Consider the following 56,203-nt stretch of genomic DNA (forward strand, 5'->3'; position numbering starts at 1 on the left):
GAACTGGGCCGCGCCCAACAGCTTCCCCGACTGGGCCTCGCGCATCAGCTTCGACGGCGACCTGCGCCTGCGCGGCGAGTCACGCTACTACGCCGACGGCAACAGCAACGAGATCGTCGATTTCGCCAAGCTCAACGAGAAGGGGCCGTACGACGTCAACCCCAACAGCAGCTCCAGCCTGCCGCCGCTGCTCAACACGCGGGAAGATCGCGACAGCATCCTGCGTCTGCGTGCTCGCTTCGGCCTGAAAGCGCAGCTGGCGGAAAACTGGGTGGCGGGCATCCGCATCGCCACCGGCTCGAACAACAACCCGGTGTCGACCACCCAGAACCTGGGCGGTGGCTTCGGCAAGAAAGACCTCTGGCTCGACCAGGGCTATGTGAGCTGGCGCCCGAGCGAGCGCTTGACCCTGACCGGCGGGCGAATCGCCAACCCGTTCATGTCCACCGACATCCTCTACTCCCACGACCTCAACTTCGACGGCCTGGCGGCAATCTTCGACCAGCCGCTGAACCGCAATCTGAGCCTGTTCGGCACCGTCGGCGCGTTCCCGGTGCAGTACAGCGACGACAGCGCCAGCAGCAACGGTTTCGACAAGGAAGACAGCGAGAACAAGTGGCTGTACGGCGCCCAGCTCGGCGCCAAGTGGGCGATCAACGACCACCACCGGCTCAAGGGCGCCATGGCCTACTACCGTTTCGACGATATCGCGGGCGAACGCTCCAGCCCCTGCGCGCCGTGGAACGGCCAGCCGGGCTGCGACAGTGACGAGACCCGGCCGACCTTCATGCAGAAGGGCAACACCCTGTTCCTGCTGCGCGACATCACGCCGAACCCGGCCAACCCGGCCGCCACGCCGCAGCCGCAGTTCGTGGGGATCGCCTCGGAGTTCGACCTGCTCGACCTGAACCTGGTGTGGGACGCTGACCTGCCCCACGACTTCAAGCTGCGCAGCCAGGCCAACTACATCCACAACCTGGCCTACGACGAGGGCGACATGCGCAAGCGCGCGGCCGGCCAGCTGGCCAACAACGTCGACGAGAACGGCAACATCAAGAGCGGCAGCGATGCCTGGATGTTCCAGTTCACCCTGGGCAACGCCCTGGACATGCGCAAGGCCGGCGACTGGAACCTGTTCGCCGGCTACAAGCGCATCGAGCCCGACGCGCTGCCGGACGGCTTCAACGATTCCAGCTTCCACCTGGGCGGCACCAACGCCAAGGGCTACTTCCTCGGCGGCAACTACGGCCTGGCCGACAACGTCTACGCCACAGCCCGTTGGTTGAGCAGCGAAGCAGTCTACGGCGCGCCGTTTGATATCGATGTGCTACAACTTGAAGTCAACACGCGGTTCTAGGGAAGGAGCACGGGCATGAACAAGGGAGCCTATCGCCGTCGTTGCACCTGGCTGATGCTGGCCCTGGGCGCAAGCCTGGCGGCCTCGGTGTCGGCCGACACCCTCGAGGAGCGCCTGCGCGCCCAACTGCGCAGCACCACCCAGCAATTGCAGGCCCTGCAGAGCGAGCAAGCCCAGGCCAGCGCCGCCCGCCAGGCCGCCGAGCAGCAGCGCGACGCCGCCCAGGCGCAGGTGCGCGAGCTGACCGCGCAGCTGGCCAAGGCGCGCGGCCAGAGCGAACAACTGGCCGGCCAGCAGCAAGCCATGCACAGCCAGGCCCAGGCGCTGGTGGCCAGCAGCAACGAGCAACTGCACAAGTACAAGCAAGCCTACGAAGAGCTGCTGGGCATGGCCCGGGGCAAGGAAGGCGAGCGCGCCGCGCTGCAGGCCCGGCTGAGCGAGCGTGACGGCCAGGTGAGCCAGTGCCAGGCGCGCAACCAGCAGATGTACGGGGTGGCCAAGGAGATGCTGGCCGCCTACGAGAAGGTCGATATCGCCGATGTCGTGAAGATGCGCCAGCCCTTTGCCGGCGGGGCCCGGGTACGTTTCGAGGAGCTGGCCCAGGCCTACGGCGATCGACTCTATGAAAGCCAGTTCGATGCCCCCAAGGGCGTCAACCCGTGACGATTCAACCACCACAAGGAAGGCAAGACATGACCGAAGTCACCCTGATCGAAACCGTGAGCGCCGACTCCCTCACCAAGCTGTTGCAGGACGCCGGCTGCCGGGTCAACCGCAGCGAGCAGAATGCCGTGGTGCAGTTGCTCAGTGCCAGCCAGGGCGTGGGTTATGCCGTACGTTTCGGCAATCGTGCGCAGGGGCAGGAGGGCGAGTTCCTCGATTTCACTTTCAGCTGCGCCCTGCGTATCCAGGGCGAGCTGCCGTCAGGCCTGGCTGAACGCTGGAACGCCTCGCGACGCTTCGCCCGCCTGTCGGTGCAGGGCGAATTCCTGGTGATGGAAAAAGACGTGGTGGTCGCCGACGGCGTCAGCGAGAAGCACCTGCTGGGCAGCCTGCTGCTGTGGGACCGGCTGCTGCAGGAGTTCATCGTCTACCTGCGTGACTACAGCCGCAATGTCGCCGAGCAGACCGGCAGCGAAGCGGTGAGCGCCTCGTGACGGCGCGTGCGCTCTGGGCCGGCGCTGGCGCGCTGGCCCTGGTCGCGGTGGCGATCGCCCTGGCCTTGCGCCCGGGCGATGAGCCGGTGGCGGCGGCGCGCCCGGCGTCGTCGGCCATCCAGGCACCGGTCGACAATGGCCCGACCCTGGCCCGGCTGGGAGAACAGCAGGTTGGCAGCGGCGAGCTCAAGGCGCTGTTCGCCCAGTTGCCCGAGGACGCCCGCGCCAGCCTGCGCGGTGACCGGCCGGCACTGGAAGCCTGGATCCGCGCGCGCCTGGCGGAAAAGGCCCTGTACCAGCAGGCCGAGGCCCAGGGTTGGCTGCAACGCCCGGACATCCAGGCCCAGACCCGTGCCGCCACTGAGCAGATCGTGCTGCGCGACTACCTCGAATCGGTCAGCAAGGTGCCCGACGACTACCCCAGCGAGACAGAACTCAAGCAAGCCTACGAGGCCGGCAAGGCCGGCTTGCAGTTGCCGGCGCGCTACCGCCTAAGCCAGATCTTCCTGCGGGTGGAGAACCCCAGGGACGACGAGGCCGTGCGCAAGCAGGCCCAGGCACTGGCCAAGCAGGCCCAGGCCAGCGACGCCGACTTCGCCGCCCTGGCCCGCGAGCACTCGCAAGATGCCGGCACGGCCGCCAACGGCGGTGACACCGGCTTGCAAGCCTTGGCCCAACTGTTGGCGGAGGTGCGCGGCGTGGTGTCGAGGCTCAAGGTGGGCACCATCAGCGAACCGGTGCAGAGCGCGGCGGGCTACCACATCGTCAAACTGGTCGAGCAGCAACCGGCCCGTGCGGCGACGTTCGACGAGGTTGCGCCGCGCCTGCGCCAATTGCTGCGTGCCCAGCGCCAGGAGCAGGTGGCCAAGGCGTATGTCGAGGGCATGTTCGACAGTGCCACCCTGAGTATCGATGGCGCGGCGTTGAACAAGGTGCTGGAGAGCAGCCACTAGACCCATCATGGAAGAACCGGGCCCGGGCGTCGGGCCCGTGGGAGGCAAGGGATGCCGAACGACCTGTCCCGGGGGCAAGCCCCGGAAACCGCCGTGCCCGTCGTTCGCCCACAGGTGCCGTTGGCCTTGGACGAACAGACCCTGGATTGCTTTGTCATCACCGCCCGTTGCGGCTGCTTCATGCAGGCGGCCCGGCGGCTGAACCTCAAGCCGGTGGCGCTGCGCAAGCGTTTGGCCGTGCTGGAGGCGCGGCTGGGCTATGGCCTGTTCGTCAATCGCAACAACACGCCAGTACTCAGCCAGCAAGGCGAGCGGTTGCTGCTGGCCTTGCAGGCGCGTGAGCCCGATGAGCCTGCGCCGGCGCGCGTGCAGACCATGCCAGTTCGTCTTGCGGTGACCGAGCCGCTGCTTCAGGACTTGCTGGGGCGCAGCCTCATCAACCTGGTGCGCCAACACGCGGGCATGCGTCTTGAAGTGGTCACCCTCGATGGGCGCCAGAGTCCGGGCCAGGAGGTCGACGTGGCGCTTTGGCTGGGTGATCTGCGCGCCCCCGATTTGTTTGAAATGCCTGCCGAGGCGCTGGCCACCCTCGAGTACCTGCCGCACATTGCCAAGCGCTATGTGCGTGAAGCGAATCGTCCGGGCAGCCTGGCGGACCTGCAGGACTACATGCTGGTGCAATGGCAGGGAGAGGAGGGCGTGGCCGCGCTTGCCCAGTGGCAGGCCCTGCTTGCAGGGCGATCCGCGGGGGTGACGTGCATCCAGGGCTACGAGATGTACTGCCAGTTGATCAAGTGCAGCGCCAGCGTTGGCCTGCTGCCGCATTACGCGGGGCATCTGGACCGTGGCTTGCTGGCCTTGCCGGGTTTGTTCCAGGTGCCGATGCGGCGGCGGGTGTGGTTGGCGGTCAACGCCGCCACCGAGGGCGATCCGCTGGTGCAAGTGATGGTCGGGGCGATCCGGGCGGCGTTCGATGAACGCCGGGAGTGGTTCAAGGACGCCGCCATACCCCTGTAGGAGCCAGCCTTGCTGGCGAAGGGGACACCGACAAGGCTGCGCCTTGTTTCGCCAGCAAGGCTGGCTCCTACAGGGGCTGTTCCGCTATCCCGCCTTGCGCAGGGTCAGGTTGATACGCCGTTCACCCAGACGGGGATGCACACCGGGCTTGATCGGCAATACTCCGTGAAAGCGCAAGCGGTCTTCGCCACCCCACACCAGTACATCCCCGTGGTTCAAGGGTATGCGCTGGGTGCGATCACTGCGTTGAAGGCCACCCAGAAGAAACACTGCAGGCAACCCCAGTGAGATCGACACGATCGGCTGCCCATAGTCTTGCTCGTCACGGTCCTGGTGCAGGCTCAGGCGTGTGCCAGGCACGTAGTGGTTGACCAGGCAGGCGTCGGGCACGAAACCTTCGAACCCAGCGACCGCCGCTGCCTGGTTGGCCAGGTTCAGCAAGACCGCTGGCAGGGCAGGCCATGGTTGGCCGGTTTTAGGGTCGGTGGGTGTGTAGCGATAACCGCGTTCGTCGCTGACCCAGCCCAACGCGCCGCAGTTGGTCAGGGCGACCGCCATGCGCTGGCCGCCCGGAGTATGCATGTGGCGAAACGGTGCGGCGCGCAGAATCGGGCGCAGGGCGTCCAGCAGGGGCTCGATGTCCTTCAGGGCGAAACCGGGCAGCAGCACGGTGTGGCTGGCCAGGTGTTGAGGCTGAGGGCCGAACAGGTCGAGGTCGGACTGGATCATGATCAGGAGGATTGGCTGGGTTGGGCGATTGTATAGTGGGTGGTTGTTCTGGGAACAGGCTGTTGACCGCGGCAGGGCCACCAAGTGCCAGTCGCAACCTTTGCAGGGCCTGTGAGATCGAGCGCCGCCCACGCGGCGCCTCGCGGATGAATCCGCGCCTACCTATAGCCTTGTCATGACAAGCCACAGCATGACCAGGTAGGAACCGAGTGCCAGCCCGGTAATAAGGCCGCGGGTCTCGGGGTCGATTACGTTCCTGTGGATCAGCAGTTCAATACCTTCCCAAGCCAGGTACATGAATAACCCGATAGCACCCCATACCAAGGGTGGCATCCGGCCGAAGAGTGAAATGATGGGGTTTTGCTGGTGAGTTGCGTTAGGGAGAAGTTTTACATCGATTTCTCCAGTCAGCACAAAGGCTGCAATGGCGTCCCATTCATCTTCGGTGATCGCGGCTGCGTGCCCACCTTTGACGTATCGAATCTGAAACAAGCTGCTTGGCTGACCCGCCGTGTGGAAGCCATCATGGCCGGCACTCCCAAGGTCTTGCAGTTTGAAGAATTGAAAGAATTTCGGGAAGAAGGCGACTACCCAATCGGAGGTCGCGATGAAGTTCAGTACTTTGGCTACCCGGGGCGGGGTTGAACCTAGTAGGTTTGCCCAGTCATAACCCACTCTCACGACACTGCCGGCAAACACCACGTTGGTAAATTTGCAGCAGGGGTAGAGCTCCAGCGCCTTGGCCACCAGGTAGGTTCCGTTGCTGTGTCCCACAAACGAGAATTTCGCCTTGGGGTAGCGCGCCAGCGCTTCGGTGTACTGGTCCATCAACCACTCGACTTTACTGCGCCGGTACCAAGGAAGGAGGAAGGGAAGCATGGGGAAATACCCATAGCTGGAAGTTTCTGTCGCCCATTCGCATGCACTGTCCCCCGCCAGGTGCTTTACCCTTCTGGCGATTTTTTGAGTCCAGAAACCTTCGTCCCGGATGCCGTGAACGACAAACACGACATTCTTGATAGCCTCATTCGAAGTAAAGAACTGATCATCGGCGGGGGACGCCGCCAGCGCGCGCAGGGCTTCAAGTGGAAGTTTCAAGGCTTGGACCATGACCCTTGTGCGGCCTTGACCGTAATGTGGGTCTTGCAAGCGTATGACGTCTGCGTGGCCGGAGTGGGGGACGTCCAAGTAGATGAAATCCTGGCCTGCGACGAGATCGACGTTGTCCTCCGGGGAAACGAGATCATCTCGAGACCCCAGCAGTTGTATAGTCAGCGCATTGCCTAGACCATCAGACTGTTTGGTAAGCCGCCTTAGCTGGAGCCATTGAATGCGTAGATGGGTGACGAATTCGGCGCCTCGGCGGAACCTGAAAATAAGCGGCCAGCGCCCAGTGATCAGTTTGGTGGCATATCCGGCAACGGTACCCAGTCTCCAGCCCACGGCATGTACGAGACTGAGATGGTGCGAGATCTGCCAACCTCGGTTGGTACCGGCGAGTAGCACGATGCGTTTTACCAGTGGTGCCCAAGCGCGTGCAGGGAGCAGCCCAGGTTCATTCAATGAGCTTGACCCGTGATAGACCGGTTCGAAGGGCCCATCAGGGGTTTCACCACACGCCACCACATAGAGCTTGCGACCAATCAATGCCCCCATGCTGTGCCCAACGATGATGATGGAGGTAATCGGCTTGCCCTCTTGGTTCGCTTGAGCAATGCGCGCGTCAACCAGCAAGAGCAAGTCGCAGACAATCTTGTCTGGATCTGCCAAGGACAAGAGGCTTGCATCAATCTCAGGGCAACAGATCGCGGCGTTCGGCCAAAGCTTCCTAATTTCATCGGAAACCGGTTTGAGACTGGCGGCGTGGTTCAGGTATGCATGGAGCAGAAGAACCATGCACTGCTCTGTCTGGTATTCATCCGTGTGACCATCTGCACCCACGTCCGATTGGTGTACTGGGCCTACGCTGTTGGTCAGTGTGCTTTCGCTTTTGTCAGTCATTCCGGCACCTCCTTTTTTCCAACTGCTCGCGGTTCAGAAGCCCTCTCGGAATCATGATCAAGCCCTTTTGGGACGTTCGAGGACCCCAACCGCCACCACGCTTGCTGAGCGCCTGAACGGAGCAAATTGCCGCCGTTCAGGCCTGCGCGGCGGGTTCGGATCGTGATCGAATGATCCCAGAGGCATACTTCGTCCACTCTGAGGTAGAGAGCGTTTGCGGCAAACCTGGAGCAACCGATCTAAATAATAGCGGTCGATTTCCGACAGGCATGAGATCGAGCGCCGCCCGCGCGGCGCATCGCGGATAAATCCGCTCCTACCTCGGTTGCAACGTGCCGCACCTGTGACCTGCCGTGACGCGTCCAAACCAGGGGAACAACCATGGCCTATCGGTCATGGCCACGTTGCAACAAGCGTAGGAGCGGATTTATCCGCGATGCGCCGCGCGGGCGGCGCTCGATTTGATAGGCGCTGCACCTCTCCCGTCGTACACCTCGAAGCCTCGCAAAATTCGGCAAGGCCAGGGACCAAGGCCAGCCATTCTTCATTTTCGAAAAATGGCTGCGGTCAGTTGCACCTTGGGGTTGCCCAAGGAAAAAACCACAGCACCAGGAAGCCCCGGCACTGTGGTTCAAGGGAAGCGGATCACTGCTGCGTAACAGTCGCCATGTTGGTATTGCCGAACTGGGTAATGGTCGCCGTCTGACTGGCCCCGCTCTGGTCGACAAACGCCTGGTTGCCATTGCCGCCCTGGGTCACATAGGCGACATTGACCCCGTCGGCCTGCTTGACGGTAGCCTGGTTGCCACTGCCATAAAGCTGGTAGGTGAAGCTCTGGTTGCCACTGCCCGACTGATCCAGGGTCACGCTGCCGCCATTGCCGGCCGCCACGCCCTCGGCATGGTTGCCGCTGCCCCGCTGGTCGGCGATCAGCAGGTTGTCACTGCCGTTCTGTTCGAAGTACAGCTCGTTGTTGCTGTCGGCCTGCTTGGTCTCCATCTGGTTGCGGTTGCCGTTCTGGTTCAACCGGGCCAGCTGGCTGCTGCCTTTCTGCTCGAAGTTGACACTGTTGCCGTTGCCAGCCTGGTTGACCACCGCCCGTTGGCTGTCACCGAACTGCCCGCCGGACTTGTCGCCCTTCCAGTTGCTGGCCAGGATCTTGTTGCCGTTGCCGGTCGTATTGATGCTCAGGCTGTGGTTGTCGCCGGTCTGGTAGGTGAAGTGCAGGTTGTTGTTGCCGGTCTGGCTGATGCTGGTCACCGACTGGTTGCTCTCGAACTGGTCCGACCAGCTGGCGTTGGCGCGCCCGTTCTGATTCAGGCTGGCACTATTGCCCTGGCCGAAGCTCTGGTCGATGTAGCCCTCGTTGAGCTGCCCGGTCTGGTAGACGTTGGCCTGGCTGGCGGCCTGGTTGTCCTGCCACACCTCCACCGAGTGACCGGTGCCGTGCTGGCTGATACCAATGGTGCCGCCCAGGCCGTCGCGCTGGTCGCCGTAGGCCCAGTTCTGCTTGCCGTCCTGGTAGATGGCGATATCGCCGTTGTTGTGGGTCAGGTGCTCGGCGGCAGCCTGGTTGTCGCTGCCGGCCTGCATGACCAGGCTCTTGTTGTTGCTGCCGCCGAACAACTGCTCGACAGTGGCATCGTTGCGCTGGCCCGACTGCAGGGTGGTGGCCTGGCTGCCCAGCTGGGTGTCCTGCCAGATGATCGAGTGATTGCCCGTGCCGTCCTGCACCTGCAGGGCCTGGTTGTTCTCGCCCACCGACTGGCTGGCGAAAGCGTCGTTGAGGGTGCCGCCGGCCTGCTGGGTGATCTGGCTGCCATTCTCGAACAACTGCTCGGCGTAGCCGGCGTTGAACGCGCCGCTGGCACCCTGCTGGATATGGCTGGTGCTGCTGTCCTGCACCGCCATGTGGTTGTGGTCGTGGCCGGTCTGGTCCTGGGTGGCCGAAGCGAACGGCGCCAGGGTCTGTTTCACTTCGGCGATGTGCTTGTTGCCCTGCTGGTTCTGGGTCGAGCTGCTGTCGGCGGCCATGGCCTGGCCGGCCAGGGCCAGGACAATGGCGGCGCTCAGGGGGGCGAGCTTGTTCATGGTGGTGCCTCCAGGTCTGCTAACGGTACTGGGTGATGTGGATTTGCTGGCCATTGCCGGCCTGGGTCACGCTGCTGTTCAGCCCCGTGCCGCGCTGGTCGATGGTGGCGCTGTTCTGGTTGCCGATCTGTTCGATGGCGGCGCTGTTGCCGCTGCCGTTCTGGCGGATCGTTGCGTTGTTGCCATAGCCCTGCTGGCTGATCGTGGCCATCAGGTCGCTGCCTTCCTGCAGGATGTAGGCTTCCTGCGCGCCCCCGGCCTGGACGATGCGGCCCAGCAGGGCCTGGCCGTTCTGGTCGAGGGCGGCGCGGTTGCCGTTGCCCTGTTGCTCAATCACCGCCGCCTGGCCGCTGCCCACTGGCAGCAAACGCACCAGCAGCGGCTCGCCGAGGTCGTTGCCGGCCGCGAGGTCGGCGTTGTCCATCAGGTCGTCTGCGTGTGCCTGGCCGACGAGGGCCAGGCACAGCAGCAACAGGGGCAGGCGTGGCATGGCGTTCTCCCTGGCCTATTGCACGGTCACGTTGACGGTGCGCGTGGTGCCCTGGCTGGAGGTCACCGTCGCCGTCGGGTTGGCGGTCGGGATCGCCGTGGTGCTGTTGCTCACCGCCAGGCGCCAGCGGCCGGTCACCGGCACGGTGGTGGTGCCCAGGGTCTGCACGCCGGTGGTGGTGGTCACCCGTACCGTGATGGTGTTGCCGGTGGTCACCGACGAAGTGCCGCTGATGTCCCAGTTGTAGCGGTTGTTCGAGCGCGCCGTGACCGTGGCCGCGGTGACCGCGAAGGTCTCCTGGGCAGGCCGTGGCGACACCTGCACGGTGACCGTGCCGGGGCTGGACAACGCGCCGAGGGCATCCCGGGCGACGTAGCTGAAGCTGGTGGTGAATGCCGCGGTGACCGTGGCTGGTGGCGTGTAGGTGATCACGCTGCCGTCGGTACTGACCGTGCCGCGGCCGGCCGGGGTCGGTTGGGTGACGCTGGCGATGGCCAGCGGCAGGTTGCCTTCCGGGTCGGTGTCGTTGGCCAGGGCATTGATGGTCAGTGGCACGCCGAGGGTGGCGGCGCTGTCGGCCACGGCGCTCGGCGGCTGGTTGGGCGCCACGTTGACGGTCACCGTGGCCGGGGTCGACTTCAGGCCCTTGGCGTCCATGGCACGGTAGCTGAAGGTGGCTACCAGCGGCGCGGTGGCGCCGGGCGGTGGGGTATAGGTCACCGCGGTGGTGCCGTTGAGCACCACGCCACCCAGGCCGGTACCGGGTTGGGTGAGGTCGCTGATGCTCAGCGGCACGTTGCCGTCCGGGTCGCTGTCGTTGGCCAGCAGGTTGAGGGTGATGGGCACCCCAACGCTGGTGGCGCCGCTGTCGGCCTGGGCCACGGGTGGCTGGTTGGCGGCCTGCACCGGGGCGTTGCCGACCACCACCACCGGTTCGACGTCCATGCCGCCATGGGCGGACTTGACGGTGATGCTGGCCGGCGGTTGGGCCAGGTCGTTGACTGTCAGGCTCTGCTGCACGCCGGACTTGGACATGCGGCCGAAGCCCTGAACCAGCAGGTCGGGCACCAGCACTTCGTCGCTGGAGCGGGCCTCGATCAGCAACCGTTTGTTGGCCCAGTCGTAGCGTGCGTTGGTCACCCGCACGACATCACTGAGTTTGCTCGACAGTGCCGTCGGCTGTGTGGTGCCGGTGGGATCGCTGGCCGTGACCACCACTACCGACGGCGGTAGCGCCTGGCTCAGCTGTTGGCTGAAGAACAACCCGTTGTTGTCGGCGAGCAAGCTGAACTGGCACGGCGAAGGTGGCGAGCCGACCAGCGCAAGGCCGTTGCGCAGGCACAGGCTGGCATTGTTCGGCGCCTTGGCGAACACCTCGACGCGGGTACCGGCGCCATTGCGTTGGTAGGTGGCGCGCTCGAGTTGCACCGGGGTCTGCTGGCGGGCATCGAGGACCTTGCCGGAGACCGTGAAGACGTTGGTCTGGATGGATCCGGCCGGCCCCTGGATGCGCACGAAATTGGTGTTGTTCGGGCTGCCGGTCACCGCTTCGGTGATGTTCGGGTCGCCGATGAAGGTCTCGGTGGCGCCGGTGTCGGGGTTGACCGCCGTGTAAGGGCCGCCGACCCCGCGCAGGAATGGGCCGAGGTTGCCGCTCAGCGCGCCGCTGAAGTTGCCGGGGGCGCCGATGCCGATGTCGCGGGTGATGTTGATGGCGCGGCGGCCCACCTGGTTGGCGGCGACGGTGACGGTCTCCACGCCGTAGGGGTGGGTGACGGTGTAGGTACCGGCTTGCGGCACCGAGGCGCGGATGCGGATCCGGGCGAAGCTCTGCTGGTCGCCATCGACCGGGTTTTCGGCGGCGAAGGCCGCTTCCAGGCCGGCGACATAGACTTCCAGTTCATAGCCGCTGTTGCCTACCGCCGGGATCTCGGTCTCGGCGAGGAACCAGAACATCTCCGGCGGCCAGTTGTCGGGGAACACCAGCGGCAGGGCATCGTCGTAGACGCCGGGCTCGGGCAACAGGGTGCACAGGTAGGCCGGCGCCCCGGGCGCGCCCGGCGCGCGGGTGCTGGTGGCGCGTGACTGGCACAACTCCAGCGACAGGTTGGTGGCGTCCTTGTACCACATGGGGTAGCCCCCGGTGGCAAAGGTGTAGGGGCCCGGGTCGACCTCGGTCAGCGCGGCCCAGGCCGCGCCACTGACGGTGAGGGTGAAACCGGCGGCGCACAGCGCCCGGCGTGACCAGATGTTCATGCTGCCTCCCAGGAATCTGTTCATGGCACCAGCACCACGTCTTCGCTGTCGCTGCCGCCGTTGGCGCTGGTGACCTGCACCTTGGCCGGCGGGATGGGCGACAGCCCGGTGGTCAGGGTCTTAACCGCGCCATTGCCGCTCAAGCTGCCGATCAGCGTGCCGTTGCCGGTACGGGCGGTGAGCGCGGGCGGGCTGGTCTCGTCGCTGCTGCTGGCGACCAGGGTCAGCTGGCCGCTGGCCAGGCTGTATTCGGCGCGGCTGATCACCACCAGGTCGGTCAGCGGCATCGGCGCCGTGGTTGGCGTGCTGTTGGCGATGGCCAGGCTGTTGTCGGCAGTCACCTGCAAGGTCAGCGGCAAGGTCGGGTTGAGCACCGACTGGCCGTACCAGGCGCCGGTGCCGTTGGCTTCACCCAAGGGCAGTGCCGGGTTCTGGCTCGAGAGTGTCACCGTGGCCGGCGCCGGGGGCGCCAACACGAACACGTCCTGCTGGGCACGCAGGTCGCCATTCACGGTGTGCCGCGAATAGGTGCTGCGCTGCGGGATCAGCGGGGTGGGGCGGGTGACCGTGGACAGCTTGCCGGACACCGCGAACAGCTCGGTGCGCAGGTCGAGGCCGTTGGGGCCCTCGATACGCACGAAGTTGGTGTTGAACGGGCTGCCGGTGACCGGCTCCGACAGGTTCGGGTCGCCGACGAAGCGCTCGCTGGCCCCGTTGCTGGGGTTGGTCTCGGTGTAGGGGCCGTTGACGCTGCGCAGGAACGGCCCGATATCGCCTTTGAGCGCGCCGGTATGGTCACCCGGCGAGCCGATGCCGATATCGCGGGTCATGTTGATCGCCCGGCGCCCCGGGGTCTGCACATCGAACACCTCCACGCCATAGGGGTGGGTGACCACGTAGGTGCCGGCCACCGGCACATCGACGCGGATGCGCACCCGGGCGAAGCTGACCTGGTCGCCATCCACCGGCTCCTCGGCGCTGAACGCCGCCTCGATGGCCGAGACATAGCCCAGGTCGATGCCGCGGGCGGCGTCGACGAGCGCGGCGTCGGCGGTGAACCAGAACGCTTCGTCGGGGAAGTTGCTGGGGAAGACGATGGGCTGGGTGTCGTCGAACACCCCGGGGGTGGGCAGCAGCGTGCACATGTACGACGGCGCGCCGGGGGCACCGGCCACCCGCGAGCTCACGGCCTTGGACAGGCACAGGTCGAGGGTGCGGCCATGGCTGTCCTGGAACCAGGCCGGGAACTTGCCGTTGGGCAGGGTGTAGGGCCCGCTGTCGACCGCGTACAGCGCAGCCTGGGCCGGGAGCTGGAGCAGGCCGGCGAAGATCGCCACGGCCAGCGGATGGGGTTTGGGTCGGTGCATGACTCGCTTCCTCCTGCGAACGGGCCCAGGGGATGGGGCGTCTGGGGAGTGATCGGCAACAGTTGTGCCAGGTTTTGAACGGGTCTTTCTGGAGGCTCTGGGGCAGGGGTTTCAGCGACCTGTTGAATGGCCGTGGCAGGTATTGCAGGTGGGCGGGTAGACCCAGCATTGGGGAATGGGGCAAGGCGTACGCGGGGGAGTGTGTGAGGGCGGCAAGTGTCCGGCAATGGATTTCCTGCGTCCATGAGATCGAGCGCCGCTCGCGCGGCGCATCGCGGATGAATCCGCTCCTACAGTCTCATGCAGCGGATCAATTCAGCGCTTGTTGCTCCTGGGTCGGGATGGCGTAGGACACGTAATAGGCCAGGCCCACGAAGATCGCGCCGCCCACCGCATTGCCCAGGAACACCGCCACCAGGTTCTGCACCAGTTGGCCCCAGCTCAGGTACCCCGCGAAGATCGCCGCCGGAATCAGGAACATGTTCGCCACCACGTGCTGGAAGCCGATGGCGACGAAGGCCATGATCGGGAACCAGATCCCGAGGATCTTGCCGCTGACTTCGCGGCTGGCGTACGACAGCCACACCGCCAGGCACACCAGCCAGTTGCAGCCGATACCGGAAATGAAAGCATGCAGGAAGTCGGCGCTGACCTTGCTGGTCGCCGCCGCGAGGGTCTTGCTCAGGTAGGGCCCTTCGGCGAGCCCCAGCAGGTGCCCGAAGCAATAGGCCACGAACAACGCGCCCAGCAGGTTGGCCAGGGTCACCAGCAGCCAGTTGCGGGCGACCGCGCCGAGGCGAATACGCCCGGCGAACATCGCCAGCGGCAGGCTCATCATGTTGCCGGTCAACAGTTCACCGCCTGCCAGGATCACCAGGATCAGGCCGATGGGGAACACGGCGGCGCCCAGCAGGTTGCCGAACGACGCCCAGGGTGCCGGAATCATCGTGCTGACGTGGATCGCCAGCAGGAACCCGAGGGAAATGAACGCACCCGCCAGGAACCCCAGGATCAGGGTCGCGCGGGTGGGGAGGTGGGCCTTCTTGGCACCGGCTTCGATGACCAGTTCGGTGATCTGGGAGGGGGCATTGACAGACATTTCAACAACTCGGACGCAGGGACACAGGCACGGTCGATGGGGAGGCCGTGGGTCGTATTTATAGGGGGCAGGAACAGCTCAGGTACGGGCAGGCGGACTTGGCGGTAACTTCAGCAAGCGTCGCTCATTATCTGGGGCAATTTGACGCAGTCAAATCGATAGGCTGGATCGACCGATAGATGTCATCTATGAGGGCATTGTTCGAGAATAAACTGTGCTATACCACACAGGCCGTGATGTTATTCCGCTCATTGTCTTGCCGGCAATAACATGACTTCACATGAGCCTGTATTAAAAGGTGCGCATTATATGGACGACAACGCAACAGAGCCCCAGGCGGTCGACAGCCCGATCACCCGTAGCGCGATCTTCCTGGTGGCAACGCTCAACCCCGGTGATGACAGCCGTGACCGCGTGCGGGGGCTGTGTGGCGCTATCGCCGCCCTGGTGCGTTCCGTTGGCAAGCGCGTGCCGTCAGGCAATCTTTCCTGCGTCATCGGTTTTGCCGACAGGGTATGGGAAGGGCTGTTCGGGCTCCCGAAACCCGCTGGCTTGCACGGTTTCCGGGAGTTTGGCGAGGGCGAGCGCGTTGCCGTCGCCACACCAGGCGATCTGCTGTTGCACATTCGCGCCGAACATATGGACCTGTGTTTCGAACTGGCGTCGCAGCTGGTCAAGCGCCTGGGATCGGCGGTAACCGTGGTCGATGAGGTCCAGGGTTTTCGCTATTTCGACATGCGCAGCATCATCGGCTTCGTCGATGGCACCGAGAACCCGGGGCCGCGGGAAGTGGAAACGTTCACCCTGGTCGGCAATGAAGACCCTGAATTTACGGGCGGCAGTTATGTACTGGTGCAGAAGTACCTGCATGACATGGCGGGCTGGGAGAAGTTGTCCACCACCGAGCAGGAACTCATTATCGGCCGTACCAAGTTGTCCGATATCGAATTGGACGATGATGTGAAGCCCAGTTGTTCACACAGTTCGCTGACCACCCTCGAAGAGGGCGGCAAAGAGATCAAGATACTGCGCGACAACATGCCATTCGGCCGCCCGGGCGCCGGTGAGTTCGGCACTTATTTCATCGGTTACGCCCGTTCGCCCGCGCCGATCGAGCAGATGCTGGAGAACATGTTCGTCGGCAAGCCACCGGGCAACTATGACCGCTTGCTCGACTACAGCCGTGCGGTCACGGGTGGCTTGTTCTTCGTGCCATCGGTGGATTTTCTCGAGCGGTTCGGCGAGTAGGGGCGAGCAACGTCCGCCCCAAGTCTTTCAGCCGCGGATGAACGCCAGCAGGTCGGCGTTGATCACGTCGGCATTGGTGGTGGGCATCCCATGGGGGAAGCCGGCGTAGGTTTTCAGCGTGCCGTTGGGCAGCAGCTTGGCGGACAGTGGTCCCGAGTTCTCGTAAGGCACGATCTGGTCGTCGTCACCGTGCATCACCAGCACCGGGATCGTCACTTTCTTCAGGCTTTCGGTGAAGTCGGTCTGGGAGAAGGCGACGATGCCGTCGTAGTGGGCGATGGCGCAGCCCATCATGCCCTGGCGCCACCAGTTGAGCACCACACCCTGGTCCGCCTTGGCGCCCGGGCGGTTGTAGCCGTAGAACGGGCCGGCCGGGATGTCGTGGTAGAACTGCGCCCGGTTGGCCTTGAGCTGGGCTTGCAGGCCATCGAACACCGACTTGTCGAGCCCGCCCGGGTTGCTGGCGGTTTTCACCATGATCGGCGGGACGGCGCTGATGATGGCAGCTTTCTTGACCGGGTCCTCGGTGTGCCGGGCAATGTAGTGGATGACCTCGCCGCCACCGGTCGAGTGCCCCACATGGATGGCGCCTTGCACGCCCAGGTGCTGTACCACCGCTGCCACGTCATCGGCATAGTGGTCCATGTCGTGGCCGTTCCACACCTGGCTGGAGCGCCCGTGCCCACGGCGGTCATGGGCGACGACCCGATACCCGTGGGCCAGGAAGAACAGCATCTGCGCATCCCAGTCGTCGGCGCTCAACGGCCAGCCGTGGTGGAAGAAGATGACCTGGGCATCGCGGGGGCCCCAGTCTTTGTAGAAGATCTCGACACCTTCTTTTGTCGTGACGTATCCCATTTCGCTTCTCCTGTTCGAGGTCTGCGGACTACACATGTGGTGCGGGGCCACTTGGCCACGACGCCACTGTAGGATTAAAGTGCGCTTTAAGGTCAACGCGTTTTCAAGGTGCCTGATGAGAATAGGAGAGCTTGCAAAAATTACCGGTCTTGCCCCTTCGCGGATTCGTTTCTACGAAGCCAGCGGGCTGATTCGGACCGTCGGGCGCAAGGCCAATGGCTACCGTGATTACACCGACGATGCCGTCTGGGTGCTGGAGATGATCACCAGCGCCCAGGCGGCGGGCTTTTCCCTGGAAGAGATCCGCCAACTGCTGCCGGTGAACGCCAGCGGCTGGCAGCATGGCGAGCTGCTCGACGGGCTCAAGCGCAAGGTCGAGGAGATCGACCTGTTGCAGCAGCGCCTGGCACGCAACAAGGAGCAATTGCTGCTGGTGATCGACGGCATCGAGAGCAAGCCCGAAGGCATGCAATGCGTGGACAACACCCAGCGGGTGCTGGACCGCTTGCGCGAGGACATCGCCGCGAGCAAGGCCGGTGGCGGCAACTGACCCGGCGCCTCAGTCGTCCTTGCCCAGCAATGCCAGCGGCTTGGGCGCGTAGAGCGCGCTCTGGAACGCTGGCACGTATTCGTACTTGACCATCTTGCCCAGGTCCAGCGAGCGGATGTAGGTCGACAGACTGCCATCGCCCAGTTGCATCTGCACTGAATCCGCGCGCGTGCTGGTGGCATGGCGGGTCTGCCGGGACGTGGCGTAGCCGTAGGTCAGCTGACCGTCATGGTCGAGGTTGGTGAAGCTGTTGGTCACCATGCCGACGTCGTTGGACACATCGTCGAGCTTGTTCGCCTTGAATACCACATCCACCTGGCCGGTCTGGCTGTCGACGATGTCGTAGGTCACCGTGCCGGCGTCTTCATGGCGGTCGATGCCCGTCAGCCATTTCGGCAGGTTGTAGCCGACCACGCCACGCACGCGGGCCAGCTCGGTGTTCACCGGCAGCTTCAGCACATAGCCCCAGAAGTCCTTCGACATCGATTGCCCGATCAAGGTGATGGGGCCGAGGTTCGCCTTGCCCGGTTGGTTGGTGATGATCGACAGGGCGACCTCGTTGTAGCTGTCGTTGTCGCAGTAGTCATAGGTGTAGGCGGTGAACGCCACCAGGCCGCGCCCTGGCCAGACCTGCAGCGGCTGCACCTGCTCCAGCACCTTGGCCGGTATAAGGGCGCGCAGGCGCTCGAGGTCGGCGGTGTACACCGCGGTGACCCGGCTGTTGCGGTAGTAGAAGTTCGGCGAGTAGGACGCGAAGCCGATATCGACCTTGGTCTTGGGCAAGGTCTTGAACCAGCTCAGGTCCAGCTCCGGTGCCTGCGCCTGGATCACCGACAGGGGCGGGTTGGAGCGGTAACGGTCGTACAGCCCGCCCTTGAGCACGGGCACCGGGTGGCCGGCGATATCGATCACCGTGGTGGCGGCTGTGTCCGCCAGTGCGCTGCCCGCGCAGGGCGCCAAGAGTACGCCAGCCATTGCCGCAAGTGTTGCAAGTTTCACAGTTCGAGCTCTCCAGGGTTGAATGCAGGGCCACCCTAACGTTCAACTCAACTTTAATGTCAAGCGTCGATTCAACGTGCCGCTTTGCACTTGACCTTGAAGTTGACTTGAAGGCTAACGTCAGAGGTACCGATCACCCGCAGGAACTGCTCCATGACCAAGCGCATCGTGCATGTCGTCACCAACGTCGCCCATTACACCGACCCGAACGAACCGACCGGGCTGTGGCTGGGGGAACTCACCCATGCCTGGCAGGTGTTCGCGGCCAAGGGCTACGAACAACGCCTGGTCAGCCCGAAGGGCGGCAAGTCGCCCCTGGAACCGCGCTCGCTGAAATGGCCATTGCTCGACGGCACGGGCAAGGCCTGGTTGAACGACCCGGCCAGCATGGCGCTGCTGGACCACACCGCCAGCCCTGAAGACCTGGTAGCGGCCGATTTCGATGCCATCTACTTCACGGGTGGCCATGCCGTGATGTGGGACTTTCCGGATGATCCAGGCTTGCAGCGCCTGACTCGGGAGATCTACGAACAAGGTGGCATCGTTTCTTCGGTGTGCCATGGCTACTGTGGATTGCTCAATACGCGGCTATCCGACGGCAACCTGTTGGTCAAGGGGCGGCGCCTGACCGGCTATGCCTGGCTCGAGGAGGTGCTGGCAGGCGTCGCAGGCAAGGTGCCCTACAACGCCGAGGCGTTGATGCGCGAACGCGGCGCACGCTACGAGAAGGCGCTATTGCCGTTCACGTCCAAGGTGGTGGTGGACGGGCGTCTGGTCACCGGGCAGAACCCGCAGTCGGCCAAGGCCACGGCGCAGCAGGTGGCGGCGATGCTTTAGCGGGATGAGCGCCGCTTGCGCGCCGCATCGCGGATGAATCCGCTCCTACAGGCGACACAACTTCTCTGTAGGAGCGGATTCATCCGCGATGCGGCCTCTCCATATAGCTGAAACGAATATCCATAGCCATAAAAGTTACCAATCGAACTGATACGGAGTATCAATTTAGCGATCACAGCCTACTTCCTTACCCTCTGTCAGGCGCACCAAAGACGCCTGATAGAGCCATAAGGAGTAGATTCATGATCCCTTCCCTCAACCTGTTCCAGCCCGGCCGCCTGCTGGTAGCGGCCAGCCTCGCCGCCAGCCTGCTGTCGATGTCCGTGCAGGCCGCCACCCTGACCCGCGACAATGGCGCCCCGGTGGGTGACAACCAGAACTCGCAGACCGCCGGCCCCAACGGTTCGGTGCTGTTGCAGGACGTGCAACTGCTGCAGAAGCTGCAGCGTTTTGACCGCGAACGCATTCCGGAACGCGTGGTGCATGCCCGCGGCACCGGTGCCCACGGCCAGTTCACCGCCAGCGCCGACATCAGCGACCTGAGCATGGCCAAGGTATTCCGCCCCGGCGAGAAGACCCCGGTGTTCGTGCGCTTCTCCGCGGTGGTGCATGGCAACCACTCCCCCGAGACCCTGCGCGACCCACGCGGCTTCGCCACCAAGTTCTATACCGCCGACGGCAATTGGGACCTGGTCGGCAACAACTTCCCGACCTTCTTCATCCGTGACGCAATCAAGTTCCCGGACATGGTCCATGCCTTCAAGCCCGACCCGCGCAGCAACCTCGACGATGACTCGCGTCGCTTCGACTTCTTCTCCCATGTGCCCGAGGCCACCCGCACCCTGACCTTGCTGTACTCCAATGAGGGTACCCCGGCCAGCTACCGCGAGATGGACGGCAACAGCGTGCACGCCTACAAGCTGGTGAACGCCAAGGGCGAGACGCACTACGTGAAGTTCCACTGGAAGAGCCTGCAAGGGCAAAAGAACCTCGACCCGAAACAGGTCGAGCAAGTCCAGGGCCGCGACTACAGCCACATGACCCACGACCTGGTCAGCGCGATCGGCAAGGGCAACTTCCCGAAATGGGACCTGTACATCCAGGTGCTCAAGCCTGAAGAGCTGGCCAACTTCGACTTCGACCCGCTGGACGCCACCAAGATCTGGCCCGACGTCCCCGAGCGCAAGATCGGCCAGATGGTGCTCGACCGCAACGTCGACAACTTCTTCCAGGAGACCGAGCAGGTGGCCATGGCGCCGTCGAACCTAGTGCCGGGTATCGAGCCGTCCGAGGACCGCTTGCTGCAAGGCCGCCTGTTCGCCTACGCCGACACCCAGATGTACCGGGTCGGCGCCAATGGCCTGAGCCTGCCGGTCAACCGCCCGCGCGCCGAGGTCAACAGCATCAACCAGGACGGCGCGATGAACGCCGGCCACACCGACAGTGGCGTGAACTATCAGCCGAGCCGCCGCCAGCCGCGGGATGAGCAGGCCAGCGCGCGCTACGTGTCGACCCCGCTCAGTGGCAGCACCCAGCAGGCGAAGATCCAGCGCGAGCAGAACTTCAAGCAGACCGGCGAGCTGTTCCGCTCCTACGGCAAGAAGGACCAGACCGACTTGATCAACAGCCTGGGCGCTGCGCTGGCGACTGCGGACGAGGAGAGCCGCTACATCATGCTGTCGTTCTTCTACAAGGCCGACAGCGATTACGGCACCGGCCTGGCCAAGGTGGCCAAGGCGGACTTGAAACGGGTCCAGCAGTTGGCGGCGAAGCTGCAGGACTGATGACTCACGAGCAGGGGCCTCTGTAGGAGCGGCTTCAGCCGCGATGCAGGCGACGCGGTGTCTGATACCCGCTTCGCGGGTGATCGCGGCAGCAGCCGCTCCGACAGAGGCCGCGCCAAATCAATCAGTTGTGTTCTATTGCATTGGAGGACGCCACCATGCGGGCATGGTTTCTTGCGGCTCTGGTCGGGCTGACGACGATGACTGCTCTGGCGGATGCGCAGGACATGGCCGTCGAGCAACGCGTGCGCGACTACTTTTTCGACGCGTCGCGACGCGGCGACCAGGCCATGCTGCAGGCATTCATCGAGGCCGGGTTCGACCTGAATGTGCGTGATGCGAAGGGCTACACCGGCCTGATCCTGGCGGCCTATCACGGCCAGGGTGAAACCGTTGAGCAACTGCTGGCGGCGGGTGCCGACCCTTGCGTGCAGGATCTGCGCGGCAACACGGCGCTGATGGGGGCTATCTTCAAGGGCGAGGTGGGTATCGCCCGGCGCCTGATCGACGCCCCCTGCAACCCCGACCAGCACAATGCCTCCGGGCAGACGGCGGCGATGTACGCCGCGCTGTTCCGGCGCACCGAGGTGCTGCAGGCCCTGGAGGCGCGGGGCGCAGACCTCGACGCACGGGATGCCATGGGCAACACCGTGGGTAGCCTGCAACGAGGCGAGGTGAAGGGCATGCCTGCGTCACCTTGAAATCCCGCCGTTACAGGTGCAGAATTCGCGTAATTACATGGTACGTACCATGGTACGAAACTTCAGGAGCGAACATGGCCAGGACCGGGATCGACAAGGCAGCAGTGCAGCGTGCGCGGCAGTTGCTGATTGCCCGGGGCGAGCATCCGAGTATCGATGCTGTACGTATCGAATTGGGCAATACAGGGTCGAAAACCACGATTCATCGTTATCTCAAAGAGCTGGAGCCAGTGAGCCTCAACGGCATGACCAGCCTCAGCGAACCGTTGGGCAAGTTGGTGGAGCAACTGGCGGCACAGTTGCAGGAGGAGGGTCAGGCACGCATCGATGCCGTCCAGGCAGAGGTGGACAACCAGCGCCGGGTGCTGGAGTCGCAACTGCAGCTGGCCCGGCAGGCCTTGGGTGAACTGCAGGTGCGCCTGACGGACAAGGAAGAACAGGTCCGCTCATTGGAAGCAAAGCACCGCCAGGCCCATGAAGACATCGAGCATTTGCGTGCCAGCAACCGAGAGCAACGGGAACAGGACCAGCGCCGCCATGAGACCCAGGTTCGCCAGTTGCAGGGGCAGTTGCAGACCGTTCAGTTGGGCATGACCGCTCGCCAGGAAGAACTGACCCGACTGCACCGTGACAACGAGCGACTGCAAGCCGAGCAACGCCAGGCGCAGTCGGAGCGCAAGGTGATGGGTGAGCAGCTGGAACAGCGCGATGCCCAGGTGCAGGGCTTGCGCGCCATCCTTGGCCAGGCCCAGGGCGCCAGCGAAGAGATACGCCGGCAACTGGAGGCGGAGCGTCAACGCTGTGCCGAGCAGGACAGGCAGCTGGCGCGGCTAGGGGCGGGCACTCATCCGTAGGCTGCTGCTTCGCAGGTATCGAACCGACGCCGTACCTGTAGGAGCCGGCTTTGCCGGCGAACATCGGGAAAACCGGGAAAGCCGGTGCCAGATACCGCGGCGCCTGCTTCGCGGGTAAACCCGCTCCTACAGGGACCGTGCCAACCGTGGATTCGCTCCTACCGCCAGACTACTCAGGCCTTGCCCTGGTCGATCTGTCCAGCTCATAGTTGGCCAGTACCGGCCCTTCGTCCGACGAGACGAACAACCCAGCCGCCGCCGACAACACGAAGTAGCCGTGGGCAATGCGCTTAAGGCCAGGGCCGTCGATGATTGGCGTCGGAACATCAATCATTGACGGCCTTGCCTCAAGCAAGGGAAGGGTAAGCGCTGTGTGCAGGCTTCCCGCCTTTTTTACTTTTTACGCTGGTCGTATTGAGCTATGACATGCCTTCCTTTCGCCACAGCTTGCGCCGTCCGGCGAACATGGCTGTCCAATGAGCTCCTTCTGAGGTAAGGGCGGTGGCCAACATGTATCTCCATGGGAAGACCTTCATCCAGGCTCCGACGCCTGCCTAAAGGATCTACCCACATGCTCATTTGTATAGGCCTGCCATTCCGGTTGAAAGAGTCGCTGACTCGCTCGACATATTCATTGAGCGTTGTTTCGACTTGACTCAGGTCTGCAGAAAACCTTCTGGCCACCTGCTCTTTGCTGGTATTTTTTGCTTCTATTAATTTCTTGGTGGCTTTGTAAACCGATGTGATTGGCACAGAGCCCGGCACGGCGGTACCGACCGCAGCTTCCGCAGCGGTATCGATAAGTGTATTTCCAGCCTTGTCGATTCCCTTGTGAGTTAGAAATTCTGCGTTCGCGAACTTCTTTATCCCAGCCTTGACCTTTGACCACAAATGATGCGTTTCCTTCTCTAGCGCTTTGCTCATGTCAGTGTCTGGAACAGGCTTGTACGGAGGCGCCAATGCTTTAAGAGTTTCTTTGGCCGCCATGCCGGCAACGAAGGCGCCGGGGCCGAGAAATGGGGTTGTCACAACCGTAGTCAGTGCTGAAGCCGTACCACCCACGACCTCTACTGCGACCATCGATGTGGCGCTGTAAATCACTGTGGTTGTCTTGGACTGCAAGAAATTAGCGACTTCTTCAGTGGTCTCATTGATTATTCTAGGGGCCGCTTCTATGGCAGCGTATGTGTGGTAAACCTCCTCTCGGCTACGTTTTCGCAATTGAGCTTCGGTTGTTTTATTTTCGGATGGCTGTCCTGTCGGTGACAGCCCATCGGTATCGTATAACGTCGCGGGATTATTTCGGACCATGCGATACAGGTTCAGCCCATCCACCGTTCCCGCCGGGTCTGGGCTCAGCCATCGTCCCAGCCAGGGCTGGTAATAGCGATAGCCGTAGTAATACAACCCCGTCGCATCCCGTTCCTTGCCGGAATAGCGCACGGTCTTGTACTTCGCCTCCACTGCGTTATGCGGCATCCATACTGCTACCTCGCCGTAAGGGTAGTACTCTTCCTGACTGATAATCTGGGCGTTTTTATCCAGCTCAAGCCCGACACTGCCGATCAGGTCGGTATAGCTATAGCGTATCGAGTCGTTAGACATCCCAGTCGGCAGGCCGGTCTCCCAGTGCAGCACCCTTACCTGCGCACTCCCGGCGGCGCCGACGATGATTTCGTGCCGCGACGATTCCACGGTCGTATGGTTGTATTCAATGCGCAGTTCCAGACCTGGCAGGTAGAGCACGTGGCTGTGGTGCACGGTCCCGGAGGTCAGGTCCGAGCGGCGCTTGAGCACACGCTGGCTGTTGGCGTCGTAGCGGTAGGTTTCCTCATCGGCGGCCAGGCTGTCACGGGCAATCAGCACGGCCCGCGCCAATTCTCCCCGGCTGGACCATTCCAGCAACTGGGCCGCCTGCAACTGGCGTTGATTGCCCGCAGCGTCGAAGTACGCATCGACCTGTGCCGGGTCTTCGGTCACGTCCTTGGACACGGCGCGGTTGCTGCGGTCGGACACTGTCAGTTCGATCTTGTAGCTGTTGGCGTCGGCGTTATGGTTGACGCCGGTCAGGTTGCCGCCACGGTCATAGTGGTAGTGGCGAACATAGTTGACGAGGGTACCGTCGTCGGAGGGGAGCGGGAGGGTGGTTGAGCGTTGCTTCGGCGGGCGGTTGGCGATGTCGAGCAGTTCGCGGCCGGTGGCGCTGGCCAGTTGGTAGAGGGTGTCGTAGGTGTAATGGTGCTCGGGGTCGACCTTCTGGTTGCGGTAGAAGCGTGACGCCTGCGCGTCATTGTGCAGGTGGATCACATTGCCCACCGGGTCGTAGGCGTAGCGCAGGTCTTGCAGGCGTTTCCTATCGGTTGGCCGCTCGGCCAGGATATGAAGGAGGCGCTGGGTACGCGGTTCATAGGTGAAGGTGGTGAGCACGCCATTGCCGTGCTCTTCGCGCAGCTTCTGCCCGGCGGCCGAGTACGTGACGGAGGCGAGGATGGCTTGCTCGGTGCCCCCTTTGAGGGTCAGCCAGCTGTTGGCCAGTTGCCCGGCAATATCGTAGGCCAGACGCTGCTTGTGCCCGCCTGCATCGGTTTGTTTGAGCATCGTGCCGGTGGCATCGGCGTGAGCGAGGGTGGTGTAGGTTTCCGGCGCAAGCAGGCGCTCCCACGCCGCCTCATCCGCCCCTTGCCAGTCAGCTTCGCCGTCGACGGCGAGCAGTTGGCGGGTCAAGGACAGCTGCAGGCCGGTCAGTGCAACACCTTCGGTCTCCAGGCGGCCAGCGGTATCGTAATGACGAACAGGCAGACCGGCCAGGTTATGGTCCTTGCTGGCTTGGTCGGAGCCGGCCCAGGCGAAGCGCTCGGCGATGCGAGGCGTTGCTCCGGTGAAGCCCTCGATGACACGCAACGGCCGCCCCGCGAGTGGGGCCGATTCGTAGTGATGATAGCGAGCGACATCATTGGCGCCGAGATGCATCAGCGGGCGCCCGGCAATGTCGTTCAGCGCAAGGGAGCGGCCGGCGTCGACACTGTCGGTGCGCAGCGTCTCACCGGCCATGGACAGGTGATAGGTGAAGTTGGGGGCGGGTAGACGTGGGTCGATGCTTTCGACGGGATGGCCGAACGCATCGAACCGGTGGCGGGTGATGCGTTCGTCGATGCCAGCGGGTGTATCCGGATGGCGGTGGTAGACGATCTGGCGCACGGCCAGGCCGCGGTTGTCGCGGACCGCCACCGTCGGTGTTCCGTGATGCAATGAGTGACCTGAGTTTTTCATCCTGTTCTCCTTGACCATGCCGCAGAAATATCGGCATGCCGGTAAAGGTTAGTCGAGACCAGATATGCCCCCCTGTAGATATCGGCTTGCCGGCGAACATTTCAGATCACGAAGAACCCGTGCACCCCAACCGCGCCACCAACCCGCAGATGAACCCGCTCCTGTAGGAGCGGCTTTAGCCGCGATGCGCCGCGCGAGCGGCGCTCGATCCGACAGGCGCTGCTGCTCGCCCGGGCAACACCTTGAAGCGCGTGGGTACCGGGCCCGGCCATGCCGGGCATCGCCAGCAAGGCTGGCTCCTACAGCTGGGTCAGGCGCGATGGTCGAAGAAATGGCCCATCAGCTTCAACAGCGGCCTGCGGCGATTCTTCCTGGAAAAGTCCCACTCATTGAGCTGCGATGCCGCCGGGCTGCCGTCCTGTTCGTGCAGCATCCGGTGTGCCTCGGGCAACCGGTACCAAGGTACCGAGGGGAAGGCGTGGTGCACGATATGCAGGTTGAAGTTGAGGATCACGAAGCGCGACCACACCGGCACACTCTTGCAATCGTGCGACACACGATCCTGTTCCCAGAACTGTAGGCGCTCGCCATCTTTCGCCAGCAACGGAGCCTCGGCATGGTGGGGCAGATTGACCAGTTCCACGATCAGGGCCAGGAACAGCCAGATGATCAGGTAGAACAGCGCCAGGTCCGCCAGGTGACCAAAGGCCCAGGCTACGGCCGCCACCGCCGCGTAACCCACCAGGTACAGGCGGGCGAAACGAATCTCCTTGAGGATGCGCGGCGAGTCGTCGCCCTGGGCCCGGGCAATGAACGGCGCACGCCAGTTCAGCAGGAAATGGTTGACGGCGATCATCGGCAGCCAGTGCTTCCACATGAACTCCAGGGTGCGCTCCTGCTTCTTGGTCATGACCGCGAACCGCTCGATCATCCCGCGGTTCTCCGGGTCGTTGAGCGGGTGCGCGGTCCAGGTGTGGTGGGCCATGTGAAAGCGCCGACGGACCAGGAACGGCAGGGCGATCAACCAGCCGTTGAAGTGGCCGATGATGTCGTTGAGTCGACGATTGTCCGAGGTCGCGCCATGCAGCGCTTCATGCAGGATCAGGTACAACTGCACGGTGGCCAGGCCCGCGACCAGCAGGCCCAGAATCTGCAGCACGGTGGATTCACTCAGCCAGAAGTTCCACGCCAGCACCAGCAACAACAGGTCGGCGACCCACAGCATCACGGTCCAGGGTTCCTTCGCGCCGTCGGGGATCTGCTTGCGTACGACGAGCCATTGGTCTTTCGTCATTGTCTGAATACTCCAGTCTTCATCCGTTGCGGGATGGGAATGCACGGTAGGTAAGGGGCGCTTTCATTGCAGGGCGATGGCGCAGAGGCTGTCGGCCAACTTCGCGTAGGCCTGGTCGAAGAACGCCACCTCATCATCGAAGCCATGGCTGCGAGGGGCATCGGCGAACACTTCGAAGACCAGCAGGATGCAGTCGTAGCGAACACCGCCCTCCAGGTGCCAGGCCGGCAGGTAGGCCGTGATCGCAAAGCCCAGGCTGACCAGGCCGGCGAGCAGCTCCAGCTTGTCGGCGAGGATATGCACACTGAAGTACTGCACCTGGGGATGGCGCTGGAGGAGGGCAGTGAGTGCCTGCAATGTTGCTGGTTGCGTCGGGTTGTCGCCGACATGGCCGGACACCATCAGTGCGTTGGCGTCCGGGTCATGGTTGAAGCGCAACGGGCCGTGGGCTTCGGTACCGGGTGGGCCGCTCAGGCAGGTGGCCGGATAGGTGCCCAGCGCTGGGGTGAGCCGCAATGCGTCATACAACCTGGCGATGATCGGGCCGGCTACGGCGGTATGCGCATACCCAGGCGCGACATGCACGAAGCCTTCCTGCGCCGGGGGGAGCAGGGCAGTCAGGTGGTACTCCCTGATCCCGTCAACCTTGTCCGGCCCGCCGTCGTGCCCCACCAGCACGCCCGGCCTGATTTTCTTCATCAAGGCATGGCTGGCAATGTTGCGCGTGACATAGAAACCCAGCTCCATGGGCTGTGCCTGATGGCGCTCCAGGCCGAGCCTGACCAAGTTTGAAATGGCACCGGTTCGGCGCGCGGCCGGGTGGACCACGCCATGGGACATTTCCCAGGACTGGTTCCATGGCCGGCGGGCGACACAACAGCAACCGACGACAAAGCTGTCGAGTTCAGCGACAAACCACTGTTGTTGCCCGGAGTCCATTGAACTGCGGATATAGGTCGGGCTTTGGCAGGGGTGGGTGGTTTGCCCATAGACGCTTTGGAACAACTGGGCGAGCCGAGGAATATCGTTGATATGGCCTGGGCGATAATCAAAGGCGTCAGTACGTGTCTCGATATCCACGGGCGTGGACACGGACTTATGCAGCACGGTCGAGGTCATGGCACACCTGAATTTATTTATTGGCGGCAGGCAAACGCTGTGATTACCCAGGGCAATTCACAGGCACGAGCAAGGGAAGTCAAAGCTGTCGAGACGCCTCAGGTAGCGAGGGCTGCAGCCAAGTGACGGCCAATAAATCCGAGGTACGCCGAGTGTTGCAGATATGCATCATCCATGAGCAAAAACATCATGTCGTTCCTGACAGTAGTGTGACTATTGAAGTGGGCAACTGGACTCCTTCCAGTTGCCGAGGAGGGAATATAGAGCGTTGAGGCACACTGTCAAATATATTCGCTGGCTACAACTCGAACACGTGTCGATGCGGTGCGCTGGATATCTGACTGAGTTATTTATTGCGATGTCCAATATCGGTTGTCTATAAGGGCAGGGTGCCCGCAGGCACCGATCCCCTCATACGCGAAAGCGCGAAACGCTGGCTTGCATGCCCTGCGCGATGTCACCCAGGCGCCGCGCGGTCGAAGCCAGTTGCCGAGTGGTTTCAGTGCTCTCCCTGGACATCCGCGCGATCCGCTCGACCTGGTGGGCGACTTCCTGGCTGGCCAGGGTCTGTTCGCCAATGGTGTGCGAGATTTCCTCCACCACCGAGGCGGCCTGGCGCGCGCCTTCACGAATCTGCTGGATGGAGGCACCCGCCTGGGTGGCCAGCTCCACGCCGGCACGCACCCGGGTGACGCCGGTCTGCATGCTTTGCACCGCGTTGCCCGTGCTTTGGCGAATACGCTCGATCATGTCGGCGATCTCACGTGTCGACTGTGCCGTGCGCGCGGCCAGGCCGCGCACTTCGTCGGCGACCACGGCAAAGCCGCGGCCGGCGTCGCCCGCACGTGCCGCCTCGATGGCCGCGTTGAGCGCCAACAGGTTGGTCTGCTCGGCGATGGTGTTGATCACCTGGACGATGGAATAGATTTCCTCGGAGCTTTGCCCCAGCACCGTGATGGTCTCGGAAGAGCGGTGCACCGCTTCATCGATGCCCTGCATGCCGCCCACGACATTCAGGATGACTTCACCGCCATCGCTGGCCAGGCGCTCCGACTGGCCGGAGATCGACTGCGCATCGCGAGCATGCTCGGCGATCTGCGACAGGTTGGCGATCATCTGCTCGGTGGCCGAGGCCATGCTCACCGCGCTTTCCGACTGTTGGCTGGTGCGCTCGACCAGGCCGCTCGAAGCCTGGCCCAGCTCTTCGGCGACGTCGTGCAGTTGCTGGTTTTCTTCGTGGATCGCCTTGATCATGGCACTCAGGCTGTCGCGCATGTCGGCCAGGGAGCGCAACAGGTGGCCGGTTTCATCGCGATCGTGCACCCGTATCTCGGTGCTGAGGTCGCCCTGGGCGATCCGTTCGGCAACGGCCACGGTCTGGCGCAGGGGGCGCAACACCGAGCGCAGCAACAAGAATGTGCACAGCGCCAGGACCAGCGTCGCCAGGACCATGCCGCCTATCAGCACGGCAATGCCCTGATGCAGGGTCGCCTTGCTTTGCGCACGGCTCTTGTCAGCGTTGCTCGCAATCAGGTCGCTCAACGTGCTGTTGCGTTCCTCCAGCTCCTTGAACGCCGCCATGAAGGCGGGCAACTGAGCCTGCGCCTGTTCGGGGGACTTCAGGGCCAACTGGATGATCGACGTGGCGCTGGCGATGTAGTTGTCGAGCAGTGGGCCAAGTTCGCTGATGGCATCGTGCAGATCCGCGTCCAGCGGCAGCTTGAGGTTGCTCTGGATCACGCTCTTGAACCATTTCGCATGCTCGTCGAGGTCGGCCAGCACCTGGTTGGCGGTATCGACGTCGCCAGGCTTGACCAGCAACGCGGCCAGCACGTCGGCGCGCAGGGCATCGTGCATCATGTCGCCCTCCATGTGGTTGCGCAGGGCGGACATGCTGTCTTCGTTACGCGTCAGCGCCTGGTTCTGGTCATGTTCGGCGAGCAGGCCGCTGCCGCCGAGCAACAGGGCAGCGAGGATGCTGACCAGACCGAAACCGATGGTTTTCTGCCGAATATCCATATCGAACGGCTCCATGAGGTAGGTTTGGTGAGCATAGTTTGTCGGAGCCGTTTCGCTCTTGGGCCAGCCCTATCAAGATGCAAGGCTGGTGCGTCGCAGCGCCAGGGCCGGACCCAACGGCCAAAGCAGCCCTTTACTCGGATGTAGAGGACACGTCTGCGAGATATCCCAAGTACTCCTGCGAGAAGTCCAGGTACGCCCGCACAATGGCTGACGGGTGACGATGGGAAGGGTAGAGCAAGTTGATGTGTTGTTCGGGCAGTGGATGCTCGGGAAGCAGCGCAAGCAACTTCCCTTCGCGGATGGCGGCCGCCGCCAGAAAGGGGGGGAGCTCCGTGACCACACTGCCGGCCAATGCCCGGCTGCGCAGGTGCGCATAATCGTTGGTGGACAGCATCGCCTCGGGTGTGAATGACTCACCGCCCAACTGCCATGTTGCAATGGCGCCCTGGCTCCATACCGCGCAGGGATAACCGTGTAGTGCCTTGACGTCTGCGGGTGCACCCAGCCGCTCAATCAACGCCGGACTGGCCACGAGCACGTGACGATAGGCCAGCATTCGGCGGGCAACCATGTTCTCGTGCGCAATCATGCCTACGCGCAGCGCCACATCCACACCATCTTCGATGAGGTCGATGCGGCGCTCGGTGGTATGGACGCTGATCTGTACCTGTGGGTAGCGGAGCTGGAAAGCCGACAGCACGTCCCACCATGGCTCGAACGACGGTGGCAATGACAGGCGCAAGCGTCCTTTCAAATGCGCCTGGTCACTGAGCACGGCCTGCTCGCCATCCATCAACGCCTCGATGCCACGGCAGGCGTGTTCGTACAGTCGAGACCCTGAATCAGTAAGTTTGGTACCTCGTACAGAACGTTCGAGCAGTTGCACCTTCAACTGCTGTTCCAGCTCGCGAATACGTCGACTCAAGGTCGGTAGCGGTACGTCCAGGCGCTGCGCCGCGGCTGAAAGGCTACCGGTCTGCGCCACGCTGACAAACATTCGGACGGCGTTCAGGTCCATTGCAGTATTCCTCTCATTTTTGAGAGCAAGGTTATCTCCGGCGTGGATTATCTTCCATGCACGAGTAGCGGATAGTGAACTCACTTGCTTGAAAACAAGGTTTCAACCCACCTGTCATGCAACTGAGGAAACGACCATGAAAGCGTATGTCATTGAACAACCGGGCGGCCCGGAGGCCTTGCAACTGCGGGATATCCCGTCACCGGCGCCGACGTCGGGCGAAGTCCAGATCCGCGTCCGCGCATTTGGCCTCAACCGTGCGGAAACCTACCTGCGCGCTGGCAAGATGGGGGACATCAGCACACCACGCGTGCCTGGCATCGAGGCCGTTGGCGAAGTCATCCATGACCCCGCGGGGGTCCTGCGTGCCGGCCAGCGCGTGGCCACGGCCATGGGCGGCATGCAGTTCAGCCGCAATGGCAGCTATGCCGAGCAGGTGACGGTACTGCGCAACAATGTGGTTTCACTGGACGACAGCACGCTCTCGTGGGAAGAGCTGGCCACGCTGCCGGAGGCGTATCTCACTGTCTGGGGGGCGCTTGACAAGAGTTTGGCCATCCAGCAAGGCCAGACCCTGCTGGTACGGGGCGGCACCTCATCGGTCGGCCTGGCCGCAATCACCTATGCCAAAGCCCGCGGGCTGACCGTAATTGCGACTACCCGCTCCGCTGCGAACAGCCAGCGCCTTTACGAGATGGGGGCTGACGAGGTGGTCATCGACAACGGTGACATTGTTCAGCGTGTTCGTGGAATCGCGCCTGAAGGCGTGGATGGCGCACTGGAAATCATCGGTGCCACAACCCTGCGTGACACGCTCAAGACGTTGCGGCCGTTCGGCATGGTGAGCGTCATAGGCCTGCTCGGTGGCCCACCGGTAGTGGAGCAATTCCACCTGATGCAAGACCTGCCGGGTGGCGCGCGGCTGAACTTCTTCCCGAGCGGTTTGCTGGGGACATCGGCCTTGCCGCTGCAGGACACGCCGTTGCAGTGGCTGGCAAAAGAGCGCGCCGCCGGCAGGATTCCTTCGATCCGTACCCAGACCTTCGCCTTTGACGACGTTCCTCATGCGCACCGTTTGATGGAAAGTGATCGTGCACTGGGCAAGCTCGTCGTGTTGCTCTGAAACAAGGAGTACTGCCATGCGTACCGCATTGATTGCACTGGTTGTCAGTGCTTTTGTCCTGCCCATGACGGCACAAGCCGACAACGCAGTCTCAGAAGAAGGGGTGAAGGATGCAATCACCCGGCAACTCAACCACTACCAAGCCGCGCTGAACACATCCGATCTCGACCGTGTGATGAGCTTGTATGCAGGCGACGCAGTGTTCATGCCGCAGCACAGCCCGCCGGCCGTAGGCCGTGATGCGGTGCGAAGGGCGTATCGCCGGGTCTTCGACACGATCCGGCTCGACGTACGATTTACCGTCGACGAAATCAAACCACTGTCACGCGACTGGGCGTTTGCGCGAACGCGTTCCAATGGAACACTGAAGCGGCTGTCCGGCGATCAGCAAGCCCACGCCGAAGGGAACCAGGAAATTTTCCTGCTGCATCGAGAAGGCGATGGCCAATGGCGCTTTGCTCGCTACATCTTCTCGACTACCAATCCACCCGATATGCCGTGAGGTCAGGCATGAATGCGGTGGTTCAGATGGGGCAGGGGATCAGGGTTGAGGCGAAAGGGCCACTTACTCAACAAAAACCTCGGTGTCTGCCAGCGTCTTGATTGTGATGTTTGGGCCAGGGCCAGAGCAATAGCTCAACTAAATAGTCATTTAGTTGAGCTATTACTCTGGCTTATCAAAAGCAAAGAAGGGCGAGAGGACGCTTTTGCTGGCATCTATCGACTACCATGGCAAACCATCAAAGGAATGAGACACCGCCATGCGTGGATTCACCGTATTACCGTTGTTGTTTTTCTCCTTGTGTGCCTGGGGCGACTGCACGCAGCACCTGCAAACCTGGGCCAAGGCCCTGCATCCCACACTGGAGCTCGGCAGCGAATATGCAGTCTGCAAGGTCAATCCTGCAGACAACAGCCAGGTCGTGGCAGCCTTGCCCATGATGGAGGGTGTCGATGAAGACGGACATGGCGATTATGGACTGGAAGTTCTGGTGGCTGATGCCGTCAGCGGCAAGATCCTTGCGCATAGTTACCAACACGCCGCGATCATCTCCGATGCGATGCGCTTTTCTGGCCTGGTGCTGGACACCGCGCGCTATCAGGTCGCGCCCGGGCTACGAGCATTTGGCGTACGCATCAGCCATTCAGGTTCGTCACGGGTCAATCCGTATGGCAGTGAAACCTTGAGTCTTTATGTGAACGACGGTTCGCAGCTGCGCTTGATCATGGGGCACTTGGTTGTAAGTGAGAGCCAGGGCGAATGGGATGGTTTTTGCGCCGGTGATTTCAGAGAGACAAAGCGCACGCTGGCCATTGGAAAACCTGGTAGAGAGGGATTTACCCGATTGCGGGTTACCGAGGTTTCGACCGGGAGTCAGAGCATGCTCAGAGGCGAAGATGACTGTGAAGAAATCAAGGGCGACTCGAGGACGACAGTGTTCAGCCTGGATTACGACGGCAGCCGGTATGACGTGCCCAAGGGATTGACGTACCAGTGAGCGATATTGGAGATGGGACTTTGCTGGAGGCTGAAATCTGGCCTCCACTGGGGCGTGCCGCTCAATACGAAGATGCGCATAATGTATATTATGTTAAATTGCGTATTATGGGAGGTGACCTCTTGAGTCGATCACCTGTGGTTTGCGTCTGCCAGATCACGCTCGAGCTGCCGGCGCCATCTCGACAACTGCGCAACGTCCCTTCGTGCGTACCTTCTGCACCAGTCGAGCTCTGTTGACGAACACATCGATCTGACAACTGCCTGAGTGCTGCACGTCTTCCCAGTATTCCGTATGCACAATCTGCCCGTTCTGCGGCCCTGTGTAAGTGCCCGCGGCTTCACGCGTGACATAGCTGCTGTCGCGCATATACCTGAGCACCACCAGATATTCTTCCGGCACCACCATGATCTGCCTGGGCACCCCGAAGAAATCGATGAGCTCGCCCACCGGACGATCTTTCCAGGCACTGCTGGCTTCCAACGATGAGCAGCCACTGAGCAGTGTGGCCAACAAGCCCAATGCGAACAGTCGGCTCATAAGGTCTTCTCCTTCAAGGCCGCTTTACTTGGCAGACATCTGTGCGAACCCTTCGTCGATCTTCTGCATGATCACCGCCTTGGCGGCCTCGCGGTTCAATATCTCGAACAGCTGCGGCCCTGCCTTGGCTATTTGCGATGCAGGCATTACCCCCAGGCGCTCCATTTTCCGGGCCTGTCGGTCAGTCGGTTTGCACAGGAAGTCGCGGCTTTGCGCCAACCAGGTGTCAGGTTTGTTCTGCCATTGATTGGAATACTTCGCGTTTCGCAACTCATTGAAAACGCTTCGAAAATCCTGTGCGCTTGTGATACGCACGCGGTTCTTCGCGCAATCGATTTCGACATCGTAGGCAGTGAATGTGGGCTTGCCGGGCTCTTCGTAGAGCTGGTAGACGCCTAATGATTTTGCGCCACCTGGGCGATTGAAGATGTTATTGGGATCGCCGTCCGCGACAAACACCTGGTTCTTGCCCAAGCTACCTTGGTAGTGGACATCTAGTACATCCGTCCTATACACAGTTGATAACGCACTTTGAGGGCGGCGCGGTCGGTATGGGGGCCGACTTGGCGGCGTTTCGATACGAAACCTCGTTTGTCAGCAATGCTGAGAGCCAAAACCCATAATAAATCACATAATTATCATATAGTTATATAATCGAATTTTTCGGAATTGCAGATTTCAACGCAGGCTCATATGCTGGCTAGGTGCCGCGCCCCTCACCGAACTGGCAGCCTAAGGCGAAAGGACCGCAACCATGATTACGAAAATAAAAAAATTAAAGAATTTTGGCATCTTCAGGGACTACAGCGGCGACAATATTCAGGCATTCGGGAAATTCAATTTAATCTATGGGTGGAATGGTAGCGGCAAATCTACGCTATCAAAGTTATTTGAATCACTAGAGAAGCGTAGAAGCTTACAAGCCACCGCTGACGCGAATTGCGAATTTTCAGTCATATTGGATGATGAAGCCGTCATCACTGAAAAAACGATAGCTCAATCAAGCACTGCATTACGCACCTTTAACGCCGGGTTTATCAAAGAAAATATCGACTGGGACAATTCGGTAAAAAGCATTCTGCTGGTCGCAAAAGAGAAGATCGACGATCGAAAAGTGCTTGAAACACTCAAAAACCAGCAAGAATTAGATCTAAAGTCCGTTGAAAGGTCGAATAATGACGCGTCAAAGGCCACAGCCGAACTACAGAAATTCTTGACTGACAGTGCAAAAAGAACCAAAACCAGCCTTCAGATAATAGGCACGGAAGATAATCACTATATCAATTATAACCGCACAAAGCTAGAAAGCTTTATTGTATCTAATGCTGAAGCGGTCCGTGCCCCCTCCTCTATCCTCCAAGATGATGAATTGCTGGCCTTGGTGGTGGCGGCTAAGCCTGTATCAAAACCACAAATTCCAAGTATTGTTAGCAGTCTTGATGCAGCAAAGCTAAAAGATGCACAGTCTCGCCTACAAGCCCTCCTCAAGCACACCGCAACCAGCATTGTGTTATCCAGGCTTAAAGAGAACTCCGACATACAAACGTGGGTTCAGACCGGGTTGGCCATCCATGACAACCACAAATCTGAAAATTGTGAATTTTGCGGCGCCGTACTTACCCTGTCTCGACTTGACGAGATAAACGCGCATTTCAGCGACGAGTATCGTCAGTTCCAAAGTCGCCTCGTCAGCGCTGAGCAGTGGCTGAAGCAGCAGGTCCTCGACGTAGGAGACCTGAGCCAAGGTGACCAGTTGTACGAAGAAATGCAGGCTGAATATGCCAATGCCAAGGATCTAATTGTGACTCACGTTGCGACCATCAACGGGGGGATAGCGCACTGGCAGAAGCTTCTTCAAGAGAAAATTGCCGACCAGTTTAGGACTGACTTCATTGTGCCTGCTATCGATCCCGCGGCATGTGCTGGTTTCGACGCTGCGTTAGAACAGATGAATAAGTTGACTGTCCGCCACAACAAAAAGACAGAGGACTTTACGAAAGAGACCGGAGCCATCAAGCGAAAGATCGAGCTTCATTATGCCGCGATAGAGGTTAAGGCCTTCGGCTACTTTGCCAAAATCCAAAAGCGTGACGCTTTGTCTAGGCAGGCATCCGAAATCCAGTCAAAAACGAATGCCAGGCAGCGAGAAATCGTAGCGCTTGAGGCTTCTCTCTCAAATGAAGTGTTGGGCGCTGAGGAATTCAACAAGCACCTCCACATTTTTTTGGGTCGGTCTGACCTATGTCTTCGCTTCAACCCGCAGATGCTTGGATATGAAATTAATCGGGGAACCGAGCAGCGCCATGTCAAGGATCTGAGTGAGGGAGAAAAAACTGCGATAGCATTCGTTTACTTCATCACCAAGCTTTCGGAAGGCGACAATGACATCGCAAAGCTGATCATTGTAGTAGATGACCCGATTTCCAGCTTTGACTCAAACCACCTATTTCACGCCTACTCCTACTTACGTCATCACTGCACACCAACGCTTCAGCTATTCGTCCTTACGCACAATTTTAATTTTTTCAAACTGGTCAGAGACTGGCTAGAAGGAAATAATACAAACCGAAAGAACAGGAGGCCGCCTCGCCCAGCCAACAGCTTCTTCTACACAGTAGAAGCCAGCACCAGCAACCCGAGGAAGTCAACTCTGAAAGACGCCCCAAAGAGCCTTCATGCTTACAGTTCTGAGTACCACTATATATTCGACCGCCTTTACAACTATAAGGAGCGAGCACAAATTGATCGGGATGAGGCGTTCCTCACGGCCAATCTAGCTCGCAAAATCCTTGAGGCTTTCTTCAGCTTTAAGTATCCGCTGCACAAAGGAGACATGGCGAACCTGTTCCAGCAGGGTCTTAATGGATGCACTTTAACCACGCCCCAAACTAAGGAAAAAATTTATCGATTCATCAACAAATACTCCCACAATGCGTTGATTGAAATCGGAGAGGATTCACCCGAAAACCTTGTTGGCGAAAGCCATAATGTCATCGCAGACATCTTCACATGGATGAAAGAGGTTGACAGCACGCACTATGAGCAGATGGTTTCCGCGTTAGGTTTCGACGCTACGGCTTTAGCCGAACCTGTTGTGCCTCCGGCAGAGGCTATGCCGAGTGTCTTGGGCAACGCAGCAGGTGCAACTTGAGCAGCTGCATTACCGAAAAACTGACCACTGCGATCATGTGCCAGCCTCCTGGGCGCGCCCGACCAACAAGCGCAGCGCCAGCCAGTGCGCGCCCAGCCGGCACATCCTCCAGTGTCTTCTGCAGTCGACTGACAAATTGCTCTGCTGAATAGGCTGCCGTTATCCTTCATGGCTATGTGCCGCGCAACGTACTGGTAACCAGCATGAGGGTGTGGAAGCCGGCTAGCTGGCGATGGGCCGCAAAGCGGCCCCGGGCCGAACAGGCTGTCACCAGCCAGAGCGACCACTGCATTCCTACTAAACCCTCCGACCCACCATCAACCCATGATTCACATCCTGGGCCAGCGCCTTGGCCATGCCACTGAGGTAATGCACCGCCGTCAGCAGCGTAGCCAGATGATCCGTCTCCACCATCGCCAGATCGCTGATCTTGTGTACCGCGCACATCAGCACGGTTGCCTGTTCGACCGCATGTTCCATCGAATGACCCGCTACAACACGGAACAGCGGGTCTTGACCGCCCTCCTCTCCGGCCTCGCCAAAATGCCCAACGCCGGTGGTGGCGAGCTTCCTGATGCGCGGGGTTTGCAATTCCTTATCCATACCATTCCTCCTGCGGCCCCGCGAACGGCGCGGGGCCTGATCGGTGAACTTCAAGTGCGAGCCCAGGCTCACCAGGTCAATGCCGGGATTGCACGCGACTCAGCGCCACCTCCACGAGGGTGCGGGCGCTGTCAATTTCGTGCATGGCGGCGAGGGTCAGGACCTGGCCTGGGGGTTTGGCGTGCAGCAGGACAGTCTGCTGACTGACGGTCAGGGCGCAGACGAGGTATTCGGAGATCTGGACCAGAAGGTCTTCGAGGGTGTGGGTGGTGTATTTGTCGTGTTGGGGTGGATCGGGGACGATCTTTAACATGATAAAGCTCCGATATCTGACTGGAGCTACCACATCTCTGCTGTCAAACAAATGGGTGGCAGCGGTACGTGGGTTGACAGACCGAGGATATCGGAACTCGGCGCACCGAAGTGCCCCACGCACAGCCGCCATAGAGCGTTGCGCATGATCCGTATATCAGGGGACGGTCTGTCAAAACCGTGTCGTCGATTTTGCGGCGACTTGGCGAGACTAGATGGCTGATGGGGCTGCTGCAATGACTGGAAGGCGGTGGGAGTATGTTTCGGAAATGGACTACAGAGAAGAGGGAAAGTCCGATTCAGAGGACATATAAGGCATCATAGGGCTGGTTGCGCCCCAGGATGCCCCCAAGCTGCACCACGGGTCAATTTTCTGCCTCGGGCGCCCGAAATGCTCTGCTGTAATAACCGGACGAGTCGAAACAGCAAACCTGCTTCTTGCCAGTCGCAAGCATATCGCAGGCATCCCCTATTCGCTTTTCACGTGTCTTGAGTTGCTTCGCTGAAGTAATCCAGTGGATCCAGTCCACCCGCGCAAGGGTCGTCGTATTGTTCCAAACCTTTCGAGCCTCAGGCGTGGTTGCCAACGCTTCCTCGAAATCCGCTGGGATGCCAGGCTCGGGCTCCTTCTTCACCGGAATCAGTTCGAGGGTAACGATATCGCCAACAGCCACACCTGCCGCGTCGAGTAACTCGCTACTGACCTTCAGCCAATGGCTCAACTGACCATCGGGTTCAAGGGTTGCCCGGAAAGGATGCCCGTTGATCGTGCCTTCAACGGTCGTCCTTCCCCGCCTCGGCAGCCGTTCACTCGCGTCCCTTGGAAGTACCGCGAACGCCCACGACCTATCCTCCCCGGGCTTTGCCGGACGAAGAAGCTTGGCTTCGAATCGAGACCTCGCATCCTCTGTTGTCATGGCAGGTTCTCCAACCGTGCGCTTAGTTAACCATCACCTCGTCCAGCGCCTGCTCAAGGGTGCTGACCGTACGCTCGATATTGTGCAGCTTTTCCAGCCCGAACAGGCCGATCCGGAAGGTCTGGAAGTCAGCCGGCTCGTCGCATTGCAACGGCACGCCAGCGGCAATCTGCAGGCCGTGGCTGGCAAACTTCCTACCACTCTTGATATCGGCATCCTCGGTGTAGCTCACCACCACGCCAGGGGCCTGAAAGCCTGCGGCGGCCACGCTCTTGATACCTTTGCGGGTCATCATGGCGCGCACCCGATCACCCAGGGCCTGTTGTTCGTCGCAGACCTTGTCGAAACCGTAGGCTTGTGTCTCTTTCATCACGTCGTTGAACCGCGCGAGGGCATCGCTGGGCATGGTCGCATGGTAGGCGTGGCCCCCCTGCTCATAGGCCTGCATGATCTGAAGCCACTTCTTCAAGTCGCAGGCGAAACTGGTGCTTTGCGTCGATTCGATGCGCTCCAGGGCCAACGCGCTGAGCATCACCAGGGCGCAGCAAGGCGAGGCGCTCCAGCCTTTTTGCGGTGCGCTGATCAGCAGGTCGACCGCGCATTTGTGCATATCCACCCAAATCGCGCCGGAGGCGATGCAGTCCAGCACGAACAGGCCGCCCACCGCATGCACGGCGTCGCCCACGGCCCGCAGGTAGTCATCGGGTAGGATGATCCCTGATGACGTTTCAACGTGGGGGGCGAAGACGATCTGCGGCTTCTGCGACTCGATGGCGGCCAACACTTCGTCCAGAGGGGCTGGGGCGTAGGCAGCCTGGCGCCCCGTTTCAACCGGCCGGGCTTTCAGCACCGTGGTGGCCGCCGGGATGTTGCCCGCCTCAAGGATCTGGCTCCAGCGATAACTGAACCAGCCGTTGCGTATCACCAGGCATTGCTGGCCGGTGGCAAACTGCCGTGCTACCGCTTCCATGCCGAATGTGCCACTGCCCGGAACCACCGCAACCGCCTGGGCGTTGTAGACCTGCTTCAGGGTCGTTGAAATGTTCTTCATCACACCTTGAAACGACTGGGACATGTGGTTGAGCGAGCGGTCGGTGTAGACCACCGAGTACTCGACCAGCCCCTCGGGATCGATACCGGGATATATCTTTGACATGGTGTGGCTCCTTTGGCAGTGATATCCATGGCATCGACCCTGCCCTAAGCTATTGCAAATGACAAGATGACTCGGGCTTGAGTTGCCACCTCTGGCAGCCAAGCTGCAGTCCTGCCCCCTGCCCTCGCCGAAAAAAGACGCCAGATAGAAACACCAGGCGTCCTTTTCATTCAGTGCTGAGCTCGGCGAGGTTGCAATACTGCCCCTTGAAGTACAGCAATGGCTGTGTTGCAGCAGTTTCTTGCAGGTTTAGCGCTTTCACCTCGCCAATCACGATCAGATGGTCGCCTGCGGCGTGTTCGGCGTGAATCTCGCAATCGAGCCAGTGCAGGCTGCCGGCGATGATCGGGTTGCCCAGCGGCGACGCCTGCCAGTCGACGCCCTGCCACTTGTCCGTGCCGCGCCGGGCGAACTGGTTGGAAATCCCGACCTGCTCGCCTGACAGGATGTTGACCGCGAAACGGCCGGCCTGGCGAATCCCAGGATAGCTGGCCGAACTGCACATGACGCTGAACGACACCAGCGGCGGGTTCATCGACACGCTGTAGAACGACTGGCAGGTAAAGCCAAGCGGCTCACCATCACTGTGCGAGGTAATCACCGTGACGCCGGAGGCGTAGTGCCCGAGCGCTTCGCGAAAGCGCAACGGCTCGATCGCCGTACTGGGGAGCGACATAGTAGGTCCTGAGTGTTAGGTGCAACCCGCCAACAATGGGAAAGGGCTGAGGCTGCACGGCCCTGCCCTCTCACACTGCGCTCGGTTTTACTTCAAGAGTTCCCGGCGCACGATTTCTGCACCTGCACTCAACGCACTGAGCTTGCCGCGTGCCACTGCGCGCGGCAACGGTGCCATGCCGCAGTTGGTGCACGGGTAGAGCTTGTCGGCCTCCACGAATTGAAGGGCCTTGCGCAGGGTATTGGCCACCTCCTCCGGGGTTTCGATGGCATGGTTGGCCACGTCGATGGCACCGACCATCACTTTCTTGCCGCGGATCAGTTCGATCAGCTCCATGGGGACGTGGGAGTTGTGACACTCCAGCGAAACGATGTCGATCTTGGATTTCTGCAGTTTGGGGAACGCTTCCTCATACTGGCGCCACTCCGAACCCAGGGTCTTTTTCCAGTCAGTATTGGCCTTGATGCCATAGCCGTAGCAGATGTGCACCGCCGTTTCGCACTTGAGGCCTTCGATGGCCCGCTCCAAGGTGGCCACTCCCCAGTCGTTCACCTCGTCGAAGAACACGTTGAAGGCCGGCTCGTCGAACTGGATGATGTCGACACCGGCAGCCTCAAGCTCCCTGGCTTCCTCGTTGAGAATCCTGGCGAATTCCCAGGCCAGCTTTTCGCGGCTCTTGTAGTGGCTGTCGTACAGGGTATCGATCATGGTCATGGGGCCTGGCAGCGCCCATTTGATCGGTTGCGTGGTCTGCTGACGCAGGAACTTGGCATCCTCGACAAATACAGGTTTCTGGCGAGCTACCGCACCCACGACCGTCGGCACGCTGGCATCGTAGCGGTCGCGAATCCGCACGGTTTCGCGCTTTTCAAAATCCACGCCACTCAGGTGTTCGATGAAGGTCGTCACAAAATGCTGACGGGTCTGCTCACCGTCACTGACGATATCGATACCGGCGACTTGTTGTTCGTGCAACGACAGGCGCAACGCATCCTGCTTGCCCTCGAGCAACGCCTCATCTTGCAGTTTCCAGGGCGACCAGAGGGTCTCCGGCTGTGCCAGCCAGGACGGTTTGGGCAGGCTGCCGGCAGTCGAAGTAGGGAGTAGTTTTTTCATAACGCAAGGCCTTGTGTATTCGATCAATCAAACTGCGTAATTAGCCGACCACTGTTCAAGCACAGTCTGGTAGGGTTTGATGAACTGTTCTTCTGCATACTTTCCTTGTTCGAACGCCAGCCGGCTGCGTTCTTCTCGATCGTAGACAATTCGCGTCAACGAGTAGTCCTGGTGCTTCAGGCTTGGCTGATAGGACTTGCCGGCTGCGGAGTTCGCATTGTAGATCTCGGGCCGGTAAATCTTCTGGAAGGTGTCCATCGTGCTGATGGTGCTGATCAGCTCAAGGTTGGTGTAATCGCCCAGCAAGTCGCCAGCAAAGTAGAAGGCCAATGGCGCGACACTGTTCGATGGCATGAAATAGCGCACCTTCAGGCCCATCTTGGCGAAGTACTCATCGGTCAGCGAGTATTCATCCTGCTGGTATTCATAACCCAGGACCGGGTGCTGGTTTTCAGTGCGATGGTAGGTTTTGCTGCTCGAAACACTCAGGCAGATGACTGGCGGCTTGCTGAAGTGCGCCTTGAAAGCGCGCGAGTTCACGAAGCACTTGAACAATTTCCCATGCAGGTCGCCAAATGCTTCCGGCGTGCTGAAGCCCGACTGCCCTTTGTTGTGCTCCAGCAGCAGCACGCTGAAGTCATAGTCCCGCACGTACGAGGAGAAATTGTTCCCGACAATGCCTTCGATGCGCTCATTGGTCTGGCGATCGACAATGTTGGTTTTCAGGATTTCAATCAACGGCAGGCTATTGCCCGCCTGCTCACCCGCAATATTCATTTCGACGGAAATGATGTCGAGTTCCACGGAATAACGGTCACCCTTGGGGTTGTCCCAATGCGCCAGGGCGTTGAAGCGATTGTCGATCATCGCCAGCGTGTTACGCAGGTTCTGCTGACGGCTCTCGCCCCTGGCCAGGTTGGCAAAGTTGGTGGTGATCCGCGTATTGTCTGCAGGGCTATAGTGCTCATCGAAGCAAATGCGCTTGATGGCGAACGTGAAATCTTTACTCATTGTGCTCTGACACCCTTATTGACTCGGCAAGCGCTGGATTCTCTTTTTCCAACCGCCGCCAACATGCCTGACTGAGTGCTACTCAGGCTGTAGCGGAAACTTTTGACCTGCTGAATGACTTCCGCTGGCTGCTCAACGGGCACAGGCTCAGGCGTTTTGTTGTTCATCGTCTTCATCGCCGTAGTACTTCACACCGATACGTATGATGTCCCTGCCCTGGGCCTTGCGGTGGTGGTTGGTATCTCGCAGCGAGTAGATGCAACCACAGTATTCCTGTTGATAGAAACGCTCACGCTTGCTGATCTCGACCATGCGCGCCGCGCCACCTGACTTGCGCCAGTTGTAATCCCAGTAACGGATACCCGGGTATTTGGCCGCCGATCGATGGCCGCAACCATTGATCTGCTGCAAGTCCTTCCAGCGTGAGATACCCAGCGAGCTGCTGATCACCGAAAAACCATGCTCATGGGCATGGAGGGCGGTCCGTTCGAAGCGCATGTCGAAGCACATCGTGCAACGTTCGCCACGCTCCGGCGCCTGCTCCATGCCTTTGGCACGGGCAAACCAGTTCTCGGTGTCATAGTCCGCATCGACGAAGGGCACGTTGTGTTGTTCGGCAAAGCGGATGTTCTCGTCCTTGCGCAGCAAGTACTCACGCTCGGGATGGATGTTGGGGTTGTAGAAGAAAATGGTGTAGTCGATGCCCGACGCCGTGATGGCCTCCATGACTTCGCCGGAGCACGGCGCGCAGCAGGAATGCAGCAGCAGTCGATCAGCGCCGTTGGGCAGGGTCAGTTGGGGTCGATCAATGATACTCACGGCTGTTCTCCGCTCGCGTGAAAGGACCCAATCGACGAAAAACCGAGGTGGTGTACCCGTGCCAAGTGTCTTGCCCTTAACGAAAAACTCAATGAGAGGGATTGTCAGGGCTCGGTCAGTCATGAGACAAACTCATTTTTTTTGCATACAACTGTAGTTTTCCTCATGATCGACCTGAGACACCTGCGCACGATCCACGCCCTGCGCGAAACGGACAGCGTGCATGAAGCCGCCGAACGCCTGCACCTGACGCAGTCGGCGCTGTCGCATCAGCTCCGGGAGCTGGAGGAGCGCATCGGCATGCAACTGTTCGTGCGCAAGTCCAAGCCCGTGCGCTTCACCAGCGCTGGGTTCAAGCTCCTGCAGTTGGCCGAACAGGTGCTACCACTGATTCGCACGACCGAGCGCGACCTGGGTAAACTCGCCAGTGGCAACGCAGGGCGTCTGCACATTGCGATCGAGTGCCACAGCTGTTACCAGTGGCTGATGCCCTCGGTGGATGAGTTCCGCAGCGCCTGGCCGGAGGTCGAACTGGACCTGGCGTCGGGGTTCGCCTTCGCCCCCTTGCCGGCACTGGAACGGGGGGATCTCGATCTGGTGGTCACCTCCGACCCTGTAAGCTTGCCGGGGATTACCTACGTGCCACTTTTCGGATACGAGGCGATGCTGGCCGTCGATAACCACCATGCCCTGTGCGATGAGCCCTTCCTCGAGCCAGCCGACATCGCCAGCGAAACACTGATCACCTACCCTATCGAGCGAAACCGCCTGGATATCTTCACCAAGTTCCTTGATCTAGCCGACATCGAGCCGGCGCAGGTGCGCACTTCGGAACTGACGGTGATGATGATGCAACTCGTGGCCAGCGGCCGTGGCGTTTGCTGCCTGCCGAACTGGGCCCTGCATGAGTACAGCTCTCGCGGTTACGTGAAGGCCAAGCGGCTGGGGGAAAACGGGCTACAGGCCAAACTCTTCGCGGCAATACGCAGCGACATGCTGGAGGTGCCTTATGTCAGCGACTTCTTGCTGACCGCCAAGGACACCTCCTTCGCCACCCTGGAAGGCGTCAACACTGTTTCGGGTCTGGGAGTCTGAACCCGATGATTTCGCATTGGCCCCGTTGCTGAGCTGTTTGGCTTTGCCTTTCAAGGTGTTCGACGTTAGCGTTGCAGCCTCTATGAGATCGAGCGCCGCCCGCGCGGCGCTCGATCTCATAGAAGCTGCCCAGCGCTTGCGCCAGGTGAACGGCCTTCCGCAAACCGCGCAGATCTTGCCCTCGCCAACAACTCGGTAAACACCCTCACCTTGACCGGCCGAAAGCGCGCCGTCGGAAACACCACATGGATGTCCCCGCGCGGCAACACCCATTGCGGCAACACGTCGATCAACCGACCCGCTTCCAGATCAGGCGCAGCCACATAGTCAGGCAGGACGGACAACCCCGCCCCCTGAAGGGTCGCCTCACGCACCGCCAACGTCGCATCGAGCGAAACGCTGGATTTCATCTCCACCTCCACCCGCTCTGATTCACCTCTGGAAAACGCCCACCTGGTCGGCTCCCGCAGCGCCGTGTTCGCCACCAGCGGCAGACCAGCCAGGTCTTCGGGGCCCTGCAACGCATCCACCTGCGCTCGCCACTGTGGCCCGGCCACCAGCCGCTGCTCGAAATGGCCGATTCGACGCGCTTGCAGATGTTGCTCGGTGATCCACCCCACACGAATGGAAAGGTCCAGGTCGTGAGTGCCTAGGTCCAGTGTCTGATCGCTGAAATGCGCCTCGACCTTGCAGTGCGGATAGCGCTGGGAGAACGCGGTGATCGCCGGGACCACGACGCCGATGCCGTAGTCGAAGGGCGCGGTCAGGCGCAGTGTTCCCGTTGGCTCGGTGGCCGATTCCGACAGTTCCTCAAAGGCTTCTTCGGCCTCCTTGAGGATCGAGGCGCAGCGGTAGTAGAACGACTGCCCCGCCTCGGTGGTGCGGACGCGCCGTGTGCTGCGCACCAGCAGCGTGGTGCGGAACTCTTGCTCCAGGCGGGCAACCTGCTGGCTGACCACCGCCTTGGTGATACCGAGCCGCTCGGCGGCCGCGGTAAAAGAGCCGGTCTCTACGACGGCGGTAAAGTAGGCAAGCCGATTGAGGTTGGAAGTGCCCGTCATCGTGATCTCTGGTTGTATGTCGTGAACACACAATACGTGGGTTTTGTATGCAGTTAAACATCAATGCAGGGACACTGGGGCCCGCCGTACAGGCCATGTGCGCCAGATACTCAACCGCCATCATGTACTGCTGGTTTTCATGCGTTAAACGTTTGCCAAGCGGCTGTTGAAGCAGCTGGTCAGAAAGTCTGCAAGTCTTTGCATAAGGCAGGACCGCGCTCGAGTCACTACTAAACACAGACCTTCCTGTGTTTGATTCGAGGAAAGCGATCATGGCTAACAATCCAGGCAAGGGTGGCGATCAAGGCGGCAGTGCCAACGTAGACCAGACCGGTCAACAAGGGGGCCATGGATCGGCGGGTGGCATGCCCGATACACAAAAGGGCGGTCAAGCGTCCGGGCAGCGACCCGAAGACAAGATGAACAAGCAGTGGTCGCAGTCTCAAGACACCGGGCGTCAAGGCGGTCGGCCCGAAGAGCGTCCTGGCGACAAGGAAAAGCAATCTGACCCTGGACGCACGGGCGGACAACCGCTCGATGAAGACCAGGGCATGGATAAAGAACGCTGATATCAAGGGCTTGTCACCAGGGCGGCAGCGTTCGCCCTGGTGCCCGTGTCCCTACCGCCAATACGTGACTTCAGCGTTTGGACTGGCCGTGTGATGAGGTGACGCCATGAATGCCATCGACTTACTGACTCAAGACCACACGCGGGTGAAGAAGCTGCTGGAAGCGCTGCCGAGCACCACCGAGCGAGCGGTGAAAAAGCGTGCCGAATTACTGCGCAGGGTCGGGTTCATGCTGTGTATGGCACTGCTGGGCACCTTGGCCAGCGGGCAGGTGCTGGCCGAAGGCTGCGACGTGGTCACCCGCTCATCCAGCGAGGCAATCAAACCGGTGCAGCACCACACCTGCTACAGCTACGGCAACATGCCCGCCGAAGCGATCGCCTGGTCGTGCAGCAACGAAAGCAAGGAGATGCTCAACAGCCAGAAGCGCCGGGTCGAGCGTTGCGCCGACGGCGGCGTCGGCAGCTGCATCGCGCCGCTGACCCAGGAGACCCTGGCCAACCCCGATGCCGCAGGGCGTGACGAGCCCTCCACCCGCCCAGCCTTGCCCAAGGATGCGCGGATCATCACCTATTACTACGACACCCCCAGCCTGGGCCAGGCGCGCAGCGATTGCGAACGCAACAACGGTGTCTGGCAAACCCACTGACGCAGAGGTCATCCACCATGCCACGCGCAGACAAAGACAAGTACACCGACAAGCAGAAACGCAAGGCCGAGCACATCGAACAGAGCTACGAGGACAAGGGCGTATCCAAGGACGAGGCGCAAGCCCGCGCCTGGGCCACCGTCAACAAGCAGTCCGGTGGCGGTGAGCGCAAAGGCGGTTCCGGGCAGAAGAAAAGCCCGGCGGCGAAAGCCGAGGCGCGGCGGTCCTCGGCCCGGCGCGCAGTGGCGACGAAGCATGGCGTGCCCCGTTCCGGACAGCGGCTGGAGGACATGACCAAGGCTGAATTGATGGACCGCGCGCGCAAGCGGCACATCGCCGGGCGCTCGACCATGCGTAAAGCGGAATTGATCAAGGCGTTGAGCAGCAAGGGATGAAGTTGACAGCAAAAGAGGCATGACGGGCGAGTCACGGCTTGATCTCGACGATACGCCGGCTCTCCCGTCTCACATCCTCGAATACCTGGCCTCATGGCGAAATTGGATCACTCGCCGGGAACGTTTCATCCAGCGCATTATCGACAGCGCTCTCCTTCGGCTGGGTCAGCTCACCACACTTGCAGTCGGCCATGCGACAGGGTTCCCCGTCGCGATGGCCCTTGGCACAGGCTTCGCAGCAATAGGCCTTGCCGTCCTGGACCACGGCATTGGCATCCACGGTGCAGGAACAATGGTTGCAGGAACAGCGTTGCTCGTTCATCACGGTTCTCTCCCGTCGTCTTCAGCGGCCACGTCGTCGGCCCATGGCTCGCCGTCCAACGGCGCCGAGCGGGCCAGCTCGGCCTCGTCCAGGCCGATGCCGCCACCGATTTCATGGGCTTGCACCTGGCGCAGAGTCTGGTCGGCAGGCCCGCTGCCTGTACCAGGCTCATGTGGGTCGCGAGCGCCGGTTTCATCAAACAGCGTGTCAGGGCTCAGGTCATCGAGGGTCACATTGTCCTCGTGCAGGCTGTCGCTCAGGGCCTCGCCGCCGGTCATGCCGCTTTCGGCGACACGCCGGGGCGGGTAGTCCTGGGCGAGCTCGCGCGCTGGACGTTCGTCGCCGATACGGCCTTGGCGCTCATCGCGGCGCTCGCTGAAATCCAGCTCGTGGACGCTGCCCATGCGGTCCTCGGTGTCGTCGATCTCGACCTGCGGTCTTGGGTCATCGGGTCTAGGCATGAACGTTCTCCGTCAGTGGGCTTCACACGGTCGACTGCCGCCACGAAGAAATGATTCAGAGTTTCTTCAAAAGCACCCTCCCGCGCTTTTTTGAACTCCACGCCGCGCCGCCACCTCCCAATCTTGAGACCCGCCAAACCTCCCGGAGCCCGCCATGGCCAAGCCCCTGCAGGAGTACCAGCGCAAGCGCGACTTCAACGCCACGCCCGAGCCGGCTGGCAAACGCGCCAGACCGCGCTCGGCCCACGCGCTGCAGTACTGTATCCAGAAGCACGATGCCAGCCACCTGCACTACGACTTTCGCCTGGAGCTCGACGGCACCCTGAAAAGCTGGGCGATCCCCAAGGGCCCCTCGCTCGACCCCAAGGTCCGGCGCCTGGCGGTGCACGTGGAGGATCACCCGCTGGACTACGCCAATTTCGAAGGCCACATCCCCGAAGGCCATTACGGCGCTGGCGATGTGATCGTCTGGGACCGCGGCGTCTGGGAGCCCGAAGGCGACCCGCGCGAAGCCTATGCCAGGGGCAAGCTGCGCTTCCGCCTGCGGGGCGAGAAGCTGTCGGGGGTCTGGAACCTGTTCCGCACCCACCTGGCCGGCAAGAAGGAGCAGTGGATGCTGGTCAAGTCCCATGACGGACAGGCGCGCAGCGAAACCGACTACAGCATCGTCGAGGCCCTGCCGGACAGCGTGCTGAGCGAGCGCACCCTGCCGCCACGGCGCCCGGCCAAGGCGACCACTGCCACGCGCAAGCGCAAGGCCGGCCGGCAAGCCCTGCCGGAGCGGCTCCAGCCACAACTGGCGACGTTGGTCGATTCCCCACCCAGCGGCGACTGGCGTTACGAAGTCAAGTTCGACGGCTACCGGATCCTGGCGCGCATCGACGGTGACGACATCCGCCTGTTCACCCGCAATGGCCACGACTGGAGCGCGAAGATGCCCCGTCAGGTCAAGGCGCTCAAGGCGCTGGGGCTCGACGCGGCGTGGCTGGACGGCGAAATGGTGGTGGTCGGCGACAATGGTGTGGCTGATTTCCAGGCGTTGCAGAACGCCTTCGATACCGAGCACGACGAACGTATCACCTATTACCTGTTCGACCTGCCCTGGCTGGGCGATGAGGACCTGCGCGAACTACCGCTTCAGGCGCGTCGCGCCACCCTGGCCAAGCTGCTGGAAGACAACGCTTCGCCGCTGCTCAGGTACTCCTCCGATTTCAAGGAGCCGGTCGACTCGCTGCTCGACAGCGCCTGCCGGCTGGAACTCGAGGGGCTGATCGGCAAACGTGCCGACAGCCCCTACGTCGGCCGACGCAGCAGCGACTGGATCAAGCTCAAGTGCAAGCAGCGCCAGGAATTCGTGATCGTCGGCTACACCGACCCCAAGGGCAGCCGCCAGGGGTTCGGCGCCCTGCTGCTGGCCCTGCACGACCCTGACAGCGGCCAGCTGCGCTACGCCGGCAAGGTCGGCACCGGCTTCAGCGCCACCACCCTGGGCAGCATACTCGCCCGCCTGAAACCGCTGCAGACCGTCAAGCCGCCCTTGGCCAGCCCCCCCACCGGGGCCGAAGCCCGCGGCGTGCACTGGCTCAAACCGCAGTTGCTGGCAGAAGTCGCCTATGCCCAGATGACCCGCGAAGGCATCGTGCGCCACGCGGTGTTCCACGGCCTGCGCGACGACAAACCCGCCACCGCCATCGACCTGGAGCAAGCGATGCCCGCCAAGCGTGCAGCACAGACATCCTCCGAGGGCCTGGGCAGCCTGCGCCTGACCCACCCCGAGCGCGTGGTCGATGCAACCATCGGCGCCACCAAGCGCGAGGTCGCAGAGTACTACGCCCAGGTCGCCGACCAGCTGCTGCCACAGCTCAAGGATCGGCCTGTAGCCCTGGTCCGGGCACCGGATGGCCTGGGCGGCGAGCTGTTCTTCCAGAAGCACGCCGGCCAGTTGCATATCCCCCACGTGCTCAGCTTCAGCAAGGCCCAGGCCGGCCAGGCGGCGATGGTGCTCAACCGCGCAGACAGCCTGCTGGGCGCGGTGCAGATGAACACGCTCGAACTGCATACCTGGAACGCCACCACCAAGGACTTCGACCAGCCCGACCGCTTCATTCTCGACCTCGACCCTGATCCCGCGCTGCCCTGGAAGGCCATGCTCGAGGCCACGCAACTGACCCTCACCCTGCTCGACGAGCTGGGCCTGAAGGTGTTTCTCAAGACCAGCGGCGGCAAGGGCATGCACCTCGTCGTGCCGCTGACCCGGCGTGCCGGCTGGGACGAGGTGAAGGACTTCAGCCATGCCTTGGTCGAGCACATGGCCGGCCTGTTCCCCGATCGCCTCAGCGCCGTGTCCGGGCCGAACAACCGGGTCGGGCGGATCTTTATCGACTACCTGCGCAACGGCAAGGGCGCCACCACCGTCGCGGCTTACTCGCTGCGCGCCCGAGAGGGCCTGCCGGTGTCGGTGCCGATCTGGCGCGAGGAATTGACTCAGCTCAAAGGTGCCAACCAATGGAACATCGGCAACCTGCACGAGCGCCTTGCCCAGGTCGACGACCCATGGTCCGAGATAGTCAGGACCCGTCAATCGATCACCGTGCGCATGCGCAAGCAACTGGGGATCGATTGATGGAGCGCGTGGTGGACCTGCTGCAATGGCCCGCCATGCTGCTGACCGTCGCGGCAGCATGGTGCATCGGTTCGCGCCTCCCACGCCGAAGACGCATCGGCTTCTGTTGCTTCATCGGCAGCAACGTACTGTGGGTGGTCTGGGGCTGGCAGGTGCAGGCCTGGGCGCTGATCGTCCTGCAGTTCTGCCTGTGCGCCATGAACCTGCGTGGCTGGAAGAAGAATACCCAAGGAGCGCCTGGCCCATGAACTACCTGAGGGGACTGGAGGGGCAACTACCGTAGTGACCGGGCAACAGACTATGACGCTTTGCGCGGTCGCTTGGCCGCCGGTTTCTTCGCCTTGGTCTTGCCGCCAAGGCTGCGCTTGAGCAGCTCGGTAAGGTCGATGATGTCCGCGCCCTTCTCCGCCGTCGCACCCTCGCCTTTGTCCACGGTCTCGATCTTGCCCTTGCTGGCCTTCTCCTCCACCAGGTCGAGGATGGTCTGGCGAAACGCATCATGGTACTCGTCGGGTGCCCATGGCCCGCTCATGTCTTGCACCAGCTTCCTGGCCATGTCCAGTTCGCGCTTGTCCAGCTTGCTGTCGGTCACACTTTTGTCCAGTTCCAGCGAATCCAGGCCACGCACCTCCTCGGGCCAGCGCAGGGTGATCATCACCAGCGCATCCTCCAGGGGGCGCAGCAGCGCCAGGTGCTGGCGGGTGTGCAGCACCACGGTGGCCAGCGCCACCTTGCCTGTGCTGCGCAAGGTCTCGCGCAGCAAGGCGTAGACCTTGCCGCCGCGGCGGTCGGGGCTCAGGTAGTAAGGCGTGTCGAACTGTTGCAGCGGGATGTCCCCGGCGTCGACGAAGGAAAAGATATCGATGGTCTGGGTCGCCTCGGGCCGGGCCTTGCGAATTTCCTCCTCGCTGATCACCACATAGCGGCCCTTCTCAAACTCCACGCCCTTGACGATGTGCTCCTTGTCGATCTCCTTGCCAGTCACCTTGTTCACCCGCTTGTAGCCCACCGGCTCCATGCTGCGCTTGTCGAGCCAGTCGAAATCCACCCGCTCGGTGCGCACGGCGGTGTTGAGGGAGACGGGGATGTGCACGAGGCCGAAGCTGATCGCGCCTTTCCAGATTGCCCGGGCCATGGTCGGCTCCTACGCATCGAACGGTTGGCCGGGCTGGCTGTAGCGCAGCGCGCCGCAGCGTTCGCAGCACTGGCAGTCAAGCCCGGCAATTTCCCGGACCAGCAGGCTGCGCCACTGGCAGCCACGCAACAGGCAGACGAGTTTCATCAGCCACCTCCCTGGCCCGCACATGAGGCTCTTACTAGGAGTGACTGTGCGGCGCGGCCAAGGTTTATTCGACTTTGCCCTATGGCAGTGGATTCCCCCCGACTTCCCCGGTGATATAGCTCGACTCCTGGCTGGCCAGCAGCACGTACAGCGAATTGAAGTCGCGCCCACTGAACGCAGGAGTCAGAAAAATGAACAGTCCATTCTTGAAACTCGCAGGCATCACCCTGGTGATGGGCCTGCTGATAACAGGCGTTGAACTGCGCCGATGAGATCGAGCGCCGCATATGCGCCGCATCGCGGATGAATCCGCTCCTACACGTGGCCATGACCGATAGGCCATGACAGGTGCGGCACGTTGCAACCGATGTAGGAGCGGATTCATCCGCGATGCGCCGCGCGGGCGGCGCTCGATCTCATGGACGCCGCAAGAATCCCGGCGGGCATCTGGCGGCCCTGATGCGGTCACGCCCCTGCGTCCAAAAACCTTTGTCTGTATGTCTTGGCAAGACAATGCGTTTGCTTTGTATGCATTTAAACATCAATCCATGCGCGATAAGATTTCGGCCCTGTCGTCAATGGAGTTCCCTCATGAGCAAGACCCTCGTCTACCTCTTCGATCCGCTGTGTGGATGGTGCTATGGCGCAGCTGGGCCTTTGCCGCAGATCCTGGCGAGCACGGGTGTCCACTTGCACCTGATCCCGACGGGACTGTTCGCCGGCGACGGCGCCCGCGCCATGGACGACGGTTTCGCGGCCTATGCCTGGAGCAACGACCAGCGTATCGAGCGCTTGACTGGGCAAGTGTTCAGCGAACGCTACCGCGATCATGTGCTCGCTGACCGGAACCAGGTATTTGACAGCGGCCCCTTTACCCTGGCGCTTTGCGCCGTGAGCCTGAGCGCACCCGACCACGAGTTCGAAGCGCTCAAGGCGATCCAGGCGGCGCGTTATGTCGACGGCCTGGATGTGACCCAACTGGACACCTTGGTACAGGTGCTGGGTAACCTCGGCCTGGAGGCCGCCGCCGAGCGTATCGCGCATCCGGACGACGCCCTGCTCCAGTTCAACCGAGATCGTGTCACCGAGGGGCGTGCCATGATGCGCAGGTTTGGCGCTCAAGGCGTTCCGACATTCGTCCTGCAACAAGAGAACGTCGCCCCACGGTTGTTGAAGGCGGGTGCTATTTTTTCGGATCCTGAAGCGTTCGTCCGCGAATTGAACGACTGAGCATTGCGCCCCTCCCCACGCCACCTCAATCAGTCGTTACCTCGGCGGTAGTATCTGCTGGCAGTGCGCCTTCAGACGATCGGATAACGCTTGAACAGGTCAGTCGCTTCCAGCCGTGCGGCATGGGCCTTGAGGGCCGGGAAGTCGTCGGCCTTGACCACCTCCGGCAACATCAGTTGCATGAACGACCAGACCACGGCCGTCGTGAGTGCAGCCTGGTCTGGACGTTCGCCGTGCGATTGATGTGCAGCCCAATGCTTTTCCAGTTCGGTGCAGGCCGCCAGCATTTGCCCGGTGACGCGCTCGACCCATGGCAGGTGAAGCTTTTCCGCCGGACGTACCCTGTGCTCATAGACGATCTGCACAGCCTTCTCGCACGCCGCCAGCGCGAACCCCAACGTGCTGAAGGCTACGGCCAACGCCTGCGGCTGCTGTGGCAACAATGTATTGGCGGGGCCGCTTAGGGTCTCGAAATAGTCGATGATCAGCGTCGAGTCCATGAGTACCGCGCCGTCGTCCAGCACCAGCGTCGGCGTCTTGACCACCGGGTTGATCCGGGCGAATGCCTCGAACGTGTTGAATACCGACAGCGGATCATGCTCGAACTTTACACCCAGCAGATCCAGGGAAATCGCCACGCGACGCACATAAGGCGAGTCCAGCATGCCAATGAGTTTCATCCATTACCTTCCTTAGTTCATTGAACGATTTGTCATCATAGAACCATTCCCTTGCCTCACACGCAAAACTCCTTGTCCCACCGACCGCTTTTTCCCATCGCTCCCGGTGCCCAGAATCCGCCCCTGACATGACTTCCCCTTCAGGAGAACCCGGATTGCACTACTTCAAACCCCTGCTGCTGACCCTGGCCCTGGCCACCGCCGCCCAAGCCACCCTGGCCGCCGACTGGCAAGATTCCCCCTACGGCAAGAACGACGAGATCGGCGCCGCCAACCTGCTCACCCCTGACGTGGTCAAACAGGCCGTAAGCCTGGTCAAAACCGGCAAGACCTACCCCCTCGCCGTCCCCGTCAGCAAGGACCTGCCCGCCTTCCGCCACCGCAGCTTCCACCTCTACAACATCCAGCCCGGCGAACAGGCCGGCCAGACCCTGGGCAAGAACAAGTTCAGCTTCAACGATGAGCTGGTCAACGGCTGGACCGGCGTTGGCACCCAGCTCAACGGCATCGGCCACATCGGTATCGACAACGTCTACTACAACGGCAACAAGGCCGCCGACTTCGTCACCGTCGAAGGCGTGACCAAGCTCGGCGTGGAGAAAGTACCGCCCATGGTCACCCGCGGCGTGGTGCTGGACATGACCGCCCACTACGGCAAGGCCATCGTGCCGGGCGGCACCTCCTTCACCGTCAACGACATCAAGGCGGTGCTGAAGCAGCAAGGCATCACCCTGCGCAAGGGCGACGTGGTGCTGTTCAACACCGGCTGGCTGGAGCTGATCGGCAAGGACAACCAGCAGTTCCTCGCCACCGAGCCGGGCATCGACCTGCCGGCGGCCGAGTGGCTGGCCGACCAGGGCATCGTCGCCTTCGGCGGTGATACCTGGGCCTCGGAGGTGTACCCGAACCCCACCGGCGAGGAGTTCCCGGTCAACCAGTTCATGCTGGCCAAGCGTGGCATCTACAACCTGGAGCTGATCGATACTCGCGCGCTGGTGCGTGACAAGGCCTTCGAGTTCTTGTTCGTGCTGGGCCAGCCGCTGTACAAGGGGTCGACCCAGGTCAACATCAACCCAGTGGCGATCCACTGATCATCCAGCCTCAAGTACCGTGCCCGTTGTTTGCAATGGGCACGCTCGCGATCAGCAGGCCCTTCAAGGTGTTCGACGTCAGCGTTGCAGCGCCTATGAGATCGAGCGCCGCCCGTGCGGCGCATCGCGGATGAATCCGCTCCTACCTCGGTTGCAACGTGCCCTGGCATGACTGGCCCGGAACGAACCTGTAGGAGCGGATTCATCCGCGATGCGCCGCGCGGGCGGCGCTCGGTCTCCGCGGCACTGCAAGGCTTGCGGCAGGCACCTGGCGGCCCACCTCCCCCTGCGCGAAAGAGATAGCCGTAATGACGATCGCAGGCTAGCCAACGGGGAGCTGCCCTAGTAAAACTCAAGGCTGTCCCCCTGGAGGTCTCATGCAGGATCTACGTCAGTTGCGCTACTTCGTCGCTGTCGCCGAATGCGAAAACGTCGGCCGCGCGGCGGAGCAGCTTCATATCTCCCAATCCCCCTTGAGCCGGCAGATCGCCCAGCTCGAGGACCACCTCGGCCTGGCGCTGTTCGAGCGGCGCAACCAGCGCCTGTTCCTGACCGCCGACGGTCGCACCTTCCTGTCCGAAGCCCGTGGCCTGCTCAAGCACGCCGAGCGCCTGGAATCGCTGGGCAAGCGCCTGGGCCGTGGCGAGGAAGGCGGGCTGTGCATCGGCTACGTCAACCACGCCATCCATGCCGGCGTGCTGCCCGGCGCGGTGCGGGCGATCCGCGGTGAACGCCCGAACATTCACATCGC

General features: G+C 61.6%; 54 protein-coding genes and 2 pseudogenes (1 of these 56 cut by a window edge). 24 read left to right on the forward strand and 32 right to left on the reverse strand.

The annotated features are described in order from the left end of the window. From P5705_RS01520 to P5705_RS01540, 5 genes are all read left to right on the forward strand, one after another. The coding region (locus P5705_RS01520) for a putative porin (RefSeq protein WP_277459206.1) at positions 1-1,357 on the forward strand (1,357 nt) is incomplete at its 5' end. Positions 1,358-1,372: 15 nt separating this feature from the next. Beyond that, positions 1,373-2,020: a DNA repair protein gene (locus tag P5705_RS01525; RefSeq protein WP_431196911.1), complete on the forward strand. Its 648-nt coding sequence runs from the start codon at positions 1,373-1,375 to the stop codon at positions 2,018-2,020. A 29-nt stretch (positions 2,021-2,049) separates the two neighbouring features. Next, entirely contained in the window at positions 2,050-2,514 is a 465-nt protein-coding gene (locus tag P5705_RS01530; RefSeq protein WP_277459207.1) for a YbjN domain-containing protein, read from the forward strand. Continuing rightward, complete coding sequence (locus tag P5705_RS01535; protein ID WP_277459208.1) at positions 2,511-3,467, forward strand: peptidylprolyl isomerase; 957 nt, start codon at positions 2,511-2,513, stop codon at positions 3,465-3,467. Before P5705_RS01530 ends, P5705_RS01535 begins: the two co-directional genes overlap by 4 nt. Before the next feature lie 51 nt (positions 3,468-3,518). Next, positions 3,519-4,484, forward strand: a complete 966-nt coding sequence (locus P5705_RS01540; RefSeq protein ID WP_277459209.1) for a LysR family transcriptional regulator — start codon at positions 3,519-3,521, stop codon at positions 4,482-4,484. A gap of 84 nt (positions 4,485-4,568) precedes the next feature. Here P5705_RS01540 and alkB read toward each other — a convergent pair whose 3' ends face one another. The 7 genes from alkB to P5705_RS01575 form a co-directional block, all read right to left on the reverse strand. Continuing rightward, entirely contained in the window at positions 4,569-5,213 is a 645-nt protein-coding gene (alkB, locus tag P5705_RS01545) for a DNA oxidative demethylase AlkB (RefSeq protein WP_277459210.1), read from the reverse strand. Positions 5,214-5,375: 162 nt separating this feature from the next. Then, entirely contained in the window at positions 5,376-7,214 is a 1,839-nt protein-coding gene (locus tag P5705_RS01550; RefSeq protein ID WP_277459212.1) for an alpha/beta hydrolase, read from the reverse strand. 645 nt (positions 7,215-7,859) lie between these two features. Then, positions 7,860-9,305: a curlin gene (locus tag P5705_RS01555; RefSeq protein WP_277459214.1), complete on the reverse strand. Its 1,446-nt coding sequence runs from the start codon at positions 9,303-9,305 to the stop codon at positions 7,860-7,862. Positions 9,306-9,324: 19 nt separating this feature from the next. Then, a complete protein-coding gene (locus tag P5705_RS01560; RefSeq protein WP_277459216.1) occupies positions 9,325-9,795 on the reverse strand; it encodes a curlin in 471 nt (156 codons plus the stop codon). 15 nt (positions 9,796-9,810) lie between these two features. Beyond that, on the reverse strand, positions 9,811-12,051 hold the full coding sequence (locus P5705_RS01565) for an Ig-like domain-containing protein (protein ID WP_277459372.1): 2,241 nt from the start codon (positions 12,049-12,051) through the stop codon (positions 9,811-9,813). Positions 12,052-12,071: 20 nt separating this feature from the next. Then, the gene (locus P5705_RS01570; RefSeq protein ID WP_277459217.1) at positions 12,072-13,418 is read right to left on the reverse strand and encodes a hypothetical protein; all 1,347 of its coding nucleotides are present in this window, start codon (positions 13,416-13,418) and stop codon (positions 12,072-12,074) included. A gap of 310 nt (positions 13,419-13,728) precedes the next feature. After that, entirely contained in the window at positions 13,729-14,517 is a 789-nt protein-coding gene (locus P5705_RS01575; RefSeq protein ID WP_277459218.1) for a formate/nitrite transporter family protein, read from the reverse strand. Positions 14,518-14,826: 309 nt separating this feature from the next. Between P5705_RS01575 and P5705_RS01580 the strand changes: the two genes are divergently transcribed. Further along, a complete protein-coding gene (locus P5705_RS01580; protein WP_277459219.1) occupies positions 14,827-15,765 on the forward strand; it encodes a Dyp-type peroxidase in 939 nt (312 codons plus the stop codon). Positions 15,766-15,792: 27 nt separating this feature from the next. Here the strand turns inward: P5705_RS01580 and P5705_RS01585 are convergent, their stop codons facing one another. Continuing rightward, positions 15,793-16,623, reverse strand: a complete 831-nt coding sequence (locus tag P5705_RS01585; protein WP_277459220.1) for an alpha/beta fold hydrolase — start codon at positions 16,621-16,623, stop codon at positions 15,793-15,795. Between the two features lie 115 nt (positions 16,624-16,738). On the opposite strand from P5705_RS01585, the gene P5705_RS01590 reads away from it, so the two are divergent. Beyond that, positions 16,739-17,173 (forward strand): MerR family transcriptional regulator, encoded by a 435-nt coding sequence (locus P5705_RS01590; RefSeq protein WP_240062831.1) that lies wholly within the window; start codon positions 16,739-16,741, stop codon positions 17,171-17,173. 9 nt (positions 17,174-17,182) lie between these two features. On the opposite strand, the gene P5705_RS01595 is transcribed toward P5705_RS01590, so the two are convergent. Further along, entirely contained in the window at positions 17,183-18,148 is a 966-nt protein-coding gene (locus P5705_RS01595) for an acetoacetate decarboxylase (ADC) (RefSeq protein WP_277459221.1), read from the reverse strand. Positions 18,149-18,325: 177 nt separating this feature from the next. On the opposite strand from P5705_RS01595, the gene P5705_RS01600 reads away from it, so the two are divergent. From P5705_RS01600 to P5705_RS01615, 4 genes are all read left to right on the forward strand, one after another. Next, entirely contained in the window at positions 18,326-19,009 is a 684-nt protein-coding gene (locus P5705_RS01600; RefSeq protein WP_277459223.1) for a type 1 glutamine amidotransferase domain-containing protein, read from the forward strand. Positions 19,010-19,251: 242 nt separating this feature from the next. Then, positions 19,252-20,793 carry a catalase KatB gene (katB, locus tag P5705_RS01605; protein WP_277459224.1) on the forward strand — a complete coding sequence of 514 codons (1,542 nt, stop codon included), beginning with the start codon at positions 19,252-19,254 and terminating at the stop codon, positions 20,791-20,793. 158 nt (positions 20,794-20,951) lie between these two features. Further along, entirely contained in the window at positions 20,952-21,494 is a 543-nt protein-coding gene (locus P5705_RS01610) for an ankyrin repeat domain-containing protein (RefSeq protein WP_431196912.1), read from the forward strand. Positions 21,495-21,568: 74 nt separating this feature from the next. Further along, positions 21,569-22,348 carry a DNA-binding protein gene (locus P5705_RS01615; protein WP_277459227.1) on the forward strand — a complete coding sequence of 260 codons (780 nt, stop codon included), beginning with the start codon at positions 21,569-21,571 and terminating at the stop codon, positions 22,346-22,348. Positions 22,349-22,517: 169 nt separating this feature from the next. On the opposite strand, the gene P5705_RS01620 is transcribed toward P5705_RS01615, so the two are convergent. From P5705_RS01620 to P5705_RS01645, 7 genes and pseudogenes are all read right to left on the reverse strand, one after another. Next, positions 22,518-22,682, reverse strand: coding sequence for a hypothetical protein (locus P5705_RS01620; RefSeq protein ID WP_277459229.1), 165 nt, complete (start codon positions 22,680-22,682; stop codon positions 22,518-22,520). A 59-nt stretch (positions 22,683-22,741) separates the two neighbouring features. Further along, positions 22,742-25,618, reverse strand: coding sequence for an RHS repeat-associated core domain-containing protein (locus tag P5705_RS01625; protein ID WP_277459231.1), 2,877 nt, complete (start codon positions 25,616-25,618; stop codon positions 22,742-22,744). Between the two features lie 310 nt (positions 25,619-25,928). Further along, positions 25,929-26,912 (reverse strand): fatty acid desaturase family protein, encoded by a 984-nt coding sequence (locus P5705_RS01630; protein WP_277459232.1) that lies wholly within the window; start codon positions 26,910-26,912, stop codon positions 25,929-25,931. Between the two features lie 63 nt (positions 26,913-26,975). Beyond that, positions 26,976-28,031 (reverse strand): GNAT family N-acetyltransferase, encoded by a 1,056-nt coding sequence (locus P5705_RS01635; protein ID WP_277459233.1) that lies wholly within the window; start codon positions 28,029-28,031, stop codon positions 26,976-26,978. Positions 28,032-28,442: 411 nt separating this feature from the next. Next, positions 28,443-29,306, reverse strand: a complete 864-nt coding sequence (locus P5705_RS26295) for a methyl-accepting chemotaxis protein (protein ID WP_431196913.1) — start codon at positions 29,304-29,306, stop codon at positions 28,443-28,445. Beyond that, positions 29,301-30,065: pseudogene (locus P5705_RS26300) on the reverse strand (HAMP domain-containing protein); the annotation flags it as partial. The gene P5705_RS26295 and the pseudogene P5705_RS26300, both read right to left, overlap by 6 nt. Before the next feature lie 118 nt (positions 30,066-30,183). Beyond that, on the reverse strand, positions 30,184-31,071 hold the full coding sequence (locus P5705_RS01645; protein ID WP_277459235.1) for a LysR family transcriptional regulator: 888 nt from the start codon (positions 31,069-31,071) through the stop codon (positions 30,184-30,186). A gap of 136 nt (positions 31,072-31,207) precedes the next feature. On the opposite strand from P5705_RS01645, the gene P5705_RS01650 reads away from it, so the two are divergent. From P5705_RS01650 to P5705_RS01660, 3 genes are all read left to right on the forward strand, one after another. After that, positions 31,208-32,194 carry a zinc-binding dehydrogenase gene (locus P5705_RS01650; protein WP_277459237.1) on the forward strand — a complete coding sequence of 329 codons (987 nt, stop codon included), beginning with the start codon at positions 31,208-31,210 and terminating at the stop codon, positions 32,192-32,194. 16 nt (positions 32,195-32,210) lie between these two features. After that, the gene (locus P5705_RS01655) at positions 32,211-32,696 is read left to right on the forward strand and encodes a YybH family protein (RefSeq protein WP_277459239.1); all 486 of its coding nucleotides are present in this window, start codon (positions 32,211-32,213) and stop codon (positions 32,694-32,696) included. A gap of 259 nt (positions 32,697-32,955) precedes the next feature. Continuing rightward, positions 32,956-33,693 (forward strand): hypothetical protein, encoded by a 738-nt coding sequence (locus P5705_RS01660; protein WP_277459241.1) that lies wholly within the window; start codon positions 32,956-32,958, stop codon positions 33,691-33,693. 156 nt (positions 33,694-33,849) lie between these two features. Here the strand turns inward: P5705_RS01660 and P5705_RS01665 are convergent, their stop codons facing one another. Together P5705_RS01665 and P5705_RS01670 are read right to left on the reverse strand one after the other, a co-directional pair. After that, positions 33,850-34,233 carry a hypothetical protein gene (locus P5705_RS01665; protein WP_277459243.1) on the reverse strand — a complete coding sequence of 128 codons (384 nt, stop codon included), beginning with the start codon at positions 34,231-34,233 and terminating at the stop codon, positions 33,850-33,852. Between the two features lie 24 nt (positions 34,234-34,257). Then, a complete protein-coding gene (locus P5705_RS01670) occupies positions 34,258-34,707 on the reverse strand; it encodes a hypothetical protein (RefSeq protein ID WP_277459245.1) in 450 nt (149 codons plus the stop codon). A gap of 280 nt (positions 34,708-34,987) precedes the next feature. On the opposite strand from P5705_RS01670, the gene P5705_RS01675 reads away from it, so the two are divergent. Beyond that, positions 34,988-37,384: an AAA family ATPase gene (locus tag P5705_RS01675; protein ID WP_277459246.1), complete on the forward strand. Its 2,397-nt coding sequence runs from the start codon at positions 34,988-34,990 to the stop codon at positions 37,382-37,384. A gap of 297 nt (positions 37,385-37,681) precedes the next feature. Here the strand turns inward: P5705_RS01675 and P5705_RS01680 are convergent, their stop codons facing one another. The 8 genes from P5705_RS01680 to P5705_RS01715 all read right to left on the reverse strand — a co-directional run bounded on the left by P5705_RS01680 (position 37,682) and on the right by P5705_RS01715 (position 43,994). Next, complete coding sequence (locus tag P5705_RS01680) at positions 37,682-37,987, reverse strand: DUF3077 domain-containing protein (protein WP_277459247.1); 306 nt, start codon at positions 37,985-37,987, stop codon at positions 37,682-37,684. Positions 37,988-38,063: 76 nt separating this feature from the next. Continuing rightward, positions 38,064-38,300 (reverse strand): hypothetical protein, encoded by a 237-nt coding sequence (locus P5705_RS01685; RefSeq protein ID WP_069017822.1) that lies wholly within the window; start codon positions 38,298-38,300, stop codon positions 38,064-38,066. Between the two features lie 364 nt (positions 38,301-38,664). After that, positions 38,665-39,216 (reverse strand): YdeI/OmpD-associated family protein, encoded by a 552-nt coding sequence (locus P5705_RS01690; RefSeq protein ID WP_277459250.1) that lies wholly within the window; start codon positions 39,214-39,216, stop codon positions 38,665-38,667. Between the two features lie 22 nt (positions 39,217-39,238). Then, complete coding sequence (locus P5705_RS01695; protein WP_277459251.1) at positions 39,239-40,372, reverse strand: aminotransferase class V-fold PLP-dependent enzyme; 1,134 nt, start codon at positions 40,370-40,372, stop codon at positions 39,239-39,241. 166 nt (positions 40,373-40,538) lie between these two features. Next, positions 40,539-41,048 carry a flavin reductase family protein gene (locus tag P5705_RS01700; protein WP_277459252.1) on the reverse strand — a complete coding sequence of 170 codons (510 nt, stop codon included), beginning with the start codon at positions 41,046-41,048 and terminating at the stop codon, positions 40,539-40,541. An 87-nt stretch (positions 41,049-41,135) separates the two neighbouring features. Beyond that, a complete protein-coding gene (locus P5705_RS01705) occupies positions 41,136-42,164 on the reverse strand; it encodes a methionine synthase (protein WP_277459254.1) in 1,029 nt (342 codons plus the stop codon). 27 nt (positions 42,165-42,191) lie between these two features. Next, positions 42,192-43,175, reverse strand: a complete 984-nt coding sequence (locus P5705_RS01710) for a DUF1852 domain-containing protein (protein WP_277459256.1) — start codon at positions 43,173-43,175, stop codon at positions 42,192-42,194. A 147-nt stretch (positions 43,176-43,322) separates the two neighbouring features. Beyond that, positions 43,323-43,994 carry an epoxyqueuosine reductase QueH gene (locus P5705_RS01715; RefSeq protein WP_277459258.1) on the reverse strand — a complete coding sequence of 224 codons (672 nt, stop codon included), beginning with the start codon at positions 43,992-43,994 and terminating at the stop codon, positions 43,323-43,325. 165 nt (positions 43,995-44,159) lie between these two features. On the opposite strand from P5705_RS01715, the gene P5705_RS01720 reads away from it, so the two are divergent. After that, entirely contained in the window at positions 44,160-45,089 is a 930-nt protein-coding gene (locus P5705_RS01720) for a LysR family transcriptional regulator (protein WP_277459259.1), read from the forward strand. Positions 45,090-45,277: 188 nt separating this feature from the next. On the opposite strand, the pseudogene P5705_RS01725 reads toward P5705_RS01720, so the two are convergent. Beyond that, positions 45,278-46,150, reverse strand: a pseudogene (locus P5705_RS01725) (LysR family transcriptional regulator); the annotation flags it as partial. A gap of 272 nt (positions 46,151-46,422) precedes the next feature. Between P5705_RS01725 and P5705_RS01730 the strand changes: the two are divergent. From P5705_RS01730 to P5705_RS01740, 3 genes are all read left to right on the forward strand, one after another. Beyond that, on the forward strand, positions 46,423-46,719 hold the full coding sequence (locus tag P5705_RS01730; protein WP_277459261.1) for a hypothetical protein: 297 nt from the start codon (positions 46,423-46,425) through the stop codon (positions 46,717-46,719). Between the two features lie 229 nt (positions 46,720-46,948). Beyond that, positions 46,949-47,368, forward strand: a complete 420-nt coding sequence (locus P5705_RS01735) for a hypothetical protein (RefSeq protein WP_431196914.1) — start codon at positions 46,949-46,951, stop codon at positions 47,366-47,368. A 17-nt stretch (positions 47,369-47,385) separates the two neighbouring features. Further along, positions 47,386-47,763 carry a Rho termination factor N-terminal domain-containing protein gene (locus tag P5705_RS01740; RefSeq protein WP_277459265.1) on the forward strand — a complete coding sequence of 126 codons (378 nt, stop codon included), beginning with the start codon at positions 47,386-47,388 and terminating at the stop codon, positions 47,761-47,763. Positions 47,764-47,854: 91 nt separating this feature from the next. On the opposite strand, the gene P5705_RS01745 is transcribed toward P5705_RS01740, so the two are convergent. Both P5705_RS01745 and P5705_RS01750 read right to left on the reverse strand, forming a co-directional pair. Further along, positions 47,855-48,085 carry a metallothionein gene (locus P5705_RS01745; protein WP_277459266.1) on the reverse strand — a complete coding sequence of 77 codons (231 nt, stop codon included), beginning with the start codon at positions 48,083-48,085 and terminating at the stop codon, positions 47,855-47,857. Next, positions 48,085-48,546, reverse strand: a complete 462-nt coding sequence (locus tag P5705_RS01750; protein ID WP_277459267.1) for a phosphotransferase system, HPr-related protein — start codon at positions 48,544-48,546, stop codon at positions 48,085-48,087. The genes P5705_RS01745 and P5705_RS01750 overlap by 1 nt, the downstream gene beginning before the upstream one ends. A 154-nt stretch (positions 48,547-48,700) precedes the next feature. Between P5705_RS01750 and ligD the strand changes: the two genes are divergently transcribed. Together ligD and P5705_RS01760 are read left to right on the forward strand one after the other, a co-directional pair. Continuing rightward, positions 48,701-51,169, forward strand: a complete 2,469-nt coding sequence (gene ligD, locus P5705_RS01755) for a DNA ligase D (protein WP_277459268.1) — start codon at positions 48,701-48,703, stop codon at positions 51,167-51,169. Then, the gene (locus P5705_RS01760; protein WP_277459269.1) at positions 51,169-51,417 is read left to right on the forward strand and encodes a hypothetical protein; all 249 of its coding nucleotides are present in this window, start codon (positions 51,169-51,171) and stop codon (positions 51,415-51,417) included. The genes ligD and P5705_RS01760 overlap by 1 nt, the downstream gene beginning before the upstream one ends. A gap of 50 nt (positions 51,418-51,467) precedes the next feature. On the opposite strand, the gene P5705_RS01765 is transcribed toward P5705_RS01760, so the two are convergent. Both P5705_RS01765 and P5705_RS01770 read right to left on the reverse strand, forming a co-directional pair. Then, positions 51,468-52,304, reverse strand: a complete 837-nt coding sequence (locus P5705_RS01765) for a Ku protein (protein ID WP_277459271.1) — start codon at positions 52,302-52,304, stop codon at positions 51,468-51,470. Between the two features lie 9 nt (positions 52,305-52,313). Beyond that, the gene (locus P5705_RS01770) at positions 52,314-52,451 is read right to left on the reverse strand and encodes a PSPA7_2676 family Cys-rich small protein (protein ID WP_203646679.1); all 138 of its coding nucleotides are present in this window, start codon (positions 52,449-52,451) and stop codon (positions 52,314-52,316) included. A 591-nt stretch (positions 52,452-53,042) separates the two neighbouring features. Here P5705_RS01770 and P5705_RS01775 point away from each other — a divergent pair. Next, positions 53,043-53,681 (forward strand): DsbA family protein, encoded by a 639-nt coding sequence (locus P5705_RS01775; RefSeq protein WP_277459274.1) that lies wholly within the window; start codon positions 53,043-53,045, stop codon positions 53,679-53,681. A gap of 71 nt (positions 53,682-53,752) precedes the next feature. Here the strand turns inward: P5705_RS01775 and P5705_RS01780 are convergent, their stop codons facing one another. Next, on the reverse strand, positions 53,753-54,361 hold the full coding sequence (locus P5705_RS01780) for a glutathione S-transferase (RefSeq protein WP_277459275.1): 609 nt from the start codon (positions 54,359-54,361) through the stop codon (positions 53,753-53,755). A gap of 155 nt (positions 54,362-54,516) precedes the next feature. Here P5705_RS01780 and P5705_RS01785 point away from each other — a divergent pair, with 155 nt between their 5' ends. Both P5705_RS01785 and P5705_RS01790 read left to right on the forward strand, forming a co-directional pair. Next, on the forward strand, positions 54,517-55,452 hold the full coding sequence (locus tag P5705_RS01785; protein WP_277459276.1) for a cyclase family protein: 936 nt from the start codon (positions 54,517-54,519) through the stop codon (positions 55,450-55,452). A 377-nt stretch (positions 55,453-55,829) separates the two neighbouring features. Continuing rightward, on the forward strand, positions 55,830-56,203 hold the 5' portion of the coding sequence (locus tag P5705_RS01790; RefSeq protein ID WP_277459277.1) for a LysR family transcriptional regulator. Its footprint extends 529 nt past the window's final position; only the first 374 of its 903 coding nucleotides appear in the window; the start codon lies at positions 55,830-55,832; its stop codon lies off the right edge, out of view.

Origin of the sequence: Pseudomonas entomophila (assembly GCF_029478665.1) — a bacterium.
GTDB lineage: Bacteria > Pseudomonadota > Gammaproteobacteria > Pseudomonadales > Pseudomonadaceae > Aquipseudomonas > Aquipseudomonas entomophila_F.

What these genes read in the sequence shown, in the direction of transcription:
- P5705_RS01525 (WP_431196911.1), top strand. Translation starts at nt 1,373, where the DNA reads ATGAACAAGGGAGCCTATCGCCGTCGTTGCACCTGGCTGATGCTGGCC.
- P5705_RS01530 (WP_277459207.1), top strand. Translation starts at nt 2,050, where the DNA reads ATGACCGAAGTCACCCTGATCGAAACCGTGAGCGCCGACTCCCTCACC.
- P5705_RS01540 (WP_277459209.1), top strand. Translation starts at nt 3,519, where the DNA reads ATGCCGAACGACCTGTCCCGGGGGCAAGCCCCGGAAACCGCCGTGCCC.
- alkB (WP_277459210.1), bottom strand. Translation starts at nt 5,213, where the DNA reads ATGATCCAGTCCGACCTCGACCTGTTCGGCCCTCAGCCTCAACACCTG.
- P5705_RS01550 (WP_277459212.1), bottom strand. Translation starts at nt 7,214, where the DNA reads ATGACTGACAAAAGCGAAAGCACACTGACCAACAGCGTAGGCCCAGTA.
- P5705_RS01555 (WP_277459214.1), bottom strand. Translation starts at nt 9,305, where the DNA reads ATGAACAAGCTCGCCCCCCTGAGCGCCGCCATTGTCCTGGCCCTGGCC.
- P5705_RS01560 (WP_277459216.1), bottom strand. Translation starts at nt 9,795, where the DNA reads ATGCCACGCCTGCCCCTGTTGCTGCTGTGCCTGGCCCTCGTCGGCCAG.
- P5705_RS01565 (WP_277459372.1), bottom strand. Translation starts at nt 12,051, where the DNA reads ATGAACATCTGGTCACGCCGGGCGCTGTGCGCCGCCGGTTTCACCCTC.
- P5705_RS01570 (WP_277459217.1), bottom strand. Translation starts at nt 13,418, where the DNA reads ATGCACCGACCCAAACCCCATCCGCTGGCCGTGGCGATCTTCGCCGGC.
- P5705_RS01575 (WP_277459218.1), bottom strand. Translation starts at nt 14,517, where the DNA reads ATGTCTGTCAATGCCCCCTCCCAGATCACCGAACTGGTCATCGAAGCC.
- P5705_RS01580 (WP_277459219.1), top strand. Translation starts at nt 14,827, where the DNA reads ATGGACGACAACGCAACAGAGCCCCAGGCGGTCGACAGCCCGATCACC.
- P5705_RS01585 (WP_277459220.1), bottom strand. Translation starts at nt 16,623, where the DNA reads ATGGGATACGTCACGACAAAAGAAGGTGTCGAGATCTTCTACAAAGAC.
- P5705_RS01590 (WP_240062831.1), top strand. Translation starts at nt 16,739, where the DNA reads ATGAGAATAGGAGAGCTTGCAAAAATTACCGGTCTTGCCCCTTCGCGG.
- P5705_RS01595 (WP_277459221.1), bottom strand. Translation starts at nt 18,148, where the DNA reads ATGGCTGGCGTACTCTTGGCGCCCTGCGCGGGCAGCGCACTGGCGGAC.
- P5705_RS01600 (WP_277459223.1), top strand. Translation starts at nt 18,326, where the DNA reads ATGACCAAGCGCATCGTGCATGTCGTCACCAACGTCGCCCATTACACC.
- katB (WP_277459224.1), top strand. Translation starts at nt 19,252, where the DNA reads ATGATCCCTTCCCTCAACCTGTTCCAGCCCGGCCGCCTGCTGGTAGCG.
- P5705_RS01610 (WP_431196912.1), top strand. Translation starts at nt 20,952, where the DNA reads ATGCGGGCATGGTTTCTTGCGGCTCTGGTCGGGCTGACGACGATGACT.
- P5705_RS01615 (WP_277459227.1), top strand. Translation starts at nt 21,569, where the DNA reads ATGGCCAGGACCGGGATCGACAAGGCAGCAGTGCAGCGTGCGCGGCAG.
- P5705_RS01620 (WP_277459229.1), bottom strand. Translation starts at nt 22,682, where the DNA reads ATGATTGATGTTCCGACGCCAATCATCGACGGCCCTGGCCTTAAGCGC.
- P5705_RS01625 (WP_277459231.1), bottom strand. Translation starts at nt 25,618, where the DNA reads ATGAAAAACTCAGGTCACTCATTGCATCACGGAACACCGACGGTGGCG.
- P5705_RS01630 (WP_277459232.1), bottom strand. Translation starts at nt 26,912, where the DNA reads ATGACGAAAGACCAATGGCTCGTCGTACGCAAGCAGATCCCCGACGGC.
- P5705_RS01635 (WP_277459233.1), bottom strand. Translation starts at nt 28,031, where the DNA reads ATGACCTCGACCGTGCTGCATAAGTCCGTGTCCACGCCCGTGGATATC.
- P5705_RS26295 (WP_431196913.1), bottom strand. Translation starts at nt 29,306, where the DNA reads ATGCGCGACAGCCTGAGTGCCATGATCAAGGCGATCCACGAAGAAAAC.
- P5705_RS01645 (WP_277459235.1), bottom strand. Translation starts at nt 31,071, where the DNA reads ATGGACCTGAACGCCGTCCGAATGTTTGTCAGCGTGGCGCAGACCGGT.
- P5705_RS01650 (WP_277459237.1), top strand. Translation starts at nt 31,208, where the DNA reads ATGAAAGCGTATGTCATTGAACAACCGGGCGGCCCGGAGGCCTTGCAA.
- P5705_RS01655 (WP_277459239.1), top strand. Translation starts at nt 32,211, where the DNA reads ATGCGTACCGCATTGATTGCACTGGTTGTCAGTGCTTTTGTCCTGCCC.
- P5705_RS01660 (WP_277459241.1), top strand. Translation starts at nt 32,956, where the DNA reads ATGCGTGGATTCACCGTATTACCGTTGTTGTTTTTCTCCTTGTGTGCC.
- P5705_RS01665 (WP_277459243.1), bottom strand. Translation starts at nt 34,233, where the DNA reads ATGAGCCGACTGTTCGCATTGGGCTTGTTGGCCACACTGCTCAGTGGC.
- P5705_RS01675 (WP_277459246.1), top strand. Translation starts at nt 34,988, where the DNA reads ATGATTACGAAAATAAAAAAATTAAAGAATTTTGGCATCTTCAGGGAC.
- P5705_RS01680 (WP_277459247.1), bottom strand. Translation starts at nt 37,987, where the DNA reads ATGGATAAGGAATTGCAAACCCCGCGCATCAGGAAGCTCGCCACCACC.
- P5705_RS01685 (WP_069017822.1), bottom strand. Translation starts at nt 38,300, where the DNA reads ATGTTAAAGATCGTCCCCGATCCACCCCAACACGACAAATACACCACC.
- P5705_RS01690 (WP_277459250.1), bottom strand. Translation starts at nt 39,216, where the DNA reads ATGACAACAGAGGATGCGAGGTCTCGATTCGAAGCCAAGCTTCTTCGT.
- P5705_RS01695 (WP_277459251.1), bottom strand. Translation starts at nt 40,372, where the DNA reads ATGTCAAAGATATATCCCGGTATCGATCCCGAGGGGCTGGTCGAGTAC.
- P5705_RS01700 (WP_277459252.1), bottom strand. Translation starts at nt 41,048, where the DNA reads ATGTCGCTCCCCAGTACGGCGATCGAGCCGTTGCGCTTTCGCGAAGCG.
- P5705_RS01705 (WP_277459254.1), bottom strand. Translation starts at nt 42,164, where the DNA reads ATGAAAAAACTACTCCCTACTTCGACTGCCGGCAGCCTGCCCAAACCG.
- P5705_RS01710 (WP_277459256.1), bottom strand. Translation starts at nt 43,175, where the DNA reads ATGAGTAAAGATTTCACGTTCGCCATCAAGCGCATTTGCTTCGATGAG.
- P5705_RS01720 (WP_277459259.1), top strand. Translation starts at nt 44,160, where the DNA reads ATGATCGACCTGAGACACCTGCGCACGATCCACGCCCTGCGCGAAACG.
- P5705_RS01730 (WP_277459261.1), top strand. Translation starts at nt 46,423, where the DNA reads ATGGCTAACAATCCAGGCAAGGGTGGCGATCAAGGCGGCAGTGCCAAC.
- P5705_RS01735 (WP_431196914.1), top strand. Translation starts at nt 46,949, where the DNA reads ATGCTGTGTATGGCACTGCTGGGCACCTTGGCCAGCGGGCAGGTGCTG.
- P5705_RS01740 (WP_277459265.1), top strand. Translation starts at nt 47,386, where the DNA reads ATGCCACGCGCAGACAAAGACAAGTACACCGACAAGCAGAAACGCAAG.
- P5705_RS01745 (WP_277459266.1), bottom strand. Translation starts at nt 48,085, where the DNA reads ATGAACGAGCAACGCTGTTCCTGCAACCATTGTTCCTGCACCGTGGAT.
- P5705_RS01750 (WP_277459267.1), bottom strand. Translation starts at nt 48,546, where the DNA reads ATGCCTAGACCCGATGACCCAAGACCGCAGGTCGAGATCGACGACACC.
- ligD (WP_277459268.1), top strand. Translation starts at nt 48,701, where the DNA reads ATGGCCAAGCCCCTGCAGGAGTACCAGCGCAAGCGCGACTTCAACGCC.
- P5705_RS01760 (WP_277459269.1), top strand. Translation starts at nt 51,169, where the DNA reads ATGGAGCGCGTGGTGGACCTGCTGCAATGGCCCGCCATGCTGCTGACC.
- P5705_RS01765 (WP_277459271.1), bottom strand. Translation starts at nt 52,304, where the DNA reads ATGGCCCGGGCAATCTGGAAAGGCGCGATCAGCTTCGGCCTCGTGCAC.
- P5705_RS01770 (WP_203646679.1), bottom strand. Translation starts at nt 52,451, where the DNA reads ATGAAACTCGTCTGCCTGTTGCGTGGCTGCCAGTGGCGCAGCCTGCTG.
- P5705_RS01775 (WP_277459274.1), top strand. Translation starts at nt 53,043, where the DNA reads ATGAGCAAGACCCTCGTCTACCTCTTCGATCCGCTGTGTGGATGGTGC.
- P5705_RS01780 (WP_277459275.1), bottom strand. Translation starts at nt 54,361, where the DNA reads ATGAAACTCATTGGCATGCTGGACTCGCCTTATGTGCGTCGCGTGGCG.